This is a genomic window from Gemmatimonadales bacterium (assembly GCA_036265815.1).
Classification (GTDB): Bacteria; Gemmatimonadota; Gemmatimonadetes; order Gemmatimonadales; family GWC2-71-9; genus CAVVWJ01.
In genome coordinates this window covers 1-55,256 of sequence record DATAOI010000027.1, presented here as the reverse complement: position 1 = coordinate 55,256, position 55,256 = coordinate 1, and the positions used below count along the sequence as shown (strand labels likewise).

The 55,256-nt window shown below is 68.2% G+C and carries 56 protein-coding genes (1 of these 56 running past the window's edge); 25 read left to right on the top strand and 31 right to left on the bottom strand.

From position 1 onward, the window contains the following. Nucleotides 1-959, bottom strand: the 5' portion of a protein-coding gene (locus VHR41_05105) for a PQQ-dependent sugar dehydrogenase (GenBank protein HEX3233550.1). The gene continues 220 nt to the left of window position 1, outside the view; 959 of the gene's 1,179 nt are visible here — the first part of the coding sequence; it begins with the start codon at nucleotides 957-959; the stop codon falls past the left edge of the window. Between VHR41_05105 and VHR41_05100 the strand changes: the two genes are divergently transcribed. Continuing rightward, complete coding sequence (locus VHR41_05100; GenBank protein ID HEX3233549.1) at nucleotides 958-1,449, top strand: LEA type 2 family protein; 492 nt, start codon at nucleotides 958-960, stop codon at nucleotides 1,447-1,449. The genes VHR41_05105 and VHR41_05100 overlap by 2 nt on opposite strands. Here the strand turns inward: VHR41_05100 and VHR41_05095 are convergent. Further along, complete coding sequence (locus VHR41_05095; protein HEX3233548.1) at nucleotides 1,343-4,465, bottom strand: DNA polymerase III subunit alpha; 3,123 nt, start codon at nucleotides 4,463-4,465, stop codon at nucleotides 1,343-1,345. The two genes, VHR41_05100 and VHR41_05095, sit on opposite strands and share 107 nt — an antisense overlap. Nucleotides 4,466-4,718: 253 nt before the next feature. Here VHR41_05095 and VHR41_05090 point away from each other — a divergent pair, with 253 nt between their 5' ends. Continuing rightward, entirely contained in the window at nucleotides 4,719-5,489 is a 771-nt protein-coding gene (locus VHR41_05090; GenBank protein HEX3233547.1) for a hypothetical protein, read from the top strand. Between the two features lie 58 nt (nucleotides 5,490-5,547). Here the strand turns inward: VHR41_05090 and VHR41_05085 are convergent, their stop codons facing one another. Beyond that, on the bottom strand, nucleotides 5,548-5,958 hold the full coding sequence (locus tag VHR41_05085; protein ID HEX3233546.1) for a hypothetical protein: 411 nt from the start codon (nucleotides 5,956-5,958) through the stop codon (nucleotides 5,548-5,550). A gap of 1,511 nt (nucleotides 5,959-7,469) precedes the next feature. Here VHR41_05085 and VHR41_05080 point away from each other — a divergent pair. The 5 genes from VHR41_05080 to VHR41_05060 are packed head-to-tail and all read left to right on the top strand — an operon-like array spanning nucleotide 7,470 to nucleotide 11,391. After that, nucleotides 7,470-7,895: a hypothetical protein gene (locus VHR41_05080; protein ID HEX3233545.1), complete on the top strand. Its 426-nt coding sequence runs from the start codon at nucleotides 7,470-7,472 to the stop codon at nucleotides 7,893-7,895. Between the two features lie 10 nt (nucleotides 7,896-7,905). Then, nucleotides 7,906-8,811: a type II CAAX endopeptidase family protein gene (locus VHR41_05075; protein ID HEX3233544.1), complete on the top strand. Its 906-nt coding sequence runs from the start codon at nucleotides 7,906-7,908 to the stop codon at nucleotides 8,809-8,811. Nucleotides 8,812-8,864: 53 nt separating this feature from the next. Beyond that, nucleotides 8,865-9,173 (top strand): antibiotic biosynthesis monooxygenase, encoded by a 309-nt coding sequence (locus tag VHR41_05070; GenBank protein HEX3233543.1) that lies wholly within the window; start codon nucleotides 8,865-8,867, stop codon nucleotides 9,171-9,173. Nucleotides 9,174-9,222: 49 nt separating this feature from the next. Continuing rightward, the gene (locus VHR41_05065; protein HEX3233542.1) at nucleotides 9,223-10,833 is read left to right on the top strand and encodes an SDR family oxidoreductase; all 1,611 of its coding nucleotides are present in this window, start codon (nucleotides 9,223-9,225) and stop codon (nucleotides 10,831-10,833) included. Nucleotides 10,834-10,872: 39 nt separating this feature from the next. Next, complete coding sequence (locus VHR41_05060; GenBank protein ID HEX3233541.1) at nucleotides 10,873-11,391, top strand: hypothetical protein; 519 nt, start codon at nucleotides 10,873-10,875, stop codon at nucleotides 11,389-11,391. A gap of 16 nt (nucleotides 11,392-11,407) precedes the next feature. Here VHR41_05060 and msrA read toward each other — a convergent pair whose 3' ends face one another. The 4 genes from msrA to VHR41_05040 form a co-directional block, all read right to left on the bottom strand. Next, nucleotides 11,408-11,944 (bottom strand): peptide-methionine (S)-S-oxide reductase MsrA, encoded by a 537-nt coding sequence (gene msrA, locus VHR41_05055; GenBank protein HEX3233540.1) that lies wholly within the window; start codon nucleotides 11,942-11,944, stop codon nucleotides 11,408-11,410. 230 nt (nucleotides 11,945-12,174) lie between these two features. Next, nucleotides 12,175-12,624 carry a hypothetical protein gene (locus VHR41_05050; GenBank protein ID HEX3233539.1) on the bottom strand — a complete coding sequence of 150 codons (450 nt, stop codon included), beginning with the start codon at nucleotides 12,622-12,624 and terminating at the stop codon, nucleotides 12,175-12,177. 205 nt (nucleotides 12,625-12,829) lie between these two features. After that, nucleotides 12,830-13,600, bottom strand: coding sequence for a sigma-70 family RNA polymerase sigma factor (locus VHR41_05045; GenBank protein ID HEX3233538.1), 771 nt, complete (start codon nucleotides 13,598-13,600; stop codon nucleotides 12,830-12,832). A gap of 254 nt (nucleotides 13,601-13,854) precedes the next feature. Continuing rightward, nucleotides 13,855-14,379 (bottom strand): hypothetical protein, encoded by a 525-nt coding sequence (locus VHR41_05040; GenBank protein HEX3233537.1) that lies wholly within the window; start codon nucleotides 14,377-14,379, stop codon nucleotides 13,855-13,857. 142 nt (nucleotides 14,380-14,521) lie between these two features. On the opposite strand from VHR41_05040, the gene VHR41_05035 reads away from it, so the two are divergent. From VHR41_05035 to VHR41_05025, 3 genes are all read left to right on the top strand, one after another. Continuing rightward, nucleotides 14,522-16,840, top strand: a complete 2,319-nt coding sequence (locus VHR41_05035; GenBank protein HEX3233536.1) for a BTAD domain-containing putative transcriptional regulator — start codon at nucleotides 14,522-14,524, stop codon at nucleotides 16,838-16,840. A 548-nt stretch (nucleotides 16,841-17,388) separates the two neighbouring features. After that, a complete protein-coding gene (locus VHR41_05030; GenBank protein ID HEX3233535.1) occupies nucleotides 17,389-17,841 on the top strand; it encodes a response regulator in 453 nt (150 codons plus the stop codon). A gap of 45 nt (nucleotides 17,842-17,886) precedes the next feature. Next, entirely contained in the window at nucleotides 17,887-18,798 is a 912-nt protein-coding gene (locus tag VHR41_05025; protein HEX3233534.1) for an ROK family protein, read from the top strand. Here VHR41_05025 and VHR41_05020 read toward each other — a convergent pair. Together VHR41_05020 and VHR41_05015 are read right to left on the bottom strand one after the other, a co-directional pair. After that, nucleotides 18,782-19,282 (bottom strand): hypothetical protein, encoded by a 501-nt coding sequence (locus VHR41_05020; protein ID HEX3233533.1) that lies wholly within the window; start codon nucleotides 19,280-19,282, stop codon nucleotides 18,782-18,784. The two genes, VHR41_05025 and VHR41_05020, sit on opposite strands and share 17 nt — an antisense overlap. 43 nt (nucleotides 19,283-19,325) lie before the next feature. After that, on the bottom strand, nucleotides 19,326-19,958 hold the full coding sequence (locus tag VHR41_05015; protein HEX3233532.1) for a helix-turn-helix domain-containing protein: 633 nt from the start codon (nucleotides 19,956-19,958) through the stop codon (nucleotides 19,326-19,328). A gap of 243 nt (nucleotides 19,959-20,201) precedes the next feature. On the opposite strand from VHR41_05015, the gene VHR41_05010 reads away from it, so the two are divergent. Beyond that, nucleotides 20,202-21,731 (top strand): FAD-binding oxidoreductase, encoded by a 1,530-nt coding sequence (locus VHR41_05010; GenBank protein ID HEX3233531.1) that lies wholly within the window; start codon nucleotides 20,202-20,204, stop codon nucleotides 21,729-21,731. A 25-nt stretch (nucleotides 21,732-21,756) separates the two neighbouring features. Beyond that, a complete protein-coding gene (locus VHR41_05005; GenBank protein ID HEX3233530.1) occupies nucleotides 21,757-22,500 on the top strand; it encodes an exodeoxyribonuclease III in 744 nt (247 codons plus the stop codon). A gap of 24 nt (nucleotides 22,501-22,524) precedes the next feature. Here the strand turns inward: VHR41_05005 and VHR41_05000 are convergent, their stop codons facing one another. Continuing rightward, nucleotides 22,525-22,767 carry a hypothetical protein gene (locus VHR41_05000; GenBank protein HEX3233529.1) on the bottom strand — a complete coding sequence of 81 codons (243 nt, stop codon included), beginning with the start codon at nucleotides 22,765-22,767 and terminating at the stop codon, nucleotides 22,525-22,527. 42 nt (nucleotides 22,768-22,809) lie between these two features. Continuing rightward, nucleotides 22,810-23,361: a DNA-3-methyladenine glycosylase I gene (locus VHR41_04995; GenBank protein ID HEX3233528.1), complete on the bottom strand. Its 552-nt coding sequence runs from the start codon at nucleotides 23,359-23,361 to the stop codon at nucleotides 22,810-22,812. A 32-nt stretch (nucleotides 23,362-23,393) separates the two neighbouring features. Between VHR41_04995 and VHR41_04990 the strand changes: the two genes are divergently transcribed. Beyond that, nucleotides 23,394-24,224 carry a hypothetical protein gene (locus VHR41_04990; protein ID HEX3233527.1) on the top strand — a complete coding sequence of 277 codons (831 nt, stop codon included), beginning with the start codon at nucleotides 23,394-23,396 and terminating at the stop codon, nucleotides 24,222-24,224. On the opposite strand, the gene VHR41_04985 is transcribed toward VHR41_04990, so the two are convergent. Next, nucleotides 24,197-24,814 carry an ABATE domain-containing protein gene (locus VHR41_04985; GenBank protein HEX3233526.1) on the bottom strand — a complete coding sequence of 206 codons (618 nt, stop codon included), beginning with the start codon at nucleotides 24,812-24,814 and terminating at the stop codon, nucleotides 24,197-24,199. The two genes, VHR41_04990 and VHR41_04985, sit on opposite strands and share 28 nt — an antisense overlap. A gap of 125 nt (nucleotides 24,815-24,939) precedes the next feature. Between VHR41_04985 and VHR41_04980 the strand changes: the two genes are divergently transcribed. The 3 genes from VHR41_04980 (at nucleotide 24,940) to VHR41_04970 (ending at nucleotide 27,353) form a co-directional block, all read left to right on the top strand. Then, nucleotides 24,940-25,272: a VOC family protein gene (locus tag VHR41_04980; GenBank protein ID HEX3233525.1), complete on the top strand. Its 333-nt coding sequence runs from the start codon at nucleotides 24,940-24,942 to the stop codon at nucleotides 25,270-25,272. Then, nucleotides 25,257-26,177: a pyridoxamine 5'-phosphate oxidase family protein gene (locus VHR41_04975; GenBank protein HEX3233524.1), complete on the top strand. Its 921-nt coding sequence runs from the start codon at nucleotides 25,257-25,259 to the stop codon at nucleotides 26,175-26,177. Before VHR41_04980 ends, VHR41_04975 begins: the two co-directional genes overlap by 16 nt. Before the next feature lie 195 nt (nucleotides 26,178-26,372). Next, nucleotides 26,373-27,353: an NAD(P)H-quinone oxidoreductase gene (locus VHR41_04970; protein ID HEX3233523.1), complete on the top strand. Its 981-nt coding sequence runs from the start codon at nucleotides 26,373-26,375 to the stop codon at nucleotides 27,351-27,353. Between the two features lie 36 nt (nucleotides 27,354-27,389). Here VHR41_04970 and VHR41_04965 read toward each other — a convergent pair whose 3' ends face one another. The 7 genes from VHR41_04965 to VHR41_04935 all read right to left on the bottom strand — a co-directional run bounded on the left by VHR41_04965 (nucleotide 27,390) and on the right by VHR41_04935 (nucleotide 33,503). After that, the gene (locus tag VHR41_04965; protein HEX3233522.1) at nucleotides 27,390-28,454 is read right to left on the bottom strand and encodes a sulfate ABC transporter ATP-binding protein; all 1,065 of its coding nucleotides are present in this window, start codon (nucleotides 28,452-28,454) and stop codon (nucleotides 27,390-27,392) included. After that, entirely contained in the window at nucleotides 28,451-29,362 is a 912-nt protein-coding gene (gene cysW, locus VHR41_04960; protein HEX3233521.1) for a sulfate ABC transporter permease subunit CysW, read from the bottom strand. The genes VHR41_04965 and cysW overlap by 4 nt, the downstream gene beginning before the upstream one ends. Then, a complete protein-coding gene (gene cysT, locus VHR41_04955) occupies nucleotides 29,362-30,189 on the bottom strand; it encodes a sulfate ABC transporter permease subunit CysT (GenBank protein HEX3233520.1) in 828 nt (275 codons plus the stop codon). Before cysT ends, cysW begins: the two co-directional genes overlap by 1 nt. Nucleotides 30,190-30,229: 40 nt before the next feature. Further along, nucleotides 30,230-31,258 (bottom strand): sulfate ABC transporter substrate-binding protein, encoded by a 1,029-nt coding sequence (locus VHR41_04950; protein ID HEX3233519.1) that lies wholly within the window; start codon nucleotides 31,256-31,258, stop codon nucleotides 30,230-30,232. 28 nt (nucleotides 31,259-31,286) lie between these two features. Further along, the gene (locus VHR41_04945) at nucleotides 31,287-32,681 is read right to left on the bottom strand and encodes a porin (protein ID HEX3233518.1); all 1,395 of its coding nucleotides are present in this window, start codon (nucleotides 32,679-32,681) and stop codon (nucleotides 31,287-31,289) included. 95 nt (nucleotides 32,682-32,776) lie between these two features. Next, nucleotides 32,777-32,998 (bottom strand): YezD family protein, encoded by a 222-nt coding sequence (locus VHR41_04940; GenBank protein ID HEX3233517.1) that lies wholly within the window; start codon nucleotides 32,996-32,998, stop codon nucleotides 32,777-32,779. A 76-nt stretch (nucleotides 32,999-33,074) separates the two neighbouring features. After that, the gene (locus VHR41_04935; GenBank protein ID HEX3233516.1) at nucleotides 33,075-33,503 is read right to left on the bottom strand and encodes an Rrf2 family transcriptional regulator; all 429 of its coding nucleotides are present in this window, start codon (nucleotides 33,501-33,503) and stop codon (nucleotides 33,075-33,077) included. Nucleotides 33,504-33,652: 149 nt separating this feature from the next. Here VHR41_04935 and VHR41_04930 point away from each other — a divergent pair, with 149 nt between their 5' ends. The 3 genes from VHR41_04930 to VHR41_04920 are packed head-to-tail and all read left to right on the top strand — an operon-like array spanning nucleotide 33,653 to nucleotide 37,262. Further along, a complete protein-coding gene (locus VHR41_04930; protein ID HEX3233515.1) occupies nucleotides 33,653-35,407 on the top strand; it encodes a GMC family oxidoreductase in 1,755 nt (584 codons plus the stop codon). Next, on the top strand, nucleotides 35,404-36,018 hold the full coding sequence (locus tag VHR41_04925) for a gluconate 2-dehydrogenase subunit 3 family protein (GenBank protein HEX3233514.1): 615 nt from the start codon (nucleotides 35,404-35,406) through the stop codon (nucleotides 36,016-36,018). The genes VHR41_04930 and VHR41_04925 overlap by 4 nt, the downstream gene beginning before the upstream one ends. Next, complete coding sequence (locus VHR41_04920; GenBank protein HEX3233513.1) at nucleotides 36,015-37,262, top strand: Gfo/Idh/MocA family oxidoreductase; 1,248 nt, start codon at nucleotides 36,015-36,017, stop codon at nucleotides 37,260-37,262. The genes VHR41_04925 and VHR41_04920 overlap by 4 nt, the downstream gene beginning before the upstream one ends. Here VHR41_04920 and VHR41_04915 read toward each other — a convergent pair. From VHR41_04915 to VHR41_04895, 5 genes are all read right to left on the bottom strand, one after another. Then, nucleotides 37,165-38,457 carry a nucleoside permease gene (locus tag VHR41_04915; GenBank protein ID HEX3233512.1) on the bottom strand — a complete coding sequence of 431 codons (1,293 nt, stop codon included), beginning with the start codon at nucleotides 38,455-38,457 and terminating at the stop codon, nucleotides 37,165-37,167. The genes VHR41_04920 and VHR41_04915 overlap by 98 nt on opposite strands. Further along, nucleotides 38,454-39,092, bottom strand: a complete 639-nt coding sequence (locus VHR41_04910) for a DUF1080 domain-containing protein (protein ID HEX3233511.1) — start codon at nucleotides 39,090-39,092, stop codon at nucleotides 38,454-38,456. The genes VHR41_04915 and VHR41_04910 overlap by 4 nt, the downstream gene beginning before the upstream one ends. Before the next feature lie 85 nt (nucleotides 39,093-39,177). Then, a complete protein-coding gene (locus VHR41_04905; protein HEX3233510.1) occupies nucleotides 39,178-39,885 on the bottom strand; it encodes a DUF1080 domain-containing protein in 708 nt (235 codons plus the stop codon). A gap of 31 nt (nucleotides 39,886-39,916) precedes the next feature. Beyond that, nucleotides 39,917-41,260 carry a hypothetical protein gene (locus tag VHR41_04900; GenBank protein HEX3233509.1) on the bottom strand — a complete coding sequence of 448 codons (1,344 nt, stop codon included), beginning with the start codon at nucleotides 41,258-41,260 and terminating at the stop codon, nucleotides 39,917-39,919. A gap of 8 nt (nucleotides 41,261-41,268) precedes the next feature. Next, on the bottom strand, nucleotides 41,269-42,324 hold the full coding sequence (locus VHR41_04895; GenBank protein HEX3233508.1) for a radical SAM protein: 1,056 nt from the start codon (nucleotides 42,322-42,324) through the stop codon (nucleotides 41,269-41,271). Between the two features lie 552 nt (nucleotides 42,325-42,876). Between VHR41_04895 and VHR41_04890 the strand changes: the two genes are divergently transcribed. From VHR41_04890 to VHR41_04880, 3 genes are all read left to right on the top strand, one after another. Next, entirely contained in the window at nucleotides 42,877-44,853 is a 1,977-nt protein-coding gene (locus tag VHR41_04890) for a protein kinase (GenBank protein HEX3233507.1), read from the top strand. A gap of 30 nt (nucleotides 44,854-44,883) precedes the next feature. After that, a complete protein-coding gene (locus VHR41_04885; protein HEX3233506.1) occupies nucleotides 44,884-45,363 on the top strand; it encodes an isoprenylcysteine carboxylmethyltransferase family protein in 480 nt (159 codons plus the stop codon). Nucleotides 45,364-45,516: 153 nt separating this feature from the next. Next, nucleotides 45,517-46,743: a DUF3011 domain-containing protein gene (locus VHR41_04880; protein ID HEX3233505.1), complete on the top strand. Its 1,227-nt coding sequence runs from the start codon at nucleotides 45,517-45,519 to the stop codon at nucleotides 46,741-46,743. A 125-nt stretch (nucleotides 46,744-46,868) separates the two neighbouring features. Here the strand turns inward: VHR41_04880 and VHR41_04875 are convergent, their stop codons facing one another. Genes VHR41_04875 through VHR41_04845 form a run of 7 tightly spaced genes read right to left on the bottom strand, consistent with a single transcriptional unit; the run spans nucleotide 46,869 to nucleotide 52,319 of the window. Next, nucleotides 46,869-48,134: an amidohydrolase family protein gene (locus tag VHR41_04875; protein HEX3233504.1), complete on the bottom strand. Its 1,266-nt coding sequence runs from the start codon at nucleotides 48,132-48,134 to the stop codon at nucleotides 46,869-46,871. Continuing rightward, a complete protein-coding gene (locus VHR41_04870) occupies nucleotides 48,131-49,522 on the bottom strand; it encodes an amidohydrolase (GenBank protein ID HEX3233503.1) in 1,392 nt (463 codons plus the stop codon). Before VHR41_04870 ends, VHR41_04875 begins: the two co-directional genes overlap by 4 nt. 37 nt (nucleotides 49,523-49,559) lie before the next feature. Further along, nucleotides 49,560-50,018 carry a DUF983 domain-containing protein gene (locus tag VHR41_04865; GenBank protein HEX3233502.1) on the bottom strand — a complete coding sequence of 153 codons (459 nt, stop codon included), beginning with the start codon at nucleotides 50,016-50,018 and terminating at the stop codon, nucleotides 49,560-49,562. Then, entirely contained in the window at nucleotides 50,015-50,860 is an 846-nt protein-coding gene (locus tag VHR41_04860) for an alpha/beta hydrolase (protein ID HEX3233501.1), read from the bottom strand. The genes VHR41_04865 and VHR41_04860 overlap by 4 nt, the downstream gene beginning before the upstream one ends. Next, nucleotides 50,857-51,372 carry a hypothetical protein gene (locus tag VHR41_04855; protein HEX3233500.1) on the bottom strand — a complete coding sequence of 172 codons (516 nt, stop codon included), beginning with the start codon at nucleotides 51,370-51,372 and terminating at the stop codon, nucleotides 50,857-50,859. Before VHR41_04855 ends, VHR41_04860 begins: the two co-directional genes overlap by 4 nt. A gap of 7 nt (nucleotides 51,373-51,379) precedes the next feature. Further along, nucleotides 51,380-51,748 (bottom strand): co-chaperone GroES family protein, encoded by a 369-nt coding sequence (locus tag VHR41_04850; GenBank protein HEX3233499.1) that lies wholly within the window; start codon nucleotides 51,746-51,748, stop codon nucleotides 51,380-51,382. 4 nt (nucleotides 51,749-51,752) lie between these two features. Continuing rightward, complete coding sequence (locus VHR41_04845; GenBank protein ID HEX3233498.1) at nucleotides 51,753-52,319, bottom strand: GreA/GreB family elongation factor; 567 nt, start codon at nucleotides 52,317-52,319, stop codon at nucleotides 51,753-51,755. A 64-nt stretch (nucleotides 52,320-52,383) separates the two neighbouring features. Here VHR41_04845 and VHR41_04840 point away from each other — a divergent pair, with 64 nt between their 5' ends. The 3 genes from VHR41_04840 to ctaD form a co-directional block, all read left to right on the top strand. Beyond that, nucleotides 52,384-52,515 (top strand): hypothetical protein, encoded by a 132-nt coding sequence (locus VHR41_04840; protein HEX3233497.1) that lies wholly within the window; start codon nucleotides 52,384-52,386, stop codon nucleotides 52,513-52,515. Between the two features lie 99 nt (nucleotides 52,516-52,614). Beyond that, a complete protein-coding gene (gene coxB / locus VHR41_04835; GenBank protein ID HEX3233496.1) occupies nucleotides 52,615-53,796 on the top strand; it encodes a cytochrome c oxidase subunit II in 1,182 nt (393 codons plus the stop codon). 10 nt (nucleotides 53,797-53,806) lie between these two features. After that, nucleotides 53,807-55,256, top strand: a 1,450-nt coding sequence (ctaD, locus tag VHR41_04830; protein HEX3233495.1) for a cytochrome c oxidase subunit I, incomplete at its 3' end; no start/stop codon positions are given.

Sequence of the window (55,256 nt, the reverse complement as noted above, 5' to 3'; positions counted from 1 at the left end):
CGGTAGACATAGCCGCCGGTGATGGAGCAGCCTTGCCCGTGATCGTATTCCAGCACCGGCATGGCCAGCCCGGTGGTATCGCAGGGCGAGGTGACGTAGCAGTGACGGCCTTCCATCAGGTTCCATCCGTAGTTGACGCCTTTGCCGGCACCCGACGCCGCGGTGGCAAGGTCCACTTCCTCCCAGGCGTTCTCTCCCACGTCGGCGATGTAGAGGTCTCCGGTGGCGCGGTCGAAGCTGAACCGCCACGGGTTGCGGAGGCCGTAGCTCCAGACGCCGGGCTCCGCGCCGGCGCGGCCGACGAACGGGTTGTCGGCCGGCGCAACCGCGCTCGTGCCCGAGCTCAGGTCGAGGCGGAGGATGTCGGCGAGCCGGTCGGTGAGCTTCTGGCCGTTCCCTTGGGGGTCGCCGCCGCCCCCGCCGTCACCCAGGCCCAGGTACAGGTAGCCGTCGGGGCCGAAGAGGATCTGCCCACCGTTGTGGTTGCTGAACGGCTGCTGCGCCGTGAGCACGACCGTTTCGCTGGCCGGGTCGGCGCGGTCCGGGTCGGCGGAGACGTGGAACACTGACAGCCGGGTGTTTCCGTTACTATCGGTGTAGTGCACGACGAAGCGCCCGTTCGAGGCGTACCCGGGGTCGAAGGCCAGCGCGAACAGTCCCCGCTCGCCTCCGGTCGAGACCCGGTCGGCGATATCCAGGAAAGGATCGGGCAGCAGGGTCCCTCCCTTCACGATCCGGATGGTGCCGGCCTGTTCCACGATGAACAGTCGGTTGGTATCCCCTGGCGGCGCGGTCAGATAAAGTGGATTGTTGAGACCGGTGGCCACCGGCTCGAGGCCCACCGCCGCGGTCCCGTCAGGCGGGCCGACGGTTCCGTCTGAATCGGATCCGCAGGCACTCGCAGGAGCGAGCCCGAGGAGCGACAGGATCAGGATCAGGAGAGGACGCGAGCGGGCCATGACCGGTTCCTTTCGAGCGATTCTCTGGGTCGTCCCGGCGCTGGCCTGTACTCCGCTCGGGCTCTGGGTCTACAACGACCCGGAGGTATCGGTCTCGCGGGTGCGGCTGCCGGCCGAGTCGTCGGAGGAGATGCCGGTAGTGGTGGCGCTGGCGGTGCGCAATCCGAACGACTTCCCGATCGCCACGGCCCGGGTCGAGCTCCAGCTTCAGCTGGATGGTCTGACCGTCGGCTGGCTGACCAGCGACAGCACGGTTTCCTTCCCCCAGTTTGCGACCTCGATCCTGGCCGTGGCGCTGGATCGCTCCACCGGGGTCGGTCCGGCCCAGCTCCGGATCTTAGGGATCGGGACGCACGCCTTCGCCGTCCACGGGCGGACCACCTTCACGACCCCTTTCGGGAAGCGGAAGATCCGCTTTGCCCAGGAAGGTAAGATGACCTTCGGGCAGACAGCTTCACGAGCATCCGGTCCAGTCGATCCAAATCAGTGACGGTAAGGGTGACCGCGCCGAACTCCTCCTCGACCTTCCCCCGAAAGATGAACGGCCCCTGATCGAACAGCACGTGACCCCGCTCACGATACACCTGGGGGAAGAGCACGGTCTCGATCAGGCCATCCCCATCATCGAAGGTGGCGAACTCCATCGGCTCATCCTTGGCGGTGTGCACCGGCTTGGCGGTGGTGAGCATCCCCGCCGCCAGCACGTGCTCGCCCACGTGGCGGTGCAGCTCGGTGCTGGGGCAGATCCGGAAGCGCTTGAGCTCCTCGGCGTGGAGCCGCATCGGGTGGTCGTCGGTGATGAAGCCGAGTGAGGCGAACTCCTCCCGCCGCCGGCGCTCGGGGGCGTACTCCTTGAGCACGGGCACGGCCGGCGGCAGGTGATCGAACCAGTCGCCCGGGTGATCGTCCGGGCTCTGGACGCAGTCCGCAATGGAATCCACCAGCCAGAGCATCATTGGGCGGGTCCAGCCGCCGGCGATCGAGTCGAGCGCGCCCACCTTGATGAGGGCACGCAGGTCCGCGGGTGCGATGCCGGTGCGGGCGCGGAGGTCGACCAGGCTCTTGAACGGGCGACTTTCCCGTGCCGCCAGCAGCCGCTCCACCCCCTCCGCCGAGAGCCCCTTCACGAACTGCAGTCCGATCCTGAGCTCCCGACCCTCCCCGCTCGAGCGGAACTCGCTGGCGTTCACGTCCGGTGGCAGCACCGTGAGCCCCATCCGCATCCCCTCCGCCACGTAGACGAAGGGGTGATAGAACCCGCCGCCGTTCCCCAGCACCGCCGCCATGAACTCCGCGGGATAGTGCGCCCGCAGGTAACACGAGTGCTGCGCCACCTGGATGTAGGACGCGGAGTGCCCCTTGCAGAAGCTGTACCCCGCGAACGACATGATCATCTCCCACACCCGCTTGATGGTCTCGATGTCGCGGCCCAGCGCCAGGGCGCCGGTGAAGAACTCCTCCGCATAGGCGCCGAGATGCTTGCCCGGACGTTTCTTGGAGAGCGACTTGCGGAGCCCGTCGGCCGTGGCGAGCGGCATGCCAGCGAAGGCGGCGCAGACGTTGACCACGTCCTCCTGGTAGACCATCACGCCAAAGGTGTCGCCCAGGGTATCGCGCAGCACCGGGTGGAGCGGCTCATAGGGCGCGCCGTGCAGCCGCTCGAGATAGATCCGGATGAAGCGGTTGGAGGCGGGCCGGATGATGCTGGTATTGAGCACCAGCAGCTCGAACGTGTCGGCCCGGCTCTTGGCGCAGAGCATCCGCGAGGCGGGTGACTCGGTGTAGAAGACGCCCATGGTCCGGCCGGTGCGGAAGAGCGCCTTGGTGGGCTCGTCATCCGCGGGGTCGCTGGAGGTGTAGTCGATCTGCCGGCCGGTGTGCCGGTGCACCGCGTCGATGGCATCGCGGATGACGGCGAGCGAGCGGTTGCCCAGCAGGTCGATCTTGACCAGCCCCGCGTCCTCGGCGCCATCCTTCTCGAACTGGATGACGGGGACCCGTTCGCTTTGCTCAGGGCCGGCTGCCCCACCCACCGCGAGGGTCTTCACCGCCGGCTCGGTGGGGACGTAGTCGGTGAGTGCGCTGGGCACGATGACCACGCCGCCCGGATGCACCGAGAGATGGCGCGGCGTCCCTACCAGCGGCTCCGCCAGGCGGGCGAACTCCCGCCAGGCGGGCGGCAGGTCGAGCGCCCTGAAGTTGGGATGGGTCTCCAGCGTTTCCGCCAGCGAGACGTCCTCAAAAATTGGAATCCGACGGGTGACCTCGCGGATCTCGCCCGCCGGTCGGCCGTGCACCTTGGCCACCTCACGCAGCGCGCCGCGGAGACGGAAGCAGTTGTGGTTGGCCACCATCGCCGCCTGGGGATGGGGATAGCGGCGGAAGACGTAGGCCAGGACCTTGTCGCGCTCGTCCCAGGGGAAATCGAGGTCGATGTCGGGCGGGTCCTTCCGCTCGGGGTTGAGGAAGCGCTCGAAGAGGAGCCCGGCCCCCAGCGGCTCCACGTGAGTGATGCCGAGACAGTAGCTCACCATCGAGTTGGCGACGGAGCCACGGCCGCAGTGGGTGGGGCCGTTGGCGACGATGTCCCGCACCACCAAGAAATAGTCGGCGAACCCCTTCATCCCGATGATCCCGAGCTCGCGCTCCAGCCGGTCCCGCGTCACCGGGGCGATGGTGCCGTAGCGGCGCTCGGCGCCGGCGTAGGCAAGGGCGCGGAGCTGCTGGAGGGCGTCGCCCGCGTCGGCGAATCGCGGCGCCACCACGCGACCTATGGGGATCTGATACTCGCAGCGCTCGGCGATGGCGTCGGTGGCGCGCACGGCCTCGGGACAGTCGGGGAAGAGCCGCGCGAGATCGTCGGCTGGACGGAGCCACGCCTCGCGGGGCGCCAGGTCGGCGGACACACTGGCCTGGCCGGAGCCGGCGGTGAGGGCGGAGAGCGTGGTGTTGAGGGCGATGGCCCGGAGCAGCCGGTGCCGTCCCCAATCCTCCGGATGTGCCGCGACGACCCCGTTGGTCACCACCGCCGGCACCCCCAGCCGCCGCGCTGCGGCCAGTACCACGTGGCGCTCTTTGCCGGGGCGGAGCTCGGCGTAGAGGTCGCGCGGCCCGCTCAGCCGGACGACCCGCTCCAGGAAAGCGGTGTCCTGGGATATGAGAATGAGCCCCTCGCGGTCGGTGGCGAGCTGGGCGGAGAGACAGAAGGCGGGGAGCGAGGCCCGCCAGTGAATGGCGGTGGCAGCCCGGCAGAGCGCGGCCCAGCCGCGCTGGCTGGTGGCGAGGGCGACCGTCTCCTGCCCGTCCGCGACCAGATGCGCGCCGAGGATCGGTCGAATGCCGGCGGCCAGACAGGCGCGCTGGAACTCGACCGCGCCGTAGACCCCGTTGGTGTCGGTGCAGGCGAGCGCCTGGAACCCGCGCTCCGCGGCCGCCGTGGCGAGCGTCTCCGGGCTCGACACGCCGATGCCGAAAGAGAAGTGGGTGTGGAGGTGGAGGTGGACCACGTGGCTCGGCGGCGGAGGTTCGGCCTTTGTTCGGATACCGAATCTCAATCTACGGCCGGGGAGGGGGGCGTCAAGCGCGTGCAGAATGCGGAGAGACGAGCGCCTGGGGCAGGGGCTCAGCGCGTGGGGCGTCGCTGGGAGGCCGCTCCAGGATGGGCCGCAACTCGCGTTGGAGACGCGACTTACCGGGACGTTTCAGATCGCCATCCCTCGCCTCGCACGGACGACCACGGACCTTGCGGTATCAATACCCATGATCGATCAGATTCACGCGCAGCTCGATGCGATCCGGCTCGGCGTCCGCCGACACGGCCTTGACCGCCGCGAGCGCGGCGCGCTCGCCCGGCTGGGCCGAGTAACGCTGGGCGACGGCGGCTCCCGGGAGGGCCGGCTGGCAACCCTGGCTGCGGAGGCAGCTAACGCGCGGAGCCGGCTGGGCGCCCTGGAGGAAGAGCGGCGGACGGCGCGCGCGTCCACGCGCGCCGACGTAGGCGCGGGGCCACGCTGGCTGGCGCCGGTGGCGCTGGTCCGCGGCGCTTCGGCGCAGGCGGCGCTCCGGCGGCGGCGCGCGGGGGTGGAGCAGGCCCTGAACGAGCTCCACCTTACCGCCGGCCGGCTGGCCATGACTCACGCGAGCAATCCGGCCGCGCGGGAGGTGCAGGCCATTCGGGCGGAGATGGCGGCGCTCCAGGCCCGGCCGCTCCCGCCGTGGTTGGAGCGGGCGCGAGCGGAAACAAGGCAGCTGGGACGCGCCGTATGGCTCCAACTTCGCGCGCAGCTCACGCCGAAGGCGCCGGCGCTGGCGGGAATGGCGATGGGGTGGTGGATCACGAGCCGGTACACCGACTCGCACGCGCGCTCGATCCTGCGCTCGATCGGCATCGGCCACGGGGGGACGCACGTGGTGAGCGGATCGAGCTACAAGGCCATGCAGTTCGGGCTGCCGCTGCTGGCGGCGGCGGTGTGCGCATACCTGGGAGAACGGATCGCAGCCGCGGTGCGGGAGCGGCGGGCGGAGGGCTGAGCTTCGATGCAAGTGGAGCGGGCGGCCGCCGGAGGGTGGCCGCCCACTCCTTCTTATTTCATCCCGCCGAGGCGCTGGACATCGCCGGATCGGCGCCGATGGTCCAGTAGACCTGTTGACCGGGAGCCACGATCAGCAATGGCGTGCTGATCGAGCCGCGCGCGCCGATCGCCTGGGCGCGGAGCCTGACCCGCAGATCGGTCGGTGCGACGCCCGATGGGATCGTCAGAGTGGTCTTGGTCAGACCCGCCACGTTGCCCACCAACCATTTCGCGCCACCGTTGATCAGGTAGACGTCCATGTCGCTGAAGTTCTGGTTGTCGACCTCGACCGGGATAGCGCGGGAGGTCCGGGCGCTGTCCGCGGTGCCGGCCGCGAGAGGCGAGGGGCTCGCGCTGGGGCCAGGTGACCGGGCGCAGCCCGCGGCGAGGAGCAGGGAAGCGGTGAGGAAAGCTCGGGAGGTACGCATTGACTTCGGTCCTTGTTTGCGAAGACGTTGTGGCTCACTCCAGATATACAGGTGGCGCCGGGACCGCATTGGGGCCGGGCTCGAGGACCGCCGCTGCGTCCGTTCATTCCGAGGTGACAGCTTGCTCGCATCGTCGGCCCCGACCGAGGGTCGACCGAGGGGGCAGGCAGATGCATCTTTGAGGCGACGGGACACCCACTTCTGCCACCTGACCATGAACATTGAAGCACGCTCCATCCTTGGCGCAATCGCCGTGGGCATCGGCGCAACTCTGGTCATGGACCTTTGGAACCTGTTCCTGAGGCGTGCGTTCAGCATTCCATCGCTCAACTACTGCCTGCTCGGACGCTGGCTTCGCCACATGCCTACAGGCGTTTTCAGGCACGCGAGTATCGCCGCCGCGCCACCGAGATCTTTTGAGTGTGCAGTCGGTTTGATCGCCCACTACACTATTGGCGTCGTATTCGCGCTTGTGCTCGTGGTCGGTACATCGGGGTGACTGGCTTGCGCGACCAACGCTGTGGCCGGCGCTGCTCTACGGAATTGGCACCGTCGTGTTCCCGTTCTTCATCATGCAGCCGTCGTTCGGCCTCGGCATTGCTGCATCACGCACGCCCCATCCAAGGCAGGCCAGGCTGAAGAGCCTCATGACTCATACCGTCTTCGGGGTCGGACTGTATGTCTGTGCACTTGGCGTGAGCTACCTGCTGCAGACACAGGACACCTGATCCGCATTCTGGCAGCGGCAGATGCGGGTGCTGTCCGATGCCGCCGTCGAGCTCTGAGAGCTCCCTATGTCTCAACGTGCAATCACCCTTGCCGCGAACGGGTACGCGAGGACGTGGATGGACCGTGAGAAGGGTCTGGTCCTTGACCTCCGTGCTGTTGATCGCGCCACCAGGCTCAGCGGCCTTCAGCGCTGTGCCGGCTTCTTCAGGATCGCGCGGAATTTTCCGACGAGATTCGACGTAGAGAGAGGGCTCCCTCGCCTCGACCCGGTTCTTGCCATTCTCGACACGGTACGCGCGCCTCTACGAGCGGGTCGTCTCCTGGAGATCGTCGACCTTACCAGCCGACGTCTGGCGAGCCTCTACGGCAAGAAGGGCCTGCTCTCCGCGGCTACGAAGCTATTGTGGGTGATGCACCAGGACCCGGTCATCATATATGACAGCCAGGTCCGCGCGTCACTTCGTGTTCCGCCGGGTGACTATCCCGCCTACGTGAGCCGGTGGCACGCTTTGTACTCCCAGCACGCTTCCGGAATCCGACGGGCTACCTCGCGCGTTCGCATACCCGGTGCGCCGCTCGAGAAAGAATGGTTCCGCAGGCGCGTGTTCGACCTCTACCTCTGGGCTGAAGGTGCGCCTTCATGATGTGGCCACCGTGAAATGGAACGAATCGTCTTGTACGCTGGCGGCGCTACACGTATCGGAAGCTTGCGGTGGCCGACCCCAGGGAAATCACCGAGGTGATTACTGGGCAAGCCCGGGAGCGGAAGGTGAGGTCCAGTCATGGATATTGAGTCGAGGACCGTAGTAACGGACCTCTTCGAGCATCGAGAGGTCAAGCCACACTTCATCAATCCCTGCTGTTTTGGCGAAGACTTCGCAGGATGGCTCAGGCGGGAAGTCGCGGACCTCGCCGTGGCCGGATTCGAGCTGTCCGAGCCGATCCAGGAAGATTATGGTTGGGGCTTCTGGGCCACTCGCGGCAGGGACCCGTTCTGGGTCACGCTCTCGTTCTGCGGCGATGGGCCATGCGAAGACCCGGCGGAGTGGGTCGTGTCCGTGGCCTACGATCCGGGGCTGAACCTGCTCAAACGCCTGTTCCACAAGCCCGACCCGGAGGCCATTGCCGTGGTGCGCCGCCGGATCTGGCAGGTGCTGGACTCTACCCCGGGCCTCCGGGTACTCAACGACGAAGGCAGCGCGTCATAGGAGAGCTGCGATGTCTCATATGAGGGAGACGCCCGCGCCCAGTACACGTGCCGAGCTGGCCACGTTTCTCGGCCTCACGTTCGCCTCGAGCGCCGTGTTCTGGTGGCTGATCATCGCCGCGGGAACTCTTGGCGCGCAGGGCGGGTCGTACGTGCTGGCGCTGATGTGGTGTCCCGGAGTGAGCGCGCTCCTCACCCGTCTCATCTTCCAGCGTAACCTGCGGGGTGAGGGCTGGCGATTGGGCGCGGCGCGCTGGGCAGTCCTCGCCTACCTGCTCCCGATCGGCTATGCGGCCGCGGCGTACGGGATGGTGTGGGTGGCCGGGCTTGGGGGCCTGGATCTCACTCGGTTCCGGAGCGGCGTGCTCGTGTTCGTCGTCCTCGGGTCGTTCCAGAGCCTGCTCTCAGCAACGGGCGAGGAGCTGGGGTGGCGCGGCTTTCTGGTGCCCACGCTCTTCCGGACCGTGTCGCTCGGGCGCACGGCGCTGGTGAGCGGCGCGATCTGGACCGCCTGGCACGTGCCACTCATCGCCTTCGCGGACTACAACTCGGGCACCCCAACCTGGTACGCCGTGCTCTGCTTCGCGGTCATGGTCATCTCGCTGGCGCTCCCGCTCGCGTGGCTGCGACTGCGCTCGGGGAGCGTCTGGCCGGCGGCGATCCTGCACGCGAGCCATAACCTGTATGTGCAGGGATTCTTCGACCGTGTGACGGTCGACACCGGCCCGACCCGCTGGCTGACGAGTGAGTTCGGCGCCGCGCTGGCTCTCACCGTTGGGGTGACCTCGTGGCTGTTCTGGCGTCGGCGCGACGCGGTCCGGTCTACCGGCGAGCCGCTCCCCGAGCACCTTCCGGCGACGCGTTCCAATCAACCGATCGCGTCCACGCGCGGCGACGTCCACAGCAGAGCGCCGTGAGCTCGTAGGCTGCGCGAACGTCGAGCTTCGAAACCATCGAACCCGGAGCGCCGATGTACGGTTTGATCGGGAAGATCACCGCCGTAGCGGGCCAGCGCGACCCCCTCGCCGGCATTCTGATGGAAGGCACGGCGGCGATGCCGGGCTGCCTGAGCTACATCCTCGCGGCCGACCCGGCCGACGCCGATGCGCTCTGGGTCACCGAAGTCTGGGACAGCCCCGAGAGTCATCGCGCGTCCTTGGGGCTGCCGGCGGTGAAGGCGGCCATCGCCCGGGGACGGCCATTGATCGCAGGATTCGACTCCCGGGTGGAAACCATCCCGCTTGGCGGCGTGGGCCTGCCGCCAGCAGCGTCTGGTTGAGCTGTATATTCCTGCCTCCGACTCACCCAGTCTCGCGGGAGCACCCGTCGTGCAGACTTCGCCATCCCCCGCCGAGCCGGACCCACCGCTCGGCCTGGCCGGCGCACCCTCCGGCTCGCCCGAGTTTCTGGCCCAGCTCCGATCTGCCGTGGCCGTCCTCGAGCGCATCGTCGCCGACCGCACGCTCCTCGCCGCTGTCCCCGGAGACGACCGACGGCGGCTTCTCCAGGCCGCCGGTCACGTCTACTCCCCCGACCCCACAAGCCGGCGGCAGCTGGTGCGCGCCAGCGCCCGGCGCCGGAAGGCGGAGCGGGTCGAGCGCGAGGAGTCGGCCCGCCGCCGCACCGGCATCCGCACGTTGCGCCGGCATCCGGTCTTCACCACCCCCAACGTTTTCCCCCCGGTCCCGCCCGACGCCTTTGCCGCCGAGGACGTCCACGATGCCGATGCGCCTCGGGAGCGGCTCGACCGGCAGCACTGCTACGTCTGCAAGGGCTCGTTCACCGAGCTCCATCACTTCTACGACCAGCTCTGCCCGCCGTGCGCCGAATTCAACTTCGCCAAGCGCACCGAGCTCGCCGATCTCCGCGGCACGGTGGCGCTGCTGACCGGCGGCCGGGTCAAGATCGGCTACCAGGCAGGGCTCAAGCTCCTCCGGTCCGGGGCGCGGGTGATCGTCACCACCCGCTTCCCCCGCGATTCCGCCGCCCGCTATGCCCGCGAGCCGGACTTCACCGACTGGAGCGATCGGCTCGAGGTGTTCGGCCTCGACCTGCGGCACACGCCAAGCGTGGAGGCGTTCTGTCGGGAGATGGCGGAAACCCGGGAGCGCCTCGACTTCATCGTGAACAACGCCTGCCAGACCGTCCGCCGACCGCCAGCCTTCTACGTGCACATGATGGCGGCCGAGCGCGCCGCGGCCGCGACGCTGCCGCTACCCGCCCGCTCGCTGCTCGGCCACTACGAGCACTGGCGCGGCGCACATCCGGCGCCGGAAGGACTCACCAGCGTCGGGCCCGCGGTGTTCGACCGGCGGCTGCCGAGTCTCGCCGGCATCGCGAATGCCGCCGAGCTTTCGCAGGCGGCGCTGCTGCCTGACGAGCGCGAGCCGGCGCCGCACCTCTTTCCGCCCGGACGACTCGATCAGGACCGCCAGCAGGTGGATCTTCGTGAGCAGAACTCCTGGCGCATGCTGATGGCGGACGTGCCGTCGGTCGAGCTGCTCGAAGTGCAGCTGGTGAATGCCGTGGCGCCGTTCATCCTCAACGCCCGCCTCAAGCCCCTCATGCTGCGCCACCCTGGGCGGGCGAAGCACATCGTGAACGTGTCGGCGATGGAGGGGCAGTTCTACCGCAACTTCAAGACGACCCGCCACCCCCATACCAACATGGCGAAGGCGGCGCTCAACATGATGACCCGCACCGCCGCGGCCGACTACCAGCAGGACGGCATCCACATGAACGCGGTGGACACGGGATGGGTGACCGACGAGGACCCGGCGGAGATCGCGGCGCGGAAGGTGGCGGAGCACCGCTTCCATCCGCCACTGGACATCGTGGACGGGGCGGCGCGGATCGTGGATCCGATCATCGATGGGATGAACACCGGCGTCCACGTCTGGGGCAAGTTCCTCAAGGACTATCGACCGACCGACTGGTGACGGGGGTGGCGTGCCATGTTCCTTCTACGAGCTGAGTCCATGACACCAGCGGCCAAGGTGGGCGTCGTCGCGCTTGGCTACGTCGCTGCCGTGGCGATCGCCTGGCTGGTCATGGATCTCTATGTCGCCGCTACCAGTGGCTCGGACCGGCGAACCTACCAGGGAATGTTCGCCTTTGGCGACAGTCTCCTGTTTCTGGCGGTCTTCGGACTGGCAGCTCTGCCCGCGACGGCCGTCGCCCTCTTCTTCCTCAGACGACAGCGCGGATTCTGGGTGACGCTTTCGGTGGCGTCTCTCGCCATCGGGTGCACCAGTCTCGCGGCTGTCGTCGTCTACCTCGGATCGATGGGTGCCGATTCGGGTGACCTCCTCCGCTCCTGGTCGGCTTTCGCCGTGCTCAGGATTTTCCTCGCGCCGTTGTTCACAGTGTTGTTTCTCCTCTCCGCCCTGTTCGCCCCAAGCCGCTGGGCTCGAATGTCTCTGCTCGCCGCTACCACGATCGAAGCAGCTTCGTTCGCCTGCATCGTCCTTACGTGGATTCAGACATCCCATCGTTAGTGGTCGGACGGGCTCGCTAGTCGCGCATGTAATGGCAGCTATATCCGCCGGGGTGTCTGCGCAGGTAATCCTGGTGGTAGCTCTCGGCGCTGTACCAGGTGGACGCGGGCTCGATGCTCGTCGTGATCGGCCGCTTCCATTTGCCGGAGGCCTCGATCCGCGCTTTGACCTCCTCCGCGATACGCCTCTGCTCGGGGTTCTGTGGGAAGATCGCCGAGCGGTACTGCGTTCCGACGTCGTTGCCCTGGCGGTTGAGCGTGGTCGGGTCGTGCAGCTTGAAGAACCACTGCTCCAGCAGCTCTTCGTAGCTGAGTACCGACGGATCGAAGGTCACCCGGATCGCCTCGGCGTGACCCGACTTGCTGTCGTGGGTGTCCTCGTAGGTCGGATTCTCCAGCCAGCCGCCGGTATAGCCTACGTCGGTGTCGATCACGCCGGGTACGGCTCGGAGGATCTCTTCAACGCCCCAGAAGCAGCCGCCGGCGAGCACGGCCACCTCGGTCTGCCGCCCGGCGGCCACGGCCGAGCGAGCTCCACTGTCCTTCGCGGTCATATCGGTTCTCCCCCATCAGGACCTGGCGATCGCCTGGCCTCCAGCCCACCAGGTCGTGATCAGCGCGCGTATTCGTCCACCTCGCCCTCCAGGGCAGGTGCCCGAAATCTACGATGTCGACCCTGTTCCTGGGCAACGGGGGGTCTATTGGATAGACCACTATCTGAGGTAGGATGGACGTGCCGGGCCGAGTGGTGCACCCGCGAGGCTGAGCTCCGAGCGCTCGGGGACTACACGTCCCTCTCACTCCTTTCCCTTACTGGTTTCCAATGGACATCCAGCTTCTCCTCGTCCCCTACGACTCCGCCCGCCGGGGGTGGCGTACCGGAGCCGGCCCCGAGCATCTCCTGCAGGCGGGACTCGCCACACATCTCACCCAGCGAGGCCATCGCGTGGCCGAGGTGCAGGTCATCGAGGATGATCCCGCCCAATCGCCGGCCGAACTCGGCCGCGGCGGCCACCGCCGGGTCGGTGAGCACGCGAGCGAGCGAGGCGACCGCGTGCCCGCAGGAGCGGCACCGGGCGACATGCCGAAGCGCTTCGATCCGCTGCTCCGGATCGACGGTTCCCTCGACCAGCTCCGCGAGGAGATCGTCGCCCAGGCACTCGGGAGTGGACGGAGCTTCCCGGATGGTGATCGTGCGAGCTCGGAGCAGTGCGAGCAGATCGAGGTGTCTCATCTCAGGACCCACAGTGGACACGAAACACGGCTTCCCAGCGTGGCACGCTGGGTGATCGCGATCGGCTCGCCGGATTCATGGCCTGCAGGATCAGATGCGCTCACGATGTTGCCCCCTTCCGGGATTCGCGCCCGCGGCGATCGTACGATCGAACGAAGTCGTGAGACGGACGAGGTGGAGGGAATTGCTTACGACAGGATGCCGGTCAGAGGTCACCCGCTCCGATCCCCACCCGTCCCAGCTGGGCCCGGAGCTGGGCCAGAGCCCGGTAGACCCGGTTGTAGACTGCCTTGGCGTTGGCCATCCCGACGATCGCCGCGACTCGATCGGCGGGCAGCTCTTCGATCAGGTAGAGCTCGATCGCAACACGGTCCTCGGATGACAGCTCCGCGAGCGCCGACTCCAGACGCTGATGCCGCTCCGCCGCTTCCAATGCAGAGGGCGGCTCGCTCGCCTCCGGAGGGGGCGGAGCGGCGGCCAGCTCCCGCGGCAGTCGGCCCCGGCGTCCCGCCGTCACGGTCCGATAGGTCTCCCGCAGGTCGGCGAGAAAGGCGCGGAAGGGAAGGTCGGGCTCTGCTCCGGCGCGGAGCAGCTCGTAGGCCTCGACGTGGCTACGCCGCTCCACGAAGACCAACTCGAAGATCCGGCGGTGACGCGGCGCGAGCCCCTGAGCAAGACGGGAGATCCGTTGGCGGCCATCACGGTGCCGATACCAGTCGACGGTGAGATGGCGAACGACCGTCACCAGCCAGGTGGAGAAGCGGGCCCGGCTCGGTGCTTCAGCCCGGGTCCGCAGGCGCGCCATCCCGTCCGAGCGCAGTTTCTCGCAGACGTCGGCGAAGACGTCCATCCCGTCGTCGTGGTCTTGGGTGTAGTGCCGGATGGAAGCGAAAATGAGGCGGCGGTAGCGCGAGAGGAACCCATCCCACGCCACCTCCGTCTGAACCTGCTGGAGCGGGAGGAGCCAGTCCTCCATGCCGGCCTCACAGGCGGCGTTACCCGCTGGAAGAGGAGCGCGGTTCGGCGTCGGTGAGGGTGACCGTAGTTTACCGCCCGGTCCACGCTGCGCAACCCGAGAAGCGGGAAGTGACGACGCACGCGGTTCACCCGGGACGGCAACGGTCGCAGCTCCACGAGTATGAGACGGACACGGCTGGCGAATTGCTCAAAGTCTCCGCCTGAGAGTCGCGTCCCTCCCCGTCAAAACGGCGCTTTTCGGTATTACCCGGGTCACGAGCAACCCGGGTCGGCTGCCGGGATCGTGAACGCTGTGCCCACCGGGATGTTGAATCGCGTGACCAGGAGGACCGCGGGTTGAGCACTCACCACGATTGCCCGGTGCACCTGCTCCGCGACCTCGAAATAGGCTTGGCCAGGACCGGTCACGGGACCCTCGGTGCACCCGTCCTGCTTGGTGAATCGCTCGACCTTGACCGACCCTTCGATGACGTAGACGAAGCTGGGTCCGGGATGGGTGTGCCACATTCCAAAGGGGCTCGTTGAACTGAGCAGTATCCTTTGGAAGACGATGTCCGTCCTGGCATGTGAATGAATCATGAAGTCCGGGAGCTGCTGCTGGAGCGTGAACGGATCGATCGGTGCGCGGAAGGTGAACGGTTCCAGACCGACCGGGGCGACATCCGTCGTCATCTGGTGCATGTCGCGGGGTGCAACGGGCGCATCCTCCGAGCAGGCGACAAACCCACCTGCAGTGAGGACAGTGACGATCAGACCTGCGAGCATGTGGCGCGACATGGGTGACCTCCTCTAAGCGGTGTGACCACTTCCCTGGGAACCAGCGGCGAACTACGTTCGAGCAGTCTGCGTGGGACTCGTCACCCGACGGACCCCCGGAACGTCACCGGCCCGGGTGACGCTCCGCCCGCAGGATTCCCCCATGATCGAGCTGCGCACGCTGGGCGCCCTGGAGGCGATCTCCGCCGACGGTACACCGCTTCGGTCGGTGCTCGCGCAGCCCAGGCGCATGGCGCTCTTCGGCTATCTCGCCCTGGCCTCGCCCCGTGGCTTCCATCGCCGGGACAGCCTGTTCGCCCTCTTCTGGCCCGAGCACGATGCCGAGCACGCCCGCCACGCCCTCAGGCAATCGCTCTACTTTCTCCGTCAGGCACTGGGCGCGAACGCGATCGTCTCCCGGGGTGACGAGGAGCTGGCCGTGGCGCCGGATCAGGTCCGGTGTGACGCCGCAGAGTTCGAGCGGGCGATAGACGAAGGACGGCTGGAGGCAGCACTGGCGCTGTACCGGGGCGATCTGCTTCCCGGGTTCCACATCTCGGACGCGCCTGATTTCGAGCGCTGGCTGGACCAGGAGCGCGCGCGGCTTCGGGGACGGGCCCAGGAAGCCGGCTGGGCCCTGGCGGGTGCCAGGGAGCGTGAGGGAGATGCCGCCGGAGCGGCCAAGGCGGGACAGGCCGCGGCCTCGCTTGCCCCGACCGACGAGGCGGCGATCTGCCGGCTGGTGCTCCTGCTCGATCGTCTGGGCGACCGGACCGGGGCGGTACGGGCTTACGAGGGGTTCGCCCGGCACCTCTGGCAGGAGTACGAGCTGCAGCCGTCCGAGCAGACCCAGGCGCTGCTCGAGGGCATCCGCGCCAGGACCACCGCGGCTACCGCGCCGCCGGCCCCGGAGTCGCCGGAGCCGGAGACTCCCCTGGCGCGCCCGGTCGAGGGGATGGTGTCGCGGCCTGAGACCTCGCGGCCGCCCGCCCGACGCCGGCGCATGGCGGCTCTACTGGCCGGCTGCGCGCTCACCGCCGGCACCTGGCTTGCCGTGGCGAGGCACGGTGCCACTTCCGGGGCCGGTGCGCTCCCCCGCGAGCTCCCGCGCTCGATTGCGGTGCTTCCCTTCCTCAATATCCGGGGGGATTCGTCCGGCGACTATTTCAGCGATGGGGTGACCGAGGAGATCCTGCACGCGCTCGCCCAGGTGCCAGACCTGCGGGTAGCGGCTCGGACCTCAGCCTTTCAGTTCAAGGGCAAGGAGACGGACGTCCGAGACGTCGGCCGCCAGCTGGACGTGGAGGCGGTGCTGGAGGGGAGCATCCAGCGGGAGGGCGATGCGGTCCGGATTACGGTGCAGCTGATCGATGCGCGGAGCGGCTACCATCTCTGGTCGGGCAAGTTCGACCGCGCGGTCGCCGATCTCTTCGTGGTGGAAGACGAGATTTCCCGCACCATCGCCGACACGCTCAAGGTCTCTCTCGGCCTTGCCGCGCGTCCCGTCAGTGGTGGCGGTGACGCCAGGGCGCACGACCTCTATTTCCGCGGCCTCTCACTCCTGGCTCAGCGGGGCGCGTCACTGCCGCAGAGCATCGCGCACTTCGAGAGCGCCCTGGCCAGCGACTCCAGTTTCGCGCCCGCCTGGGCGGGGCTCGCGGCGGCGACCGAGCTGCTCCCGGCCTTCTACCTCAGCTCCTATGCGGAGGCCCTGCCAAAGGCGGAGCGCGCTGCACGGAAGGCGCTGGCGCTCGACAGCGCGCTGGGCCCGGCCTACACCGTCCTCGCCAATATTCATCGAGACCGGCTGGAGTGGGCCGAGGCCGAACGGGCATACCACCGCGCGCTGGCTCTGGCACCCAACGATCCGGAGACTGTGCAGCAGTACGGGCAGTTCCTCTTCTGGAGCGGTCAGGCCGAGCGCGCGGTGCCGTGGCTGGAGCGGGCGCGCCGGCTCGATCCCCTCGCCCCGATTCCGGCGGCCACCTGTGGCACCGCCCTCTTGTTCGTGCACCGGTACGACTCCGCCGCGGTCATGCTCCGGCTGGCCTCCCGTCTGGGTCCGACCCTGCCACTTCCCTACATGTGGCTCATGTGGACCGAGCTGAATGCCACGCGATACGATTCGGCGCAGCAGGCTGCGCGGCAGGGCGCCCAGGCGGCCGGCATCGACCCCCAGGTGTACGCCCCGATGATCCGGGGCGTGGCCGATTCCGCGCGGCGGCGGGACGGGCTGGCCGCACTCGCGAGCATCCCTGATACCGCTCCTTGGAGCCTCAGCGCTGACTACCGGATGAACTGGTACATCCTGCTGGGCGACACGACGGCCGCGCTCCGCGCGGTGGAAGGGTTGAAGACCCGCGCGAGCCTCTTCTCGGTGCTCAACCTGTGGAACCCCGCGCTCGATCCGATCCGCCAGCATCCACGGTTCCAAGCGACGCTCGCGCGGCTCGGCCTGCCCTATCGAGGGACGGAGCCGTGATCCCGCGCGCGTTTGGCTCGGAGAGCTACTCCCGGGCCGGTAGGCCCACGGTAGCCTGGAACGTACGAAATCGTGGATCGCTCCGCAGAGGTGCGTATTCCTCTTCGACGTTGGGCGGTGACCCATGGTCGGATCCCTCGGCGGTTGGCCTCCAGGGCTGGGCGAGCCTCACGGGACAATGGGCGGGGTGGCCGAGCGAGCTCCCGCCGGATGGGTACGGTGGCCAGGGGCCGACGCGGGCCTGGTCCACGGTGCTCAATGTGAACATCGCGGACGACCAGGGCCACCTGGGTCACGGGAGCTGTTCTCCAGGAACAATTCCGAGTGCCAGTACCGAGCTGACCTGTAGCCTCCTGTTCACCCGGTAGGTACGCCGATCCTGGACGCGCAGCTTCGCAGCCTGGCGCCAGAGCGTGGCATGGCCACTTCGAGCCATTGTCACCTTCCGGGGCTCTTCCTAACCTGGGATCGCCGCAGCATACCTCATGTCACACTGAAGGCCTCCTTTCGTGGGAGGAGGCGCCTCTCCTGGCCGGAAGGAGGCGCCGATGCCGAGCCGCTCGCTCCCCGCCACGGTCCTCGTGGTCGACGATGAGCCTGCCATGCGCCACCTGGTGCGGCGGCAGCTCGAGGCCCTGGGATGCACCGTCCTGGAGGCCCAGAACGGTCCCGAGGCGCTCCGCATTCTCTCGAGCCGCCATGGCAGCTTAGACCTGGTGCTCAGCGACGTAGTGATGCCGGAGATGAACGGGACGGAGCTCGCCGACCGTATCCTGACGGACACTCCGGACCAATGCATCATCCTCATGTCGGGTCACGTGCCCGGTGGCCTGGCGCGGATCGGCCGGCGCGAGAGGATCGTCCCCATCCTCAGAAAGCCATTCCTGCCCGATCAATTGCTCGAGGTCGTGGGCCTCGTCCTGCAGCACCACGAGCCGGTGCCGCCCAGCGGCCACGAGAGCAGGGGTGCTACCGCGAGGTCGCCGCTCAACGCCCCTTGATCCGATCGCTGGCGCGTCCCTCCGGTGTCCGCTTACTTATCGCGGATGCAGATCGGGATTGACCTGGGGGGAACCAAGATCGAGGGGATCGGCCTGGACGCCGACCGGCCCGTGGCCATCCGGCGCCGGGTGCCGACGCCGCGTGACTACGCCCGAACTCTCGAGACAATCGCTCGGCTTGTGGCGGAGATCGAGGCCGACGCGGGGCGCACCGGCTCGGTCGGCGTCGGCATACCCGGGGTGGTGAGCCGCGCCACTGGCGTGGTCAAGAACGCCAACTCCACCTGGCTCAACGGTCGCCCTCTGCTCGCCGATCTCGAGGCTCGTCTCTCCCGGCCGATCCGCGTTGCCAACGACGCCAACTGCTTCACGCTGTCGGAGGCCATCGACGGGGCCGGACGCGGCTTCGAGGCGGTGTTCGGCGTGATCCTCGGCACCGGTGTGGGCGGGGGCATCGCGATCCGACACCGCATTCACGAGGGACCCAATCAGATCGCCGGGGAATGGGGCCATACGCCCCTGCCGTGGATGACGGACGAAGAGCGGGCGACGGCGCCGAGCTGCTACTGTGGCAAGACCGGGTGTGTGGAGACGTTTCTGTCTGGACCGGGCTTCGAGCGCGACCATGCACGCCTCTCGGGGATTGAGCGCTCGAGCCAGGAGATCGTTCGGGCCGCCGCGGCCGCAGATCCCCATGCCCTGCGGGCGCTGGAGCGATACGGGGATCGGCTCGCCCGGGCGCTCGCGGTCCTGATCGATATGCTCGACCCGGACGTGGTGGTCCTCGGTGGAGGCATGTCCAACCTGCCGGGTCTGCCGTCGGCCGCGTCGGAGCGGCTGCTCCGGTATGTATTCTCGGACACGGTCCTGACGAAGGTGGTGCGGAACGTTCACGGCGACTCGAGCGGCGTACGAGGAGCCGCATGGCTGTGGCCGGCGGCTACCGCTTTCGTCTGAGCTCCATCACCCAAAGCGGTTTCCAGGCTCCGCCAACCTCCTGGCTCTGCTCCACCCGATAGCTGTCCGGGCCCATGCGGGTCCAGATGGCGCGCAGCTCCATGGTACCCTTCTCCGTCTCGTGCCGAGTCGGAAAGACGATCGAGTCCCGACGGTACTCCACCGTTCCGACCAGGACTTCGCCCTCGCTGTTCCAATACCAGAACGCCAGCCGCTTCTCCTTCGGGTCCCAGCCGTAGAGCGCTTCCCCGGCGTAGGGTGCCGGGCCGTTCCGCACGACATGCCGATCGCGGATGAACTTTCGACCGTACACCCACTCGAAGCAGTGTTCGTCGGTGGCCTTGCCGTCGGGAAAGGTGCCCATCCAGCAATCTCCGACCACGAACGCGAGCGGTCCGAAGTCGGGGGCAACGGGTGGCGGGTTATCGAAGGTGAACAGAGCCGAGAGCGCCGCGAACGCGGTCCAGCCGATTGAAAGTTGCATGTGCCACAATGGGCAGACCGCGCTCCCACGTCTTGAAGATTTGTTACCCCACCTCGTCCAGCAGTGCCGTGGTATCCGGCGATCGCACCCGCAGGAACTCGGTCGGGCTGGCCGAGGCGACGCGGCGGAAGTCTCGCGCCAGGTGCGCCTGATCGGAGTATCCGGCCTCCGCGGCCAATCGGGGCCAGTCGACGCTGGTGCTCTCCCGCAATCGCGCCAGCGTCCATACGAAGCGCTGAAGCTGTGCGTAGGCCTTGGCGGACATGCCCAGGTCCCGGGCGAAGCGGAGCCAGAGCTGCTTCCGGCTCACACCCAGGTCCAGATGAACCGAGGTGATGCGCAGGTGGCCGTGGCGTGCCTCGATGAGGCGCGCGGCCTGTCCGACGATCGGCGAGGGAACGGCGCTCAGCGACAGCCGCTGGAGGAGGAGTCGCTCCAGAGACTCGAAGCGCATTTCGGTCGAGTCGGCAGCGAGCAGCAGGGCCCGGAGCTCGCGCGCCGGGGCACCAAGCAGACACTCCAGGTCGATGACCGCGTTGACGATCTTAGGGACGTCGGGACCGAACAGGCGCAACGCACCAAGCGGGTGCAGCCTCGCGGATACGAGGTGGGTGCCCTGCAGAGACTCGATGACGATGGCGCGTTCGTGGAGCCCGGAGAACCAGGGGACTCCCACACGCTGGTCCCCGCGTGGGTCATCATCTGATGCGGGGGACCCAGGTTGACCATGAGCTCGGTGCATCCATTCGGAAGGATTCTCTCCCGAAACGGGCTGAGCCGGCCCTCGACCTCCCAATATTGCAGGACGATGCCTGCCAGTACCTCATGCGGCGCGGCGCTGGAGAAACGCCATCGCCCCGGCGAGGATTCATAGTCGAGCGTCTGGATGGGCCCGGGCATACGGTAACATGAGGAGACCATGTCGACACGACAAGCGACCGAAGACAGGGCGACTGATTCCTCCAGGATCGGCCCGGACGACCCGCGGTATCTCGCGGTGGTCGAGAAGCGTTTCAACAAGCGATTCCGCGCCACCCCGGACTACGTCCGCCGAGTCGCCTCCACCGAGCAGGTGGTCGCCGCGGTCGACGAGGCAGTGCGGGAGGGACAGCGGCTGGTCGTGACCAGCGGCGGACATTGCCTCGAGGGATTCGTCTCGGATCCCGAAGTGCGGGTGATCATCGACGTCACGCCCATGAACCGGGTGTATTACGACCCGGCCATGCGTGCCGTGGCCGTCGAGGCCGGCGTCACCGTGGGCGAGACGTTCCGCGCACTGTACGAGGGCTGGGGAGTCGTGCTCCCGCTCGGCGAATTCCCCGCTATCGGCATGGGCGGACACGTCGTCGGGGGTGCCTTCGGCTTCCTGTGCCGCCAGCTCGGCCTCGCGGCGGATTATCTGTATGCCGTCGAGGTTGTCACCGTGGACGAGGCCGGACGGGCGAGCGGTATGGTGGCGACCCGGGAGACGTCCGACCCGCATCGCGATCTCTGGTGGGCGCACACCGGCGGTGGCGGGGGGAACTTCGGCATCGTCACCCGGTACTGGTTCCGCTCGCCGGGCGCGTCCGGCGACGATCCCGTCGGGCTGTTGCCCCGTGCGCCAGGGTCGATCACGACGTTCAAGGCCGAATGGAGCTGGAGCGGCATCGACCAGTCGTCCTTCCTGCGCCTCTGCCGGAATCACGGGACCTGGTGCGAGCGGAACAGCGGCGCCGATTCCCCGTTCGCCTCGCTCTGGACGCTCCTGGAGGTCCATCGGAAGCAGTTCGGAAAGATCATCATTCGGGGGGTGAGCACGGCCGGCGCCCCCGCCGAGCGGCAGGTCGATGATCATCTGGCGGCCCTGTCCGAGGGGCTCGGCGCACCCATCGGCCGCGAGCTGGCACGGATGTCCTGGCTCGAGTTCGCCCTGAACCCGTTCCCGGATCTCTTCGCCATGCCGCCCGGCGGCGTGAGTGTCAAGGTGAAAGATGCGCTGCTCAAGCGACGGCTCACCGACCGCCAGGTGGCGGTGGCGTACGACTATCTCACCCGCACCGACCACGATGTCATGGGCGGAATGCTGGGGTTCGCCACCTATGGCGGGCGGATCAATACCGTCGCGCCGGATGCGACCGGCTCAGCGCAACGGCACGCCATTCTCGACATGGCGTGCACCACCGGCTGGCTGGATCCGCGGGAAGAGGCGGCGAACCTGGAGTGGGTGCGGGCGTTGTATCGAGAGCTGTTCGCGGAGAGCGGGGGCGTCCCGGTTCCGGGCGAGGCCTACGATGGGGCGCTCATCAATCATCCCGATACCGACGTCGCGGACCCGGCGCTGAATACCTCGGGCGTGCCCTGGCCCACGCTGTATTACCAGGCGAACTATCCGCGCCTGCAGCGGATCAAGGCGCGGTGGGACCCGCGGAATGTGTTCCGGCATGCGTTGTCCATTCGGGTGGCGTGAATCGCAGATCTGAGCGAAGAGGGTCATGAAGATCGCCACGTGGAATGTCAACGGGATCCGGGCCCGCGCCGCCCAAGTGCAGGAATGGCTGGATCGCGAGCAGCCGGATGTCGTGTGTCTGCAGGAGCTCAAGGCCGAGCGGGCGCAAGTGCCCGAAGCGCTGGAGCGCGCGGACTACCATGCGTTCTGGCACTGCTGTAAGGGATATTCGGGGGTCTCGTTGCATCTCCGGAAGGAGATCTTTCCCGCCGAGCCGGTCTACAGCCATCCTCCCTTCGATCTCGAGTCCCGGATCGTGCAGGTCGAGCTCGGCAACCTGATCGTCGCCTCGATGTACGTGCCGAATGGCGGCAAAGACTACCCCGCGAAGCTCACCTTCCTCACCCGGCTGGTGGAGTGGGCGCGCGACCTCCAGGCCGGCGGCCGCGAGCTGCTGCTCGCCGGGGACGTGAATATCGCGCGCACCGACATGGACGTGCATCCGAGGGAGCGGAAGCCGATGGCGATCGGGCAGCGGCCCGAGGAGCGCGCCTTGTTCGAGACGCTGCTTGCTACGGGACTGAGCGATGTGGGGCGGGCGATGGATCCCGACAACGCCGGCCTGTTCACCTGGTGGGCGCCCTGGCGCAACCTCCGCGCCCGCAACATCGGCTGGCGTCTGGACTACCTGCTCGCCTCGCCGGTCGTGGCGAGTCGCGCGAGGAGCTGTGTGGTGCACGCTGATGTGGGTACCAGCGACCACGCGCCCGTGGTAATGACGACCGACTGAACGCTGCTCGACCGGCAGCGGCGATTACCTGGGGGGGTCGATCCGGTCGGGGTTGTGCTGCGCCAACAACCGTTCGGTGAAGTCCAGACGCTCCTGGGCCTCGACGATGTCCTGGCGGAGCGCACCGACTTCCTGCTCCAAGGCCTGCAGCCGCGCAGTGGCGTCGGGGTCTCCGCCGGCAATGCGGCTTTGGGCCTTGATCTTGGCGATCTTGACCGCGCCCCACACGGCGATGGCGGTGACGGGGATGAGAAACGCCGGATCCATCTGGCAAAACCTACGGACGGCTTCGGAAGGGGTCAACCGGCTCTAGCGGCCGCCGTCCTTCAGTGCCCAGCGAGGCCCCAGGGCAAGAACTCTCCCGTAGACGGGGCAGGTGGGGTCGTGCGCGCCGGGGAGATACCCGATGCTCATGAGGAACTCGCCCACGATCTCCCCACCGGTGAACCGGAAGGTCTGCTTGAACAGCTTCACCCACTCGGCCTTGGTTCGGGGATGGTGCGCATTCATCCAGCCGGCGAACGAGCCGTGCGATTCACGAAGCTCGAGGATACGCGCAGCATTGGCGATGGCCGCGTCCACCTTCAGCTGGTTGCGGATGATGCCGGCGTCCGCCAGCAGGCGCTTCCGATCGCGCGCGCGGTAGGCCGCCACGATCTCCGGATCGAAGCCATCGTAGGCACGGCGGAACGCCTCCCGTTTCTTGAGGATGGTGAGCCAGGAGAGTCCAGCCTGGTTGATCTCCAGCACCAGCCGCTCGAAGAGCGCGGCGTCGTCGGTGAGCGGAAAGCCGTACTCCTCGTCGTGGTAGGGCCCGTGCCACTGGTGGCCGGGCGCGATGTCGCAATAGGTGTTGGCCATCCAAATCTTCCCTATGATTCGGGGTCCGAGCCATGAGTGAGATCGCCGTCGGTACGCTGTTCGCCGCCGGGCTCTTCGTGGGCATGGTCGTCCTCCTCGAGCTGGGGCGGCGCCTCCGCCAGCGCCACCGGAGCCGGCACGGCGAGGGCGTGGGCGAGGGCGTCGGTGCCATCGAGGGCGCCGTGTTCGGCCTCATGGGTCTGCTGCTCGCGTTCACCTTTTCCGGCGCGGCCTCCCGTTTCGACGCGCGCCGCGAGCTGGTCATCGAAGAGTCCAACGCCATCGGGAGCGCCTATCAGCGGCTGGACCTCCTGCCGCCCGAGCCGCGGCAAGTACAGCAGGAGCTCCTTCGTCGATACGTCGATGCCCGCCTCTCGCTCTACCGCGCCATTCCGCATTCGGCCAGGGTGCGCGCCGCCTACGCCCAGGCCGCCGCCCTGCAAGGGGAGATCTGGTCCCGGGCGGTCACGGCGGTCCGCGACGCGCCACTTCCGCAGCTTGCCGGGCTGCTCCTCCCCGCCCTGAACCAGATGTTCGACCTCTCCACGACCCGTCTGGCATCGACCAGGATTCATCCCCCTGCCATCATCTATGGTTTGCTGGGGGTGGTCTCCCTCCTGTGTGCGCTCCCTGGCGGGATACGGCATGGGGGCGAGCGAGTCGCGAAGCTGGGTGCATATTCTCGGCCTCGCGGCCATCCTCGCGGTCACCATCTACGTGATCGTGGATCTCGAGTACCCTCGGCTCGGCTTCTTCCAGATCTCGGACTTCGATCAGCTGCTGGTCGAGGTCCGGGCAGGCATGCGCTGACGGACGCGACGCGTCGGGTGCGCGGCTACTCGGCGCTCCGCTGGCGGAGGTAGTAGGCGGCGGCGTTCGCCCGGTTGCCACAGGTCCGCATGTCGCACCAGCGCCGGGTGCCGTTCTTGGTCCCGTCGAGGAAGTAGAGCACGCAGGCGGAATGCGCGCACCGGCGGACCCGGCTCAGATCGGCGTGGCAGAGCAGATCCGCCGCGGCCTCGGCGATGGGCACCAGTAGATCCAACGGCTCCGTGAGGAGCAGTCCGCGCTGGGCGACGAACCCGGATGAGCCGGGCGCCAGCCTGGTCACCGCGGCTCCGCGCCCCAGGAGCTGGTTTACCCGCTCGAGGGTGGCGCGGGGCACCTGCCGTCCCGCCCCCGCCGCATCGGCCAAGCGGCGCAACGCGGCTCGAAGCGCGCGCGCCTCGGTCAGGGCTGCCGCGCCCGATCGTTTTCCCTTCCACTGTACCAACGCCTTCCGGGCCGAGGGCCGATCGATGCTCCCGGTGGCCTCGAGCCACTGCACCAGGTCGGCGAAGTCGCCGAGCAGGTCGCGCAGCACGCCCTCGGTGGCCACTTGGGTATTTACGAAGTCCAGCGCACGGTGGTTGCCGACGAAGACGAAGGGGGAGGGGTGGCGGGTGCTCATCATGACAGTGCGAGAGTATAAGGGGCCGGGGGGCGGTTGACAACCGGACACTGGGAACTTATCAGTAGCTAAATGTCTTTTAGACACTGATAAGTGCCGACCCGTGCTCGCCTGCTCAGGAGACCGACATGCCACCCGCCGCCGGCGTTGCCCCCGGTCACATCGGTCTCTCCGTCACCGATCTCGACCGGTCCATCGCGTTTTACCAGGAGGTGCTCGACCTCGACCGCCGGTTCGCTTTCCTTGGCGCCGGCGGGCAGCTGTTTCTGACGCTCTGGCAGCAGAGTGCCGATCATCGGCGCGCGGGACTGCACCACGTCGTCCCCCACCGCGAGAGGGCCGGCTCGGCTGCGCTCTTCTTCGCCGACCCGGACGGGATCAGGCTCGAGATCTACAGTCCCACTGGTGCGGCTGGGCTCACCGCACCGATACCTGGCGCACCGTCGTGCGGGTTCTTCTGATGGACCCGTATCACGAGGGGGAGCTGGAGGTGCAGCGTCGCGCCGGCGTGGCGGAGAATGCAGCGCGTGTGGGCCGCATCATCAGGAGCGACATCCCGGAGGTCGCCCGGGAGTTCCTCAGCGAGCAGCCCTTCGCGGTGCTCGCCGGTGCCGACGAGGGAGAGCGCGTCTGGGCCACACTGGTGCACGGAGAGCCTGGGTTCCTGACGGTCTCCGCCGAGAACGTCCTTCAGATCGCGGCGCGGCCCGGGCGGGAAGACCCGCTCGCGAGCCGTCTAGATGGCGAGGCGGAGCTCGGGGTGCTGGTCATTGATCTCGCCACCCGGCGCAGGATGCGGATCAACGGCCACGCCCGGCCGCTGGGAGAGCGGGGGCTGGAGATCGCCCCGCGCGAGGTGTACGCGAACTGTCCCAAGTACATCCAGCAGCGCGCCGTGCAGAGGGAAGGGGGCATCCCCGGCGGCGCCGTAATCAGGGTCGAGCGCGGGTCCGAGCTGAGGGAGCTACAGACGCGTCGAGTCGCTGCGAGCGACACGTTCTTCATCGCGAGCCGGCACGCCGCGGCAGGAGCTGATGCGTCCCACCGGGGCGGGGATCCCGGGTTTGTGCGAGTGGAGGCCCCGGACCGGCTGCGGTTCCCCGACTATGCGGGAAACGCGATGTTCAACACACTCGGCAATCTGGCGGCGGATCCCCGGGCGGGGCTGTTGTTCGTGGATTTCGACCAGGGGAGCACCCTGCAGCTCACCGGCTGTGCCGCGGTGGATTGGAGCCGGGACGCGGCCACCAGGTTCCCCGGGGCCGAGCGGGTGGTGGAGTTCTCGATCGACGCGGTGGTGGAGACAGTGGGGGTGCTGCCGCTGCGGGCGCAGCTGCTGAGCCGGTCGCCGCATAATCCACGGTAGGGGTGTGCGGGGGGTATAGTGCGGTTCTGTCGTCAACCGGCGGATCGGCCTCGGCAGCGCCGGTTCGGGGAGTCGCGAGCAAGATCCCTCGTCGCTGGTGCTCCTCGGGATGACAGGGCGGGCAGGGCTCGTGCTATTCTTCCCTGCCGCTTTGCGTCATGTTCCGGCACCCTCGATCCGCGGAACCGAGTCCCCATGCGCGCAGTGATCTACGCCGGAGCCGGTGGTCCCGAAGTCATCAGCATCGGCGAGGTCCCCAAGCCCGAGGTCCGGCCGGAGCACATCCGGGTGCGGGTACACGCCGCCGGGGTCAATCGGGCCGACCTGATCCAGCGGCGCGGCCAGTACGCGGCGCCGCAGGGCTGGCCGGCCGACATCCCTGGTTTGGAATACGCCGGCGAGGTCGAGGCCGTGCGTGGTGCATCCCGCTGGAAGGTGGGTGACCGGGTGATGGGCCTGGTGGGCGGCGGGGCGCAGGCCGAGCTGGTGACGGTGCATCAGGACGAGGCGCTCGCCATTCCCGAGGGGATGTCGTATGCCGAAGCCGCGGCGGTGCCGGAGGTATTTCTCACTGCCTACGATGCGCTGGTGACCCGCGGGCGACTGGCCTCCGGCGAGCGAGTGCTGATCCACGCGGTGGGCAGCGGGGTCGGCACCGCCGCGGCGCAGATCGCCAAGCACCTCGGCGCCACGGTCCTCGGGACATCGCGGAGCCCCGACAAGCTCGCGCGAGCGCTGGTCTACGGATTGGACATCGGGATCGACACCAGCCGCACCGGGTTCCGGGAAGCGCTGAATGACGATCCGGTCCACCTCATCCTCGATGTGCTGGGCGGCCCCGCCTTCGCCGACAACCTGGCGGTGCTCGCGTCACGGGGCCGGCTGGTTCTGCTCGGGTTCCTGGCTGGGAGCCGATCCACGGCCGACCTCGGGCCGATCCTCCGCAAGCGGCTGGAGGTCATCGGCACGGTGATGCGTACCCGGACGCTGGAGGAGCGCATCCCGCTGGTCCGGGAGTTCACCGAGCGCGTGCTTCCTCTGTTCGACCAGCGGATCGACCACGCCGCGCCGCTCCGGCCGGTGCTGGAGCGCACCTACCCGATGGCGGAGCTCGCCGAGGCGCACCGGGCCATGGAGTCGAACGAGACCTTCGGGAAGATCGTGGTGGTCTGGTAGCGGCGTCGGCTCCGCTCCTCGGTGAACGCCGAGCGGTCACGCCTGGTCGATGAACACCCGCACATTCGTCGGAGACACGAAGACCCGCTCGCCCTTGCGAACGCCGAGCTGCTCGAAGCGCGCCCGGGGGACATGTGCCTCGATGGTCTTGCCATCGTTGGTCCGGTCGAGCTCGAGCCGCACCACCGGACCGAACGCCCGGATATGCCGCACCACCGCCTCGATGGAGGAGTCGCCATTGGACGATGGCGCGACCTCGATCTCGAACGTCCGCACGTACGCCACCGCCGCCTGATCCTCCGCCTCGGCCCACTCGGGCGCGTCGAGCACGTTCTCCCCGATGTTGACCCGACCCCGCTCGAGCCGGCCGTGGAAGAGATTGACGTCCCCGAGGAAGCTGTAGACGAACGGGGTGGCCGGGTGCTCGTACACCTCCTCCGGCGTTCCGCTCTGCTCGATCCGGCCCTCGTTCATCACGACGACGCGGTCGGCGACCTCGAGCGCCTCCTCCTGGTCGTGGGTGACGAAGACGCTGGTGACGTGCACCTCTTCATGCAGCCGCCTGAGCCAGCGCCGGAGCTCCTTCCGCACCTTGGCATCCAGCGCCCCGAACGGCTCGTCCAGCAGGAGCACCTTGGGCTTCACCGCGAGCGCCCGGGCCAGCGCGACACGCTGGCGCTGGCCGCCCGAGAGCTCCGATGGGCGCCGGTCGGCGAGCACGTCGAGCTGCACCAGCCGGAGTAATCCCATGACCGTGTCCACGATCTCAGCCTCCGACGGGCGCACCCGCCGCGGCCGCACCCGAAGCCCGAAGGCGATGTTCTCGAACACGCTCATGTGGCGGAAGAGGGCGTAGTGCTGGAACACGAACCCCACCTGCCGCTCGCGGACCGGCTGGCCGGTGGCATCCTGGCCGTGGAATCGGATGGTGCCGCTGTCGGCGGGCTCCAGCCCGGCGATGATCCGGAGCAGTGTGGTCTTGCCCGATCCGGAGGGCCCCAGCAGCGCCACCAGCTCGCCACCGGGCACGTCCAGGTCCAGGTTGTCGAGGGCGACGAACTGCCCGAAGGTCTTCCGCAGGCTGCGAACTTCGATACTCATGTGCCGCTCCTGACCGGGGTGAGCTCGTCCTCGGGAACGCTGGCCGCGGTGCGCCGCTGCTGCCATTCGACCAGACTCTTGAGCACCAGGGTGACCAGCGCCAGCAGGGTGAGCAGCGAGGCGACCGCGAACGCCGCCGCGAAGCTGTACTCGTTGTAGAGGATCTCGACGTGGAGCGGCAGCGTGTTGGTGAGCCCCCGGATGTGCCCCGAGACCACCGACACCGCGCCGAACTCGCCCATCGCCCGGGCGTTGCAGAGGATGAGGCCGTAGAGCAGGCCCCACTTGATGTTGGGCAGGGTCACCCGGAAGAAGGTTTGCCAGCCGGTGGCGCCCAGCACCATGGCCGCCTCTTCCTCCTCCGGTCCCTGCTCCTGCATCAGCGGAATCAGCTCGCGGGCCACGAAGGGCGAGGTGACGAACGTGGTTGCCAGGACCATGCCCGGCACCGCGAAGATGATCTTGAGATCGTGCTCCAGCAGCCACGGCCCGAACCAGCCGTGGGAGCCGAAGAGCAGCACGAAGATCATTCCCGAGATCACCGGCGAGACGGCGAACGGCAGATCGATGAGTGTCACCAGCACCTGCCTGCCGGGAAACTCGAACTTGGCGATGGCCCAGGCCGCGCCGACGCCGAAGACCAGGTTCGCCGGCACCACGATGGCCGCGATCAGCAGCGTGAGCCGAGCCGCGCTGAGCGCGTCGGGATCGGTGATCGCTGCCCAGTAGGCGGGCAGGCCTTTGGCGAGCGCCTGGGTCAAGACGGAGACCAGCGGGATCACCAGCACCAGGCCAAGAAAGAGCAACGCGGCGCCGATGAGCAGCCAGCGCACCAGGCGGGTCTCGCCGGTGGCCCGGGTGACGGCGCGCGGAGCCGTCGTGGCATGAAGCAGGACGCTGGTGGCCATCAGGCGGCCATCCGCCGGCGAGCGGCCCACTGGAGCAGGTTGATGGACAGCAGGAGACCGAACGACGCAACCAGCATGACCATGGCCACCGCGGTGGCGCCGGCGTAGTCGTATTGCTCCAGCTTGGTCATGATGAGGAGCGGCGCGATCTCCGTCTTCATCGGCATGTTGCCCGCGATGAACACCACCGAGCCATACTCCCCGATCGCCCGGGCGAAGGCCAGGGCGAAGCCGGTGAGCAGGGCCGGGGCGATGGCGGGCAGGACCACCCGGACGAACGTCTGCCAGCGACGCGCGCCGAGACTCGCCGCCGCCTCCTCGACTTCGACCTCGAGATCATCCAGCACCGGCTGGACGGTGCGCACCACGAACGGCAGCCCGATGAAGATCAGCGCGACGGTGATCCCCAGCCAGGTATAGGACACCTGGATGCCGAGCGGCTCCAGCCGCGCGCCGACCCAGCCGTTCGGCGCGTAGAGCGTGGTGAGCGCGATGCCGGCCACCGCGGTGGGCAACGCGAACGGCAGATCGACGATCGCGTCCACCAGCCGGCGGCCGGGAAAGGGATAGCGGACTAGCACCCACGCCACCAGCAGGCCGAAGACGGTATTGACCAGCGCCGCCACCAGGGAGGCTCCGAAGGTGACCCGGTAGGAAGCGAGCACCCGGGGCGAGCTCACCGTGGCCCAGAACGCGGCGGGGGTGAGCTCCGCCGACTTGAACAGCACGGTGGCCAGGGGCAGCAGCACCACCAGGCTCAAGTAGGTGCAGGTGATTCCGAGCGACAGCCCGAAGCCCGGGAGCACACTGCGTGGTCGAACTGGCATCGTCATCCCTTCGTAGGGGTAGAACCGACAGCTCGCACTCTCAGCTTCCCGGCTGATAGATCTGGTCGAACACGCCACCGTCCGCGAAGTGGGTGGCCTGGGCCTTCTTCCACCCGCCAAAGACCTCGTCGATGGTGAACAGGGTCACCTTGGGGAATTGGGCCTGGTATTTCGCGGCGACCGAGGCCAGGCGCGGGCGGTAGAAGTTCCGCGCGGCAGTTTCCTGGCCGGTTTCACTGTAGAGGTACTCCAGGTAGGCCTGGGCCACCGCCCGGGTGCCGTGCTTGTTGGCCACCTTGTCCACCACCGCCACCGGCGGCTCGGCCAGGATGCTGACCGAGGGAGCGACCAGCTCGAACTTGCCGGGCCCCAGCTCCTTGATGGCGAGCAGCGCCTCGTTCTCCCAGGCGATCAGCACGTCGCCGATGCCCCGCTCGACAAACGTGGTGGTGGCGCCGCGCGCGCCGGCGTCCAGCACGGGCACGTTCTTGTAGAGCTTGGTGACGAACGCCTTGGCCTGCCCCTGGTCGCCGTTGAACTTCTTGAGGGCGTATCCCCAGGCGGCCAGGTAGTTCCAGCGCGCGCCACCCGAGGTCTTGGGATTGGGACTCACCACCGAGACACCCGGCCGCACCAGGTCGTCCCAGTCCTTGATGTGCTTGGGATTTCCCTTCCGGACCAGCAGGACGATCGTCGAGGTGTAGGGCGAACTGTTGTTGGGCAGCCGGGTTTGCCAGTTGGCCGGGAGCAGGCCGCCCTTTTCCGCGATCTGGTCGATGTCGTAGGCGAGCGCGAGGGTGACGACGTCGGCTTCGAGGCCATCGACCACCGAGCGGGCCTGTTTGCTCGACCCGCCGTGGGACTGCTTGATGGTCACTTCCTGGCCGGTCTTGCCCTTCCAGTAGGTCGCGAACTGTCGATCGAAATCCTGGTACAGCTCGCGCGTGGGATCGTAGGAGACATTGAGCAGCGTCACGGGCTTGGGAGCCGCCTGAGCCGCGGCGATGCCGTGGCCTCCCAGCAAGGCGAGGAGGACAGCAGAGCCGTGCATCGCGAGTCGGGTGCGCATGGTCGTCAACTTGCCTCTCGTGTCGAGATCAGAAGGAGTATTGGACCCGCGTGGCGACGAAGTTCTCGTCCTCGCGGTCGCCCGTGGCGGTGCCACCGGTGAACGTGGTGTGCTCATAGTCGGCCACGACCTTGATCGCCTTGGCCAGGTACCAGTTGAGTCCGATCGCCCAGGCCTTGGCCTTGCTCGGCGTGTTCGCCGGGTTGGCGAAGGTGGGGAAGGTGGCGTCATCGATGCTGAGCTCGCTGTAGCGCGCGGCCAGCTCGAGTGCGCCGAAGGTGCCCGCCTTGGGATCGAACGGCTTCTTGGGGGCGGCGCTCTTGAAGGAGTTCTTCTCGCCGGTCAGGAAGATCGAGCCGGTGGTCTGCCAGGCGGTATGCTTGAGCTTGAGGGGCGTGCCCGCCAGCTTGGTCACCGCCTGCCAGGACTGGATGTACTCGCCGTGGAGACCCAGCGGACCGGAGTAGAAGTAGGCCTGGGGCGCCACGCGGGAACGGCGGCCGTCGGCGAATATGTTGTTCGCCGGCGTGGTGAGGCTGCTTCGGTACTTGAACCAGGTCTGCTGCCCCGGCGTCCGGTAACTGGCGAGCGCGGGGGCCAGAATGGTCCCGCGCTCCAGTCCCGTGGTCCCGGCCACGCCAAAGCCGAGTCCCGCGAGCGCGCCGAGCTTGAACGGCTGGAGGAAGACGCGGCCGGCCACGTCCTTGGCGTCGCTCACGTCGCCGTCGCCGTTCCCCAGGTCGGGAACCCCGTTGTAGATCCCGGCCTGCCAGGTGAAAGCGCCGGTGGAGATATCGCCCGAGAGCTGAAGTCCGATATCGCGGTTGGGTGCCAGGTTGGTCGCCAGCGCCCGCTCGGCGAACACGATGTCGCTGGCCGACTGGTAGCGCTCGAGGTCCACCGCGGGTTTGAACTTGCCGACCCGTATGGCGAACGCGGGTGCGATCTTCACGTCGGAGTAGGCGTCGAACAGCACCGTCTGGCCCTGGCCGAAATCGGGCTGCAGCCGGAACTCGAGGTACTTGCCGACGGTGGCCTCGAGGATGGGGCGCGCCCGGCGGAGAAAGAAGGTGGTGGTGGCCGGGGCGGCCTTGTCGCTCAGGAAGATCCGCGCGTCGGTCTGCACCAGCCCCTTGAGCCGGACGGCGAACTTCCCGTCCGCCGACTTGATGCTGAAGCCGTCCTTGGCGCTCGCGGTGGCGCTCACCTTGTCCTTGGCGGCCGCGGCCGCGCTGTCCGCGGCGAGCTCACGCAGCCGCTGAAGGATGCGGACCTGCTGGTCGAGCGCGTCGATGCGGGACTCGAGGGAGGCCGGCACGGTGTCGCCCTTGGTGGAGTCCTGTTGTGCCACACCCTGTCGCACCAGGCCGACACTCGCCAGCCCGACAACGATGCCTGCGGCCCAACCGTGAACGGTTCTCATCCGGCGCTCCTCTTTTTCGTCGGGGGTGGACTTCCGGCCGTCCGGTCAGCCCCGGTGCTCGGCACTCGCGGGGTGCGAGCGCGAACCTGATTCAGCTACTGCTTCGGCTCCCGTTTCCGGTCGCTAACCTCTGATTCGAAACGGACTTTCTCGCTGCGTTCCAGCTGGACCACCCGCCCGTCGTGGATCACCAGCTCGACCGTCCCATAGCGGATGGTTCGGAGCGCCTCTCTCAGGGCGTGGAGGATGGCCGGGGAGAGCGCCTCCGGGCCGGCCTCACGTTGGGGCTCGTCGCGGGGCGACGGGTGCAGAGTCATAGATCTATATACTCTATCGACTAAGTAGAGTAAACACCTACGGCCCGTAGCAAGCCTCGTGCCGTGCTACGTGGCGCTAGGTGAGCTCGTGCACCCGGCGCCCGAGCGAGGCCAGGCTGGTCTTGTCGAGGATCCGTGCGGTGGCATCCCGCACGTCCTTCATGGCGAGGTGGACACCGCAGGCGGCTTCGTCACGGCAGTCGATGCAGCGGACGTACGCCGTCTGGCTGGCGCACGGCACCGGTGCGAGCGGTCCATCGAACATCCGCACGATCTGGCCGAGGAAGATGGTCTTGGGGTGGCGCGCGAGGCGGTAGCCGCCCCCCTTGCCCTTCCGACTCTGGAGGACGCCCTGGTTCTTGAGCGCCAGCAGAATGACCTCGAGGAACTTCCGGGGGATCTGCTCCCGCCGGGCCAGATCCTCGATCCGCATCGGCTCGCTGGGTTCCTGGTCGGCCAAGGCGAGCAGCGCCTTGATGGCGTACTTGGCTTTCTTGGAGAGCATATCACTGAGAGCTTGGCTGAGAAGCCCGCAATATAGTCAGGCCCCGCACACGCCGGCCGATGAACGACGCTGTGCTGGTGGATACTCGCACCCGATCGCCCTATACTTTCTCGTCCGCCCCCAGCCCACACCCTCCAAGAGCTCGCCCTATGACAATGACGCGTCGCCGATTCCTTGCCTTGGCGAGCGCACCAGCTGCCCGGCTGGGGCCGGCTCTCGCGCCGCGTCGCGAGCGGTACGACGTCTGCATCGTCGGCAGCGGCGCCGGTGGGGGGATGGCTGCCTACGCGCTCACCCGGACGGGAGCCAACGTGGTGCTGCTGGAGGCTGGCCCCGAGTGGTACAGCGAGCGCGACTCGATGATGCTGACCGCCGCCGCGGACTCACCGCGCCGCGGCGCGGCGACCGCGGAGCGGCAGTTCGGCGAGTTCGACGGCTGTATCGGCGGCTGGGACGTGGCCGGCGAGCCGTACACGCTGGCGCCGGGCACCGAGTTCGGCTGGTGGCGCGCGCGGATGCTCGGCGGCCGCACCAACCACTGGGGCCGCTACTCGTTCCGGTTCGGCCCCGACGATTTCCGCGGCAAGAGCGTCGACGGACTCGGCGACGACTGGCCCATCGGCTACGACGACCTCGCCCCGTACTATGATCGTCTCGACCGCTTCATCGGCCTCTTCGGTAGCAACGAGGGGCTCCGGAACCATCCCGACGGGATCTTCCTTCCACCGCCCCGGCCGCGCTGTTACGAGCTCCTGGTGCAGCAGGCCAGCCGCCGACTCCAGATCCCCTGCATCGCCAACCGGATGTCGGTCCTCACCCGGCCACACAACGGCCGCTCCGCATGCCACTACTGCGGTCAGTGCAACCGCGGCTGCGGGGTGAACGCCAACTTCTCGAGCCCTGGCGTGTTCATCAAGCCGGCCCTGGAGACCGGACGGCTCACCCTCGTCACCGGTGCGATGGCCCGAGAGGTCACCCTCGACACGGCGGGACGCGCCACCGGCATCTCGTACATCAACAAGGCCACTGGCGCCGACGAGCACGTCCGGGCCGGCGTCGTCGTGCTCGCGGCGAGCGCCTGCGAGTCGGCCCGCCTCCTCCTCAACAGCCACTCGTCGCGCTTTCCGAATGGGCTCGGCAACGCCGGCGGCGTGGTGGGCCGCTACCTCACCGACACGACCGGTACCGACGTCGGGGGCTTCATCCCGAGAATGGCGGACCATGTGCCGCACAACGAGGACGGTGTCGGCGGCGCGCACGTCTACATGCCGTGGTGGCTCGACAACCAGAAGCTCGACTTCCCCCGCGGGTACCACATCGAGGTCTGGGGCGGCCTCGGCGAGCCGTCCTACGGCTTCATGGGTGCCATCCACCGGTATCCCCGTGGCGGGGGCTACGGCAAGCAGCTGAAGGACGACTACCGCCGGTACTACGGCGCCACCATCGGCTTCTCCGGGCGCGGCGAGATGGTCCCGAACGACGACTGCTGGTGCGAGATCGACCACGAGGTCGTGGACCGCTGGGGCATCCCGGTGCTGCGCTTCCACTGGAAGTGGAGCGATCACGAGCTGAACCAGGTGCGCCACATGCAGCGGACCTTCCGCAGCCTCCTCGCGGAGATGGGCGGCGAGGCTCTCGCGCCGATGCCGACGAAGGAGAAAGGGTACGGGATCGCGCCGGGCGGCCGCATCATCCACGAGCTCGGCACGACGCGCATGGGCCGGGACCCCGCTCGATCCGTGGTGAACCCGGACTGCCGGGTGCATGGGGTGCCTAATCTCTTCGTCGCCGACGGCGGGCCGTTCGTGTCCCAGGCGGACAAGAACCCCACCTGGACGATCATGGCGCTCGCATGGAGAGCCAGCGACCACATCGCGGAGCAGCGGAAGGCGGGTGCCCTGTGAGCGACCTGACCCGCCGCGACCTGGTGACGCTGCTCGGGGTCACCGCGGCAACCGCCGCGTGCGGCGGGCGGCCCGGCGGCAAGAGCGGCGAGAGCGAGCACCAGGCTGACAGCACCGCCTTGTCGATGAAGGCGCCGCAGTTCTTCACCCCCCACGAGTTCGCCACCGTCACCGTGCTGGCCGACCTCGTCATCCCCGCCGACGATCGCTCCGGTGGCGCGAGCGAGGCCGGCGCCCCGGCCTACATCGACTTCGCCCTGCGCGAGGTGGAGGATGACGTCATGCGACTCGCCCTGCGCGGCGGCCTGGCCTGGCTCGACGCCGAGTCTGAGCGGCGCTTCGGCCGCACGTTCGTGGACGCCGCTCCCAGCCAGCGCATCGCGATCCTCGACGACATCGCGTGGCCGGCCAGGACCGCCCCTGCGCTCGCGAACGGGGCCGCGTTCTTCAGCGACCTCCGTGACCTCGTCGCCACCGCGTTCTGGTCGAGCCGCATCGGCGTGCGGGATCTGCGGTACCAGGGCAACCAGGCCCTCCCGGAGTGGGCCGGCTGCCCTGACGCGGCGCTCCGGAAGCTGGGGGTGAGCTATCAACCGGAGCGGACGACGTGAGCCGACGGAGACTCGGAATCGGCATCGTTGGCAGCGGTTTCAATGCCACCTTCCACCTGCAGGCCTTCACTGCGGTGCGGGATGCCGAGGTGCGGGGCGTCTGGAGCCCTCATCCCGGCAACGCGGCGGCGGCGGCGGCGCTAGCCCGGCGGCTCGACGTGGGGGAGGCCCGCCCATTTCGCTCGATCGCGAAGATGGTCGCGGACCCCGGCATCGATGCCCTCTGGCTCTGTGGCCCCAACCACACGCGCATCGAGAACGTCGAGGAGATCGCCGACGCCGTCGAGCGCGGCCACGGCGAGCTCCTCGGTCTGGCCTGTGAGAAGCCGCTGGCCCGCAACGTCGCCGAGGCGAAGCAGGTGCTGGGGCTGGTGCGGCGGGCGGGGATTCCGCACGGGTACCTGGAAAACCAGATCTTCGCCCCGCAGGTACAGCGGGGGCGCGAGTTGATCTGGGCCAGAGGTGCCCGCGCCGTCGGCCGGCCCTACCTCGCGCGCGCGGCCGAGGAGCACGCCGGGCCGCATCGTCCGTGGTTCTGGCAGGGCGCCCTGCAGGGCGGGGGAGTGCTCAACGACATGATGTGCCACTCGGCCCTGGTGGTGCGACACCTGCTCACCGAGCCCGGCCGGCCGGCCTCGTCACTCGACCTCCGCCGGGTGACGGGTCACATCGCCAGCCTCAAGTGGACACGTCCCGAGTACGCGCGGCGCCTCAAGCGCACGATGGGCACGACGGTGGACTACTCGAAGCGGCCGGCGGAGGACTACGCGAGCATCGTGCTCGAGTTCCAGACTCCGGACGGCCGCCGCGTGATCGGCGAGGCCAGCACGTCCTGGAGCTTCGTGGGCGCTGGTCTCCGGCTCTCGGCTGAGCTGCTGGGACCGGAGTACTCCATGTCATGGAACTCACTGGACACCGGTCTCCACCTTTTCTTCAGCCGTGAAGTAGAGGGAAGGGCCGGCGAGGATCTGGTAGAGAAGCAGAACGCTGAGAGCGGGCTGATGCCGGTCGTTGCCAGCGAGGCGGCGGTGTATGGCTACGAAGCGGAAGACCGCCACTTCGTGCGGGTTTTCCTTGGAAAGGAAGAGCCCCTCCTCACCTTCGAGGATGGCCTGGACGTCGTGAGGGTGCTCATGAGCGCCTACCTCAGCGCCGAGCAGGAGAAGACGGTGCGCTTCCCGCCGCGGGGGCTGGAGTCGTTCGTCCCTGCGGTGGCTCGCGGCCGCTGGCATCCGAACCGCTGACCCGGCGGGGCCGGAAAAGCAGAGCGAAGGCGGCGAACACCACCAGCGCCATCACCGCGGGCACCAGCCAGATGGTCGACCAGTCGTGGATCCCAGGCGGGCGGGTCCAGCGCTCCACCACCGCTCCCGACACGAAGGCCCCCACGAAGTAGCCCAGCCCGTTGGTCACGAAGTTGATGAAACCCTGCGCCGCGGCGCGGCTCCGCACGCCGGCGCGATCGTCGGTGTAGATCTGACCCGCCACGAAGAAGAAGTCGTAGCAGATGCCGTGCAGCAGGATCCCGGCGAAGACCAGCCACATTCCCGGGCCGGCGTCACCGGCGCTGAAGGCGAAGTACCGGAGCGCCCAGGCGAGCATCCCGCCGAGCATGATCCCCTTGATCCCCAAGCGCCGGAGTGCCAGAGGGAGGAGCAGCATGAACCCAATCTCCGACATCTGTCCGAACGTCTGGATGAAGGCAGGGTCAGGCGCGCCGATCTCGTTGAGGTAGGGGTTCGCGAAGGTATAGTAGAACTGAAGCGGGATGCAGAGCAGGAAGGAGCCGATGACGAAAATCAGGAAGGCGCGGTCGCGGAGCAGCGCGAGCGCGTCGAGCCCCAGCGCGTCGCGCGCGCTGAAGGGCGCGCCCGCGGCCTTGGGCGGCGTGTGGGGCAACGCGAGGGAGTAGAGCCCGAGCACCACCGATCCGACCGCCGCAACCCGCATCGGCAGCACGAGCGCATCGGCGTGGAGGACCCGGCCGACCAGGATGCCGGCAGCGATCCACCCGACGGTGCCGAGCACCCGGATGACCGGAAACTCGCGGCCCGGGTCGTGCACATGGTGGAAGGCGATCGAGTTGGTCAGAGAGAGCGTCGGCATGTAACACAGCGCGTACGCGATCAGCGCGGGATAGAACGTGGCGAAGCTGGTCTGCGAGGAGGCGAACCAGAGCAGGCCCGCGCCCGACAGGTGGAGGCCAGCCATGAGCCGTTCGCTCGCGAAGAAGCGATCGGCGACCATCCCGAGAAAGAATGGGGAGACCAGCGCGGCGATCGCGGTGGCGCCGTACGCCAGCCCGACCTGTGAGCCCGTGAAATGCAGCGTCCGGGTCAGGTAGGTGCCCATGGTGACGAACCACGCGCCCCAGACGAAGTACTGCAGGAACATCATCGCCGACAGACGGGCCCGCGCCGACCCCGCGGCGTGGCTCACGGGAGCGTGCGCACCTTGATGTTACGATATGCCACCCGGTCGCCGTGATCCTGGAGCGCGATGTGTCCCGAGGCCGCGCGCCCGTAGCCCGGCCACTGCTTGAACTTGCTGGCTTGGACTTTCGCCTTCCAGTCGGGGCTCCCAAGCTCGTACTCGACCACCTTGGTGCCGTTGAGCCAGTGCTCGACGTGGTTTCCCCGAACCAAGATGCGCACCGCGTTCCATTCGCCGGCCGGCTTCACCACACCGGCCGGAGCGGGGTACAGCCCATAGGCGGAGCCGGCGGCGGTGAGGCGCGACTGGCCGTCCTTGTGGCGCGCGTCGTCGAGCACCTGCATCTCGGGTCCACTCTCGTAGGTCTCGCCGGCATCCTCGGTGACCCGATACATGATCCCGCTGTTGCCGCCTTCGGCGACCTTCCACTCGAGCGTAAGCTCGAAATCGCCGAACTCGTCCCGGGTGATCAGGTCGCCTGCCTTCCCGACCCGCGTGAGCGCCCCGTCCACCACCTGCCAGCCCGCGGGCACGCTGTCCTTCTTGAATCCTCGCCAGCCCTCGAGCGATCCGCCGTCGAAGAGCGTGCGCCACTCTCCCTCGGCGGGGACGGAAGCGCCGCCGCTGGAGTCGGGCTTCATCGGCATCGAAACCGTGGTGGACGACTTCTCGGATGAGCAGCCGGCGAGAGCGAAGGCGAGCAGCCATCCGGCCGCGAGCCGGGGCCTAGAGGACCCGGACCTTGATGTTGCGATAATGCACCTCGCTCTTGGGGTCGTGTCCCTGGAGGGCAAACGTCCCGTGCGAGATCAGGCGGTGGGCAAGCTCGGGTGGGCGGACCGGGTGGTCTTCCTCGGTGTAGTCCACGATCACCTTGTCATCGACCTTGGTGACGATGTGCTTGCCCTGAACGGTGATCGAAAGAGTGAACCAGGTCCTGTCTTTGGCGGGGGGGATGGGGTTGTCCTTGATGCCCCAGAGCCCGGCGGTGCGGCTGGTGTCGGCGTGCGAATTGTTCACCTGCACCTCGTAGCCTTTGTCGGGCCACCCCTTTTCCTGCCACTCCGTGTGGAAATAGACCCCGGAGTTCGCCCCGGGATAGGTCATCACGTCGAGCCTGAGCTCGAAGTCAGTGAAGTCGTGATGTTGGACGGGACCGAGATAGAAGAGGTGCGAGGTCGGACCGCGCACGATGATCTGCCCGTGTGCCACGCTGAACGTGCCCGGCTTGTCGCTGGCCTTCCAGCCGTCCAGGCTCACCCCATTGAACAGAAGTTGCCAGCCCGCGGTGCGCTCCTCGGCGGTCAGCGTGTTGGGGCTCGCGGCTGCGACATCCTGCTCACCGGACTTGACCTGCGCGCTGCCACGCGCCGGGGCACAGGCTACCAGCGCGAGGGCGGCGAAGCGTATGACGAGGTTGGGCCTAAGGTGCATGGGCGTGGACGCTCCGTCACGAGCGGTTGGCTCATAGTATCGCAGAGTCGCGTGACGCCGCAAGAGTGGCCTTGGTCGCTGCTGACTCAGGAGTCAGCGAAGCAGATGAACTCGCGTCGAACGTCTTGAGCAGCACGATGCGCGCGGAGCCCCTGCTGGAAGGCGCGGCGTGCGCCCAGGCCACGGCGCGGCGGCCGTAGCGGGAGTGGATCCGATCCATCGCGCCCTGGAGCGCGTGCTCGCGAACCGGGGAGGGGACCTGAAGAGTGGCGCGAGCGCCGTCGAGCACGGAAGGACGAGCCGTCGCATCCTGCTGCCCGCTCTCCCACAGCTCCAGCTGCGCATCCGCTTCCTCCAGCCGATCCAGCGTGAGCGCCACCGCCCGGACCGCGAGACGCTTGGCGTTGGCCAGAGTAAAGGCGCGGCGCGCGGCGCTCCAAAGCTCGGCATCGAGCATGGCGCCCGGCAGCGGGACGGCGCGCACTACAGTGGTGTGATCCGCGTAGGTGGCTTCCACGCTGAGCCGCCGCGCTACCAGCCTGCCCTGGCGGAGACGGCGGCCGAGCCGCTCGCTCAGGAGCCGGAGGAGCGGGTGGAGCACGCCGATGTCGTTGGTGTCGGTGGCCAGCGTGTGGGCGGTGTGGAACTCGGCCTGCCGTTCGGGCGGAAGCACGGGGCGGGGATCGATGCCGCGCGCCCGCGCCCGCAGCGTGCGCCCGGTACTGCCGAAGACGGCGCAGAGCGCGCTCTCGGCGATGGCCGCGACCTCGCCGATGCGGTCGAGCTGGTAATCGTCCAGCCGGCTCCGGATGCGGGGCGAGAGGTCGGGCAGCACGATGATCGGATGGGGCGCCAGGAAGCTGGCTTCGGCGCCGCCCGGCACCTCCAGCAGCGGCTCGGGCTTGACCACGGTGGTGGCCGCCTGGCTGACCAGCTTGTTGGCCGCCACACCGACCGAGACCGGCAGCCGGAGCCGCTGCCACACCTCGCGCTGCACCCGCGCGGCCACGTCCACGGCGGGTCCGAAGAGCCGACCGGTGCCGGTGAGATCGAGGAAGGCGTGGCCGTATCCTCTTGGCTCGATGGCCGGCGCGTACATCCGGAAGATCTCGTGCAGCGCGCGCGACGCGCGGGCGTAGAGCACCGGATTGGGCGGCAGCAGCACCAGGTCGGGGCAGATCTTCCGGGCCTGCCGCACCGGCATCCCCTGGGAGACTCCCGCCAGCCGCGCTTCGGCCGACAGCGCGATGATGGTGGCGCGATCGGCGCCGGGCGGCGCCACCGCCACCGGCCGGGTCCTGAGCGCGGGGGCGACGAGCCCCTCGAGGGACGTGCAGAACGCGGGAGGATCGATGAAGAGGACGGAGCGGGGCATACTGGCGGCTACAGCAGGGACGGCTGTTCGGGAGCGGGAACCGCGCGCGGTTCGTGCCCCTCGAGCTGCTGCTTCCTTCGCATGCCTTCGTCGACCGGGAATCCATGGAGCCGCTGCAGCTCATGCAGCCGGCGGCTCAGCGCCTGCTGATAGGCGGGACTCACCCCTTCGCGCCGGGCGTAGTGCCGCTCGTAGCGCCGGGCCAGGTGGGGGAACTCGCGGGTGAGGACGGGAAGGAAGCGGTGCCGTGCCGCGGGGCCGAGCCGGAGCGCCGACCCGACCACGTAGCGGGCGCCCGCCGCCTTCGCCGCCGCCATGAGTTGCGAGAGTCCAGCCCGATCGTCGGTGACGCCGGGGACGATGGGGGCCACCAGCAGTCCGGCGTGGACCCCGCCCTCGGTGAGGCGGCGGAGCGCCTTGAGCCGGACCGCCGGCATGGGCGAGCGCAGCTCGAGGCGCCGGGCCAGCCGGGGATCGGCGGTGGCGAGGGAGATGTTGACGGTGACCTCGTGCCGCTCGCTCAGCCGCTGAAGCACCCCCAGGTCCCGGGTGACCAGCGGCGACTTGGTGATGAGCCCGATGGACAGACCGCGGTAGCGCAGCAGGAGCTCGAGGATGCCGCGGGTGAGGCGGAACCGCCGCTCGGCTGGCTGGTAGGCATCGGTGGCGGTGCCGATGACCAGCGAGTGCCCGGCGAGCCGGGCCGGATCGAGCGTGCGGGCCAGCACCTCGACGATGTCGGTCTTGACCAGGATGCGCTTCTCGAACGCCTGCCAGGCGGGCATCGGCTCCTCGCCGTCGGCCCCGTGGCGCTCCATGGCGTAACGGTGGGTGTCTCGCGCGTAGCAGTAGGTGCAGCCGAACTCGCACCCGACGTAGGGATTGATGGACCAGAACCCCATGCGGGTGGTGGCCGGAGTGTTGAGCGCCGAGCGGACGGAGAGCGCCAGGAAGCGGGTGCCGCGCTCGCGCTGGTCGAGCAGGGACCAGCCGGCCGGCGCGGACTGGCCGGGCAACAGGTCGAGTTGTGCCGCCGGCCGATCTCGAGCGGCGGATGCCGTCACCCGCGTCACCCGCATCGTCCCCACCCGCACTGGGTGCAGCTCAGACAGCCGGAGGAGCGTACCAGCGGGCCGGCGCACTCGGGGCAGACGCGGGTGTGAGCGGAGCCGGCCGGCGTGGCGATGGTAGGGGAGGGGGAGAGCTGAGGGGAAGACATAGGGCACCCCGGGGGCGGCGTGTGTTCGGACCACAATACCGAATATATCCCGAAGCTGGGGAGCGTCAAGCAGGGAGAGACAGTCGGCTCATCTGAGTTCACTGACTGAGCTGCAGGCTCCACTTTCAGGTTGCTTACGCAAGCGATTGATGCATTGCAGCTTACGTCATTCCTGAAGCCCTCCCCGGTGACAGTCGGCAGCGAGTGCCCTCATGAAGGCGACCGTCTTCTATTCCTGGCAGAGTGACATTGACCCCGAGGTCATTCGGTACGACGGGTGGGAATGTTGTGTTGGATCACCCATACCAGCGTGGAGGAGTGGCCCGGAGCTCGGCGATGGTGGCGTGGCTCTTCTTCGACCGGCAGATTGGGTATTCACACTCCCAAACCGGTGCCCATGACGCTGGTTCCGCCGAGCCTCATCAGCGCGCTCCAGGATCGCTACCGCCTCGAGCGGGAGCTGGGCCAGGGGGGCATGGCCACGGTCTACCTCGCCCGCGACCTCCGGCATGACCGGGATGTCGCTCTCAAGGTCCTTCGTCCTGAGCTGTCAGCGGTGCTGGGCCGCGAGCGCTTCCTGACCGAGATCCGAGTCACCGCGAAGCTCGACCACCCCCACATCCTCACCCTGATCGACTCCGGCGAAAGCAACGGATTCCTGTGGTATGTGCTGCCCCTCGTCCGGGGAGAGTCGCTGCGACATCGGCTGGCGCGGGACCGACAGCTCGGAGTCCCTGAGGCGCTCGCGATCGCCGGTGCCATCGCCGGGGCGCTCGAGTATGCCCACCAGCGCGGCGTCATCCACCGGGATGTGAAACCGGAGAACATCCTGCTGCACGAGGGAGAGCCGATGCTGACCGACTTCGGCATCGCGCTCGCACTGCACGAGGCGGGCGGCGAGCGGCTGACGGAGACCGGCCTCAGCGTCGGCACCCCGCACTACATGAGCCCGGAGCAGGCCACCGCCGAGCGGCGACTCGACAGCAAGAGCGATATTTACAGCCTCGGTGCGGTGGTGTACGAGATGTTGGCGGGCGAGCCGCCGTTCACCGGCGCCACGGGACGGGCGGTGATCGCCAAGCTGATGACTGTGCCGCCCACACCGCTTCGGACGGTCCGTGACGCCGTCCCGGAGCATATCGATGCCGCCATCGTCCGAGCGCTTGCAAAGGTCCCAGCGGACCGGTTCCCGACAGCGGCCGCCTTCGGCGCCACCCTGCGAGACGCCCCCACATCCGGAGAGGTGGGCCGGAAGCGTCGACCCACCGCCGGTCGGCGCCTGCCGTGGTGGGCCTGGTTCGCCGGTATCGGCGGGCTGGCTGCGCTGGCGTTCCAGCTGGTCCACGCCCACCCAGCTCCGCCACGGCCGGGCTCGGAGCTCGCGGCGCTGGACGCGCGCGCGGAACACAGTCTCGACCGGCGCACGAGGGCGGGCGTCGTCGCGGCGATCACCGACTACAGCGCCATCGTGCGGCGCGACTCGACCCACGAGCCCGCCTGGACCGGACTCGCCAAGGCCTACGTCCGCGCCTACATCCGGAACTTCTCGCTGCCGGGAATCTCCCGGGACAGCACCCTGCGCCTGGCGGTGCTGGCCGTGGAGCGCGCTCGGGCCGCCGATTCCGGGAGCGCGGAGGCCTGGGTTGCCCAGGCAATGGTCAGTCGCGCGGTCGACCCGACGGACCTGACGCCTGCCTTCCGCGCCATTCGCCGCGCCCTGGTTCTCGACTCCGCGTCAGGTCCGGCCTGGCACGTTCTCGCGATGAGCATGGCCGAGACCGGTGACTTCACGGGAGCCATGAAGGCGTGGCATCGCAGTGTGACCGTGGCGCCCACCTATGCCGAGGGAGCCGCGTTCCTCGGGCAGGCGTACTACTGGCGGCACCAATATGACAGCGCCCAGGCGTGGGTGGACAGCGCCGTCGCGCTGGATGCGAACTACATCCTCCCCAGGGAGGTAGGCGGATTTGTCGCGATCGAACATGGCGATTTTGCGAAAGGCGCCGCGGCGTTCGACGCGGCGCGGCGGCTCGGCGACGATATCGAGATCGTGAACGCGCTGGCGGGGAGTGCCTTGGCGGAAGCCCGCGCCGGCCGGCTCAAGGAGGCGCGGGCCCTCCTGCGACACGCCGACTCGCTGGCCGCGGCCTACTCACCGACGCCCCTGCACACCGCGGTCTGGCTGGCCGAGGCGTACGCCGGGCTCGGCGACATCGATCGTGCCCTGCCGTGGCTGGCCAGTGTCGAAGACCGGGGTGATCTCCACTCACAAGTGCACCTGCGCTGCGACCCACCCTTCGCACCGATTGCCGCCGACCAGCGCTTCCGGCAGCTGCTCATCACGCCGAGACCACCCTCCGAGGCTGGCTGCTAGGAGGCTAACTTTTCGCCCATCGCCAAAGCCATGTTCACCCTCGTTCGAGCCGTTGTCTACGCCAGTCTCTTCATCGGCCTTCTACTGGTGTTTCTACCGGCGCAGGTGGTGGCTCGGTCCGGCATCGCCGCCCCCGGTCAGGTGGGAGCGATACAGGTGCTGGGGATCCTCCTTGCGGTTGCGGGCGGAACGCTGGCCGTGAGTTGTATCCTGACGTTCGCCTTCATCGGCCGGGGGACGCCGGCGCCTTTCGATCCTCCTCGTCGACTGGTCGTTCGGGGGCCGTACCGATGGGTGCGGAATCCCATGTACGTAGGAGCGACCACCGCGTTGCTTGGTGCGGCACTCTACTATGAATCCCTGCCGCTTTTCGTCTACGGAGCCGGGTTCCTGGTGCTGATGCACCTGTTCGTCATAGTGTACGAGGAACCCACGCTGCGCCGGACGTTCGGGGGTGAGTACAAGGAGTATTGTCGGCGGGTAGGACGCTGGTGGCCGCGTTGGGTCTGACCGGCATGGTGAGCCGAAGCCACCTTCCCGCGCTCTATGAGCGGGCCCTTACCGGCAGCCCAGTGGAACACGAGCGTAGCGTCTCCTACGCCCGAGGCTAGCTTTCCCTTATCGCTCGCACCCAAGGTCCCGGCCAGCGCTTCGGAGGTGTCGATGCTCTCCCCATTCCGCTCTCCCAGCGTCGTGCTCGCGCTGCTCGCGGTCACCGTCACGCTCCGGCTCGACGCGCAGCAATCCACCCCGACGGAGGGGTGCCGCCAGGCGGTGTACGCGAGGTTCAGCGGCTCGGACTCCTCCGAGGTGACCGTGGGCCAGGTCTCCCCCTCGGTGGTGAACTGGCGGACCGCCCGCGGTCTCTCGGGGGTCTGCGTGATCGAGGGCGGACGGGTGGTCCGGGTCGAGGCCAAGAACCTCACCCAGCCCGTTCCGGTATCGGTCACCGGACCGCTCGACCGCAACACGGCCGCCCTGGCCTGCAAGAACGAGGTCTCGGGCCGCATGCCCCAGGTCCCGGACGGGCAGATCACCGTCACGCCGGGACGCAGCGACAGCAAGGGAAATCTCGGGGTGAGCTGGCGTACGCCGCGGGGCGCCGCGGGCACCTGCCTGGTCGACGCCCAAGGACAGGTGGTGGATTTCAGGACAATCCGGGCCGATCCCAACCAACCGACCGCCACCGGCGGGAGGAGCCGGCTCACCTGCGAGTCCCGCGAGAACCGCAGGAACGAGTGCCCCCTCCCGGAGAGCGTGGACGTGCGGCTGGTCCGGGTCATCAGCGCGAGCCCCTGCCTGGAGGGGCGCTCCTGGGGGTGGGACGATCGGAAGATCTGGGTCACCGGTGGCTGCCGCGCCGAGTTCGAGCTCAAGTCGAAGCGGCGGCCGGGATACGATCTCAATCGGCCGGACGCGGCGGCCGACCTTCAGGCCCTGCGTGCCTGCCGGGAGGAGGTCTTGCGGCGGTTCCCCGGCACTCCGAACGCCCAGGTGACGACCTCGGTGGCTTCGCGTGAGGGCGAGGGACTGATCCGGGTCGACTGGAGCATGCGACGGGGTGGACGCGGCGAGTGCCGGATCAATCGCATCGGAAAGGTGGTGCAGTTCCGGACTGCGCCTGGGGCTCCGGCAGGTGGGCGGAGAGAAGACATCACCCCTGGCCAGGGGCCTGGCCAGGGGCCTGGGCAGGTGCGGCAGGTCACCTGCGAGTCGCAAGGTGGCGATCGAAAGGAGTGTGCCATTCCGAGCGGTGGCCGCGTACGCCTGGTCAAGGTGCTGAGCGACGCACCCTGCACCGAGGGGCAGAGCTGGGGCTCGGACGCCAATCGGATCTGGGTCACAAGCGGCTGCCGGGCCGACTTCGAGGTGGAGAGCCCGCCCCGGTGACCTGTAGATCAGCTTGATCGCGGAGCACGAAATCACCCCGAACTGTCATCGGAGCGCCGCGCTCCTCGGGATGACAGATCGTGGCTCCGGAGAGATTGTGGCTCCGGACAGCGGCCGGTGACGACTCAATACGCCGGCGGCAGCCTCCGGTAGCGCTGCAGCAGCTCGGTCTGCCGGCTCACCAGCGGCAGGTCCCGCCCTCGGATGAAGACGTGCTCTACCCGGCTGGCGAACTCGAACGGGTCGCCCGACCAGACCACGAGATCGGCCACTTTCCCCGCCTCGAGTGACCCGTACTTCTCCCCAACCCCGAACGCTTCCGCCGGTCCGAGCGTCACCGCCCGCAGCGCTGCGTCCCAGCCGAGGCCGGTACGAACCGCGTTGCCGGCCGCCTGACGCAGGTCTCGGAATTGCGCGAGATCGGTCTGTGCGATGAGGACCGTCGCGCCCGCTGCCTGGAGCAGGGCCGCGTTGTCCAGCCGCGCGCCGGGCGCGTCGAACGTGGGCACATCCGTGAGCGGCTCGACCACGACGGGAATCCGCGCCTGCGCCAGCTCGGCCGCCATCTGCCACCCCTCCGCGGCGCCGCGCATGACCAGATGGATCCCGAACTCCTGCCCGATCCGGAGCGCCGTCTCGATGTCGCTCCGGCGGTTGGCGGTGATGAGCAAGGGTAGCTGACCCTCCAGCACCGGCTGCAGCGCCTCCAGATCCGGCCCGGGGGCGGAGAGCGGCTGCATCCGGGCATGCTCGAAATCGCTCTTCCGCCGCTGATACTCGCGGGCATCGCGGAGCAGCTGGCGGAGCCGCGCGGCCGCACCCGCCCGGCTGCCTCCGCCGGCGCCCTTGCTCGACTGCGAGAGATCGGCCACCATCGCGGCCGGCGAGCGGACCACCAGGTCAGGCAGTCGGTCGCCGGCCAGGTCGAAGAGCACGGCCTGGCCCGCGACCAGCCCGCCGGAGGGGACCGCCAGCGTAGTGGTGATGCCCTGGAGCCGAGCCACTGGGATCGTAACCGAGGCCGGGTCCAGCGCGTCCGCCAGGTTGACGGCGGCGTTCACGTCCCCAGCCACGGTGTCTTCCTCGGTCTCCAGCTCGGCGTTGCTCTCGAACAGCTTGATCCCGAGCGTCGTGGCCGAAGCGATGAGGCCCGGCGTGATCCATCGGCCGGTGGCATCGATGATGGTCGCGCCCGCAGGCACGGGCACACCGGCACCGACCGCGACGATCACGCCGTCCCGAAGCAGCACGGTGCCGTGCTCGATCTTGGGCCCGGAGACGGGGTAAACGGTGCCTCCAGTGATCGCCACGCTCTGCGCTACGCACGGGACCGCCGCGGCCAGCACCATGGCCCCCAGCGCGCCCGCGAGACCAACCGTCCACCGGATCATCGCCCCACCCCCGGCTCGCTCGTGCCGAGATTGAAATCGGTCTCCGGACGGCGGGGCTGGTCCTTCCGATCGAACACCAGCCAGCCGTCGTTGTACACCTGCTCCACCGTGCTGTAGACCGAGAACGGGTCGCCCGACCAGACGACGACATCGGCCGCTTTGCCGGGCTCGAGCGTGCCGGTGCTGCTGTCGATGCCCAGCGCCCAGGCCGGATTGGCGGTGAGCCAGCGGATGGCCTGCTCCCGGGTGATCTTGATGCCGGCCTGCTCGCCCGCCTGCATGGCCTTCGCCGCCTCCTGATTCAGGCGCTGAATGCCATCCGGGCTGTCGGAGTGGATGATCACCCGCGCGCCGGCCTGCTGCAGCAGCGCGGCGTTCTCCGGAATCCCATCGAACGACTCCATCTTGAAGCCCCACCAGTCGGCCCAGACCGAGCTCGCCACCGAGTCGCGCGCGAGGAGGTCGGCGATCTTGTACGCCTCCACCGCGTGGTGGAACGAACGGATGTGAAAGCCGAACTCCCGGGCCAGGTCCAGCATCTGGGCCATCTCGTCGGCGCGGTAGCAATGGTTGTGGACCAGGATCTTGCCCCGGAGGACGTCGGCGAGGGTCTCCAGCTTGAGATCGCGATCCGGCCGCACGCCCGAGTGCTTCTTCTCCCACGCGTCCCAGGTCCGGCGATACTTCTCGGCCTCGATGAACGCCGCGCGATAGCCGGCGACGTTGCCCATCCGGGTGGAAGGGCCGGTCTTCTCGTAGACCGACTTGGGATTCTCTCCACAGGCCATCTTGAGACCGTAGGGCGCACCGGGATACTTCATCTCCTGCACCGTGCGCGCGGGGATGAGCCGCAGGGTGACCGACCGGCCGCCGATCAGATTGGCCGAGCCGGGGAGGATCTGCAGCGCGGTGATGCCGCCGGCGATGGCCAGCGGGATCTGGGGATCCTGGGGCCAGAACGAGTGCTCGGCCCACACCTGGGCGGTGACCGGCGCGGTGGCCTCGTTCCCATCGCTCAGGCCCGGCGTTCCCGGCGCGGCATAGACGCCGAGGTGGCTGTGGGTATCGATGATCCCGGGCGTGACATACTTGCCGCTGCCGTCGATCACGGTGGCGCCCGCCGGGGTCGGCACGTCGGCTCCGACCGCGACGATGCGCCCGTCCGCGAAGCTCACCGAGCCGCGACTCAGCTCGGGCCCCGCGGCCGTGAGCACGGTGGCGTTCCGGATGACTACAGGTGCGTATGGGTGGCGATGATAGGTCGAGGGATACTGCGGCCGCTCGGCACTGGTGGGGCTGGTGGTCGAGATGGCCGGCCCGCACGCGAGCGCCACGAGCGAGCCGGCAGGAACGAGGAGCGGAAGGCACCGACGGAAATCCATCGCCATGCGGAACTCCGGTCGCGGGTGAGCATGTCCTGCCGAGTCAGGTCTGCTGGTCCGGGCGAATCCTGCGGGCTTCCTCGTGCGGGAGCGCGAAGTCGTCTTCGGTGGCTGGCCGCACGAACAGGTCGAACGCGAGAAACAAGGTCTTCGAGAAGGGGAAGAAGGCGACCGAGGCCACCAGCATCAAGATGATGGTGGTCACCTGAAACAGGTCCCACGGCGGTGTCGGCCAGGTCCAGAGCAGGAAGCCGATCACCCAGACGCTGAAGAGCGTCTCCACCAGCATCAAGTTGAAGAAGTACGCACCGAGCCAGTACCCCTGCTCACCCCGTTCCAGGCCGAGACCACACGTGGGGCAATTGGGGACGAGGCGGGTCCAGCTCACGAAGATCGGTCCGCCGCCACAATGGGGACACCTGAGGCGCAAGGCGCGGAAGAACGGCCGCAGCACGGATACAGAGTAGCCGATCCCGCGCCCGGGTGCGAGGGCCAGGCTCACAGATGGCGCCCGATCCACCGCTCCAGATCGGCGAGCACCTGCTCCCGGCCGGTGTCGGCGAAGAGCACGTGGCGGCCCTCGGGATACTCGATCAGACGCTTGTCCGGATGGCCCACCCGCGCGACGAACGTCCGGCTTCCATCTGGTGGGACCATCCCGTCGCGGGAGCCGTGCAGCACGAGGAGCGGGAGGGGGAACTCCGCCGCGCGGCCCTGCACCCGCGCGATCGCCGACTGCACCTCGGTCGAAAGCCTGGCGGAGCCCAGCCGATGGAACAGAGGATCGGCCAGCAGCTCGGCCGTGACAGCGGGGTCCTGGGCGAGGCCGGAGAGGTCCATGCCGGTCTTCAGCGTGAAGCTCGGCCAGATCCGTGACGCCACCCGCCCGAGCGCCAGCAGCACCGGCGGCACCGTGAGGCGGCCGAGTGGAGGAGCCGCCGCCATCACGCCCCGGAGTCCCTCGGGGTGATACAAAGCGTACTCCAGTACGATGAGCCCGCCCAAGCTGTTTCCCAGGAGGAAAAGCGGCCGGCCGGGCTCTTCCCGCCCAACCAGCTCGACGAAGCGGCGGAGATCCTCGCGGTAGTCGCCCCAGGAGTCCACGTGGCCCCGCTTGCCGGGCGAGCGGCCGTTGCCGCGGAGATCGAAGGCGTGCACCGCAAACCCGCTAGCGACCATGCGGTCGGCAAGCGCGCCGTAGAGCCCCGAGTGGTCACCCAGACCGTGCACATTGATGAGCACGGCGCGAGGCGGCTCGGTCGGGCGCCAGGCGCGCCGGAAGAGAGGGACCTCCTGTGCCCCGGCGAAGGTGCCTTCTGCGTAGCCTCGGGCGTCCACGGTCACCGGCTCACCAGGATGGGAACGCCCTCGGCGAGCCACTGGTCGGGGGCCGCGAGGACCAGGTCGAGCGCGAAGGGCCGCACACCGGAAACCGGTGCGGCGCGGGGAGACTCGGGAAGGAAGCGCAGGAGATACAGGCTCGGGCCGGCGTTCCTCGCGTGCTCGGCCACAAAATCGGCCAGCGCCCGGGCCCAGCCCCCCACGGGCGGCCGGATGCCAGCCCCGCGGCGGTGCCGCTCCAGCGCCGCGATCATCTCCGGACGGCTACCTCCGAGCCGGCGATATCGCTCGCGGTGATGGCGCTCGTCCTCTCTCGACTCCGGGTGCCGGGAGCGCACCAGGTCGCAGGAACAGGCCCCGACGAGGAGTCGCACCACCGTTCGCGCCTCCGGCAGGAGCGGCAGCAGCTCCTGCTGAGTGGCAGGCTCCGCCACATGGGCGGTCATGCCGCGGGGCACCATGGAGCGCACCTCGCTCAGGGTGAGCGGGGTGGCGAGGTAGAGGAAATAGCACAACGGCGGTTCAGATGGGGAGGTCGTCCCGGATGAGTACCAGAATGGCGGCCTGCGGCACGACGAGGTACTTGGTCTCCTCGAAGGTGATCTCGACCGCGGCCTTGCGGAAGAAGATGGCATGGTCGCCGACCCGGGCCTGCATGGCCCGATTCCGCGGCTCTCGATCGCCGACTTTCCAGGGCTCGTCATCCAGGGTGCTGAGGTCGGCGACGGGGGTGCCCGGGCCGGTAGCGACGATCAATCCGGTCTGCACCTGCTGGGAGTCGATGGCGGTAGCCGGCAGATACAGGCCGACCCGGGTGCGATCATCTCCGTCTTCGGCACTGATCAGCACCCGATCGCCCACCACCAGAAGCTGCTTCTTGGGGAATTCCATTTACTTACGCCGAGCCGGAGATTCCGGTACCCTCGGTTTGATGGGCCGTGGTCAGCTCCAGGATGCGAAGCCGGCGCACCGCGCTGGGGAGGCGGAGGCTGACCTCGTCGCCCACCCGGCCGTTGGCGAGCGCCCGTCCGAGCGGCGAGGCCAGCGAGATGTGCCCGGCGTCGAAGTCCATCATCTCAGCCAGCACTACCATGTAGGTGTCGGTGTCGTTGGTCTCGAGATCCAGCACCGTGACCCGGGAGCCCAGCCCGACGCGATCGGTGGGCGCCTCCGTGTTGGCGAGCTGGCTCAACTGATTCAGCCGCTGGTGCAACTGTCCCAGGCGTGCCTGCACGAACTGCTGGCGCTCGAGGGCCGCCTTGTATTCGGAGTTCTCTCGCAGATCGCCCAGCTCGACCGCCTGGGCGATAGCCTGAGGCAGCAGAATATTGAGCTCATGGCTGAGCTGGTCGATTTCCCGGCTCAGCTTTTCCCGCATCTCACGGATCATGGTGGACCAGGCGAAATAAGAGTCAGCCTGGGAGGAGGATTCCCAGGTAGTGATGATGGAACCTGTGATCAAGATACCACGAGAGTGTCACTCGGGGAATAGCGAAAATGCGTAAGCTCCTGCTGCCGATGGCTTTATGAGCAATTGCCGGGGGCGCGGCGGGCCCCGGATCAGGGAATCGGAAGGGGTCACCAACTACGCTCGGGAATGGTGGCATTTCGGCTCTCCGCTGGAAGGCGCGGTGCCGTTCGACCGGGTCATTCGATAGCCGCGGAGTTCCTTGACCTTCTCGCGAGAACCCCGTAAACTGCGGCGGCTTATGACCCTCTGGCCCGCTTGGATCCTTGCCAAACAGGATGGCCGTGTAATGCCCCTCAGGATTGCCGCCACCCGACGCTGGGCATTTCCGTTGGCCTCGATGCTCGGCGCCCTCGGGCTGGCTCTGGCCGGCTGCAGCCCGGAGCACTACCCCCAGACCGCCCTCAAGCCGCTCTCCGACTTCGCCAAGATCGGCGACGACATCCAGACGACCACCTTCTGGTGGGCGCTGGGCGTGTTCATTCTGGTGGAAGGTGCGCTGGTGTACGCCATCTTCCGCTTCCGGGGCAAGCCGGGCGACCCGGAGCCCAAGCAGATCCACGGGAACACCGCGGTGGAGATCATCTGGACGGCGGTCCCCGCGCTGATCCTCGCGGCCATCGCGGTGCCGACGGTGAAGGGCATCTTCTCGACCGCCGCCACTCCCCATGGCGACGTGCTCACGGTGGAGGTCATCGGGCACCAGTGGTGGTGGGAGTTCCGCTATCCGGAGCTGCACATCACCACCGCCAACGAGCTGCACGTGCCGGTGGGGCAGACGGTCGCCACCAAGATGGGGACGATCGACGTCATCCACAGCTTCTGGGCGCCGCGTTTCGCCGGCAAGCGGGACGTCTTTCCCAACCGGGAGACCCGGCTCTGGTTCAAGGCCGACAAGGCGGGCGAGTACTCGGGGCAGTGTGCCGAGTTCTGCGGCATACAGCACGGCCGGATGGCGTTCCGGATCAAGGCGCAGACTCCGGCGGAGTTCCAGGCGTGGGTGTCTCATATGCAGACACTGGGGGCCAAGCCCGCGGCCACCGGAGCCGCTCCGGCCACCGCTCCCGCCGGTTCGGTGAGCACGGCAAGCGCGGGCGCCACGGTCAAGCCAACGCAGGGCGCGGCGCAGCAGAACGCCGCGCCGCGTGATTCGGGCGCCACGCTCCAGGCGCCGGCCGCTCCCCAGGACCCGGCCTATGCCGCGGGCGAGAAGCTCTTCACGGCCAAGGGGTGCATCGGCTGCCACTCGCTCGCCGCATTCAACGCGCCGACCGGCATGATCGGGCCCAACCTGGCGAACGTGGGGGCCCGGACGTACATCGCCGCCGGCACCCTCAAGAATACCGACGAGAACCTGTCCCGCTGGATTCAGAACGCCCAGGCCATCAAGCAAGGGGTGCTGATGCCGAACCTCGGCGTCAAGCCGGACGAGGCCCGCTCGCTCGTCGCCTTCCTTCGCGCTCACCAATAACAGGCCTCGTATGGCAACCACCGCAGTCGACCAGCAACGGGCACACGCCGCCGCCGGCCATGGCGAGAAGACCGGCCTCTGGAGCTGGCTCACCACGGTCGATCACCAGCGGATCGGCATTCTCTACGGGGCAACGGCCTTCGCCTTCTTCCTCATGGGCGGCATCGAGGCGCTGCTGCTGCGGATTCAGCTGGGGACGCCGAACAACACCTTCCTGGCGCCGGATACGTACAACCAGCTCTTCACCATGCATGGCACGACCATGATCTTCCTCGCGATCATGCCGCTCAGCGCCATGTTCTTCAATTTCATGATCCCGCTCATGATCGGCGCGCGGGACGTGGCGTTCCCCCGGCTCAACGCCTTCAGCTACTGGGTCTTCCTGTCGGGAGGACTGTTCCTCAACTCCAGCTTCCTGTTCGGCGCCGCGCCGGACCAGGGGTGGTACGGATACGCCAACCTGACCTCGCGGCAGTTCTCTCCGGGCATGAACGTGGACTTCTGGCTGCTCGGCCTGCAGATCCTCGGGGTGGCGTCGCTGGCGGCCGCGGTCAACTTCTTCGTGACCATTCTCAACATGCGGGCGCCGGGCATGTCGCTGATGCGGATGCCCATGTTCGTCTGGATGAGCTTCATCACCCAGGTCCTGCTGCTGCTGGCGTTTCCGGTCATCACCGTGGCGCTGATCCTGCTCATGTTCGACCGCTTCTTCGGCACCCATTTCTTCGTGCCGTCGGGCGGGGGCGATCCGCTCCTCTGGCAGCACCTGTTCTGGATCTTCGGGCACCCGGAGGTCTACATCCTGATCCTGCCGGCGTTCGGGATCATCTCGGAGGTCCTGCCGGTCTTCTCCCGGAAGCCGCTCTTCGGCTACGCGGCGATGGTCTTTTCCGGCGCGTTCATCGCCTTCCTCGGCTTCGGGGTGTGGAGCCATCACATGTTCACGACCGGCATGGGGCCGATCGCGGACACGTTCTTCTCGCTCTCCACCATGCTGATCGCCATCCCCACGGGGGTGAAGATCTTCAACTGGCTGGGCACCATCTGGGGCGGCTCGCTCCAGCTCAAGACGCCGATGTACTTCGCGCTCGGCTTCATCGCGATGTTCATCATCGGCGGGCTGTCGGGCGTCATGCACGCCTCCCCGCCGGCGGACCTGCAGCAGAACGACACCTACTTCATCGTGGCGCACTTCCACTACGTGCTGTTCGGCGGCAGCATCTTCGGCCTCACGGCAGGGGCCTACTACTGGTGGCCCAAGATGTTCGGCCGGGTGCTGGACGAGACGCTGGGCAAGGTCCACTTCTGGCTCATGCTGATCGGCTTCAACGTGACCTTCTTCCCGATGCACATCCTCGGCCTGAACGGAATGCCGCGGCGGGTGTACACCTATCCCGAGGGCCTGGGCTTCGAGCAGCTGAACCAGTTGGAGACAGTGGGCGCGTTCATCCTGGCGCTCT

Excerpts from the sequence above, each read along its gene's own strand:
- VHR41_04945 (HEX3233518.1), bottom strand. The coding sequence starts at position 32,681 with ATGAGAACCGTTCACGGTTGGGCCGCAGGCATCGTTGTCGGGCTGGCG.
- VHR41_04840 (HEX3233497.1), top strand. The coding sequence starts at position 52,384 with ATGAGCAATTGCCGGGGGCGCGGCGGGCCCCGGATCAGGGAATCGGAA.
- VHR41_04880 (HEX3233505.1), top strand. The coding sequence starts at position 45,517 with ATGCTCTCCCCATTCCGCTCTCCCAGCGTCGTGCTCGCGCTGCTCGCG.
- VHR41_05030 (HEX3233535.1), top strand. The coding sequence starts at position 17,389 with ATGCCGAGCCGCTCGCTCCCCGCCACGGTCCTCGTGGTCGACGATGAG.
- VHR41_05060 (HEX3233541.1), top strand. The coding sequence starts at position 10,873 with ATGACACCAGCGGCCAAGGTGGGCGTCGTCGCGCTTGGCTACGTCGCT.
- VHR41_05035 (HEX3233536.1), top strand. The coding sequence starts at position 14,522 with ATGATCGAGCTGCGCACGCTGGGCGCCCTGGAGGCGATCTCCGCCGAC.
- VHR41_05050 (HEX3233539.1), bottom strand. The coding sequence starts at position 12,624 with ATGAGACACCTCGATCTGCTCGCACTGCTCCGAGCTCGCACGATCACC.
- VHR41_05045 (HEX3233538.1), bottom strand. The coding sequence starts at position 13,600 with ATGGAGGACTGGCTCCTCCCGCTCCAGCAGGTTCAGACGGAGGTGGCG.
- VHR41_04965 (HEX3233522.1), bottom strand. The coding sequence starts at position 28,454 with ATGAGTATCGAAGTTCGCAGCCTGCGGAAGACCTTCGGGCAGTTCGTC.
- VHR41_05100 (HEX3233549.1), top strand. The coding sequence starts at position 958 with ATGACCGGTTCCTTTCGAGCGATTCTCTGGGTCGTCCCGGCGCTGGCC.
- VHR41_04935 (HEX3233516.1), bottom strand. The coding sequence starts at position 33,503 with ATGCTCTCCAAGAAAGCCAAGTACGCCATCAAGGCGCTGCTCGCCTTG.
- VHR41_04870 (HEX3233503.1), bottom strand. The coding sequence starts at position 49,522 with ATGGCGATGGATTTCCGTCGGTGCCTTCCGCTCCTCGTTCCTGCCGGC.
- VHR41_04950 (HEX3233519.1), bottom strand. The coding sequence starts at position 31,258 with ATGCGCACCCGACTCGCGATGCACGGCTCTGCTGTCCTCCTCGCCTTG.
- VHR41_05020 (HEX3233533.1), bottom strand. The coding sequence starts at position 19,282 with ATGCAACTTTCAATCGGCTGGACCGCGTTCGCGGCGCTCTCGGCTCTG.
- VHR41_04970 (HEX3233523.1), top strand. The coding sequence starts at position 26,373 with ATGCGCGCAGTGATCTACGCCGGAGCCGGTGGTCCCGAAGTCATCAGC.
- VHR41_04930 (HEX3233515.1), top strand. The coding sequence starts at position 33,653 with ATGACAATGACGCGTCGCCGATTCCTTGCCTTGGCGAGCGCACCAGCT.
- VHR41_04905 (HEX3233510.1), bottom strand. The coding sequence starts at position 39,885 with ATGCACCTTAGGCCCAACCTCGTCATACGCTTCGCCGCCCTCGCGCTG.
- VHR41_04900 (HEX3233509.1), bottom strand. The coding sequence starts at position 41,260 with ATGCCCCGCTCCGTCCTCTTCATCGATCCTCCCGCGTTCTGCACGTCC.
- VHR41_05025 (HEX3233534.1), top strand. The coding sequence starts at position 17,887 with ATGCAGATCGGGATTGACCTGGGGGGAACCAAGATCGAGGGGATCGGC.
- VHR41_05090 (HEX3233547.1), top strand. The coding sequence starts at position 4,719 with ATGATCGATCAGATTCACGCGCAGCTCGATGCGATCCGGCTCGGCGTC.
- cysW (HEX3233521.1), bottom strand. The coding sequence starts at position 29,362 with ATGGCCACCAGCGTCCTGCTTCATGCCACGACGGCTCCGCGCGCCGTC.
- VHR41_04850 (HEX3233499.1), bottom strand. The coding sequence starts at position 51,748 with ATGGAATTCCCCAAGAAGCAGCTTCTGGTGGTGGGCGATCGGGTGCTG.
- VHR41_04990 (HEX3233527.1), top strand. The coding sequence starts at position 23,394 with ATGAGTGAGATCGCCGTCGGTACGCTGTTCGCCGCCGGGCTCTTCGTG.
- VHR41_04910 (HEX3233511.1), bottom strand. The coding sequence starts at position 39,092 with ATGAAGCCCGACTCCAGCGGCGGCGCTTCCGTCCCCGCCGAGGGAGAG.
- cysT (HEX3233520.1), bottom strand. The coding sequence starts at position 30,189 with ATGCCAGTTCGACCACGCAGTGTGCTCCCGGGCTTCGGGCTGTCGCTC.
- msrA (HEX3233540.1), bottom strand. The coding sequence starts at position 11,944 with ATGACCGCGAAGGACAGTGGAGCTCGCTCGGCCGTGGCCGCCGGGCGG.
- VHR41_05070 (HEX3233543.1), top strand. The coding sequence starts at position 8,865 with ATGTACGGTTTGATCGGGAAGATCACCGCCGTAGCGGGCCAGCGCGAC.
- VHR41_04995 (HEX3233528.1), bottom strand. The coding sequence starts at position 23,361 with ATGGCCAACACCTATTGCGACATCGCGCCCGGCCACCAGTGGCACGGG.
- VHR41_05000 (HEX3233529.1), bottom strand. The coding sequence starts at position 22,767 with ATGGATCCGGCGTTTCTCATCCCCGTCACCGCCATCGCCGTGTGGGGC.
- VHR41_04885 (HEX3233506.1), top strand. The coding sequence starts at position 44,884 with ATGTTCACCCTCGTTCGAGCCGTTGTCTACGCCAGTCTCTTCATCGGC.
- VHR41_04985 (HEX3233526.1), bottom strand. The coding sequence starts at position 24,814 with ATGATGAGCACCCGCCACCCCTCCCCCTTCGTCTTCGTCGGCAACCAC.
- VHR41_05085 (HEX3233546.1), bottom strand. The coding sequence starts at position 5,958 with ATGCGTACCTCCCGAGCTTTCCTCACCGCTTCCCTGCTCCTCGCCGCG.
- VHR41_05080 (HEX3233545.1), top strand. The coding sequence starts at position 7,470 with ATGGATATTGAGTCGAGGACCGTAGTAACGGACCTCTTCGAGCATCGA.
- VHR41_04980 (HEX3233525.1), top strand. The coding sequence starts at position 24,940 with ATGCCACCCGCCGCCGGCGTTGCCCCCGGTCACATCGGTCTCTCCGTC.
- VHR41_05040 (HEX3233537.1), bottom strand. The coding sequence starts at position 14,379 with ATGTCGCGCCACATGCTCGCAGGTCTGATCGTCACTGTCCTCACTGCA.
- VHR41_04875 (HEX3233504.1), bottom strand. The coding sequence starts at position 48,134 with ATGATCCGGTGGACGGTTGGTCTCGCGGGCGCGCTGGGGGCCATGGTG.
- VHR41_05075 (HEX3233544.1), top strand. The coding sequence starts at position 7,906 with ATGTCTCATATGAGGGAGACGCCCGCGCCCAGTACACGTGCCGAGCTG.
- VHR41_05005 (HEX3233530.1), top strand. The coding sequence starts at position 21,757 with ATGAAGATCGCCACGTGGAATGTCAACGGGATCCGGGCCCGCGCCGCC.
- coxB (HEX3233496.1), top strand. The coding sequence starts at position 52,615 with ATGCCCCTCAGGATTGCCGCCACCCGACGCTGGGCATTTCCGTTGGCC.
- VHR41_05010 (HEX3233531.1), top strand. The coding sequence starts at position 20,202 with ATGTCGACACGACAAGCGACCGAAGACAGGGCGACTGATTCCTCCAGG.
- VHR41_04940 (HEX3233517.1), bottom strand. The coding sequence starts at position 32,998 with ATGACTCTGCACCCGTCGCCCCGCGACGAGCCCCAACGTGAGGCCGGC.
- VHR41_04890 (HEX3233507.1), top strand. The coding sequence starts at position 42,877 with ATGACGCTGGTTCCGCCGAGCCTCATCAGCGCGCTCCAGGATCGCTAC.